Source organism: Cupriavidus sp. CuC1 (assembly GCF_044627735.1).
GTDB lineage: Bacteria > Pseudomonadota > Gammaproteobacteria > Burkholderiales > Burkholderiaceae > Cupriavidus > Cupriavidus ulmosensis.
Map to the genome: position 1 here is coordinate 56,248 of NZ_JBIUHC010000010.1, position 56,775 is coordinate 113,022.

50 protein-coding genes, 1 tRNA gene and 2 pseudogenes (2 of these 53 cut by a window edge) are annotated in these 56,775 nt (G+C 65.8%); 35 read left to right on the forward strand and 18 right to left on the reverse strand.

All coding sequences use genetic code 11. The annotated features are described in order from the left end of the window. From ACGLHR_RS06565 to nadC, 7 genes and pseudogenes are all read left to right on the forward strand, one after another. Positions 1-433, forward strand: the 3' portion of a protein-coding gene (locus ACGLHR_RS06565; RefSeq protein ID WP_400092768.1) for an RsmB/NOP family class I SAM-dependent RNA methyltransferase. The gene continues 974 nt to the left of window position 1, outside the view; only the last 433 of its 1,407 coding nucleotides appear in the window; its start codon lies off the left edge, out of view; the stop codon is at positions 431-433. A gap of 638 nt (positions 434-1,071) precedes the next feature. After that, on the forward strand, positions 1,072-2,727 hold the full coding sequence (locus ACGLHR_RS06570) for an amino acid adenylation domain-containing protein (protein WP_400092769.1): 1,656 nt from the start codon (positions 1,072-1,074) through the stop codon (positions 2,725-2,727). Continuing rightward, positions 2,724-4,475 carry a serine aminopeptidase domain-containing protein gene (locus tag ACGLHR_RS06575; RefSeq protein ID WP_400092770.1) on the forward strand — a complete coding sequence of 584 codons (1,752 nt, stop codon included), beginning with the start codon at positions 2,724-2,726 and terminating at the stop codon, positions 4,473-4,475. Before ACGLHR_RS06570 ends, ACGLHR_RS06575 begins: the two co-directional genes overlap by 4 nt. Before the next feature lie 193 nt (positions 4,476-4,668). Next, positions 4,669-6,048 (forward strand): annotated as a pseudogene (locus tag ACGLHR_RS06580) (mechanosensitive ion channel family protein). 400 nt (positions 6,049-6,448) lie between these two features. Next, entirely contained in the window at positions 6,449-7,639 is a 1,191-nt protein-coding gene (locus ACGLHR_RS06585) for an acyl-CoA desaturase (protein WP_043349288.1), read from the forward strand. A 168-nt stretch (positions 7,640-7,807) separates the two neighbouring features. After that, complete coding sequence (gene nadA / locus ACGLHR_RS06590) at positions 7,808-8,959, forward strand: quinolinate synthase NadA (protein ID WP_400092772.1); 1,152 nt, start codon at positions 7,808-7,810, stop codon at positions 8,957-8,959. After that, the gene (gene nadC / locus ACGLHR_RS06595) at positions 8,956-9,852 is read left to right on the forward strand and encodes a carboxylating nicotinate-nucleotide diphosphorylase (RefSeq protein WP_400092774.1); all 897 of its coding nucleotides are present in this window, start codon (positions 8,956-8,958) and stop codon (positions 9,850-9,852) included. The genes nadA and nadC overlap by 4 nt, the downstream gene beginning before the upstream one ends. Before the next feature lie 70 nt (positions 9,853-9,922). On the opposite strand, the gene nadB is transcribed toward nadC, so the two are convergent. The 4 genes from nadB to radC form a co-directional block, all read right to left on the reverse strand. Then, positions 9,923-11,521 carry an L-aspartate oxidase gene (nadB, locus tag ACGLHR_RS06600; RefSeq protein ID WP_318234646.1) on the reverse strand — a complete coding sequence of 533 codons (1,599 nt, stop codon included), beginning with the start codon at positions 11,519-11,521 and terminating at the stop codon, positions 9,923-9,925. Positions 11,522-11,738: 217 nt separating this feature from the next. Then, positions 11,739-11,909, reverse strand: a complete 171-nt coding sequence (gene rpmG / locus ACGLHR_RS06605; protein WP_006157508.1) for a 50S ribosomal protein L33 — start codon at positions 11,907-11,909, stop codon at positions 11,739-11,741. 13 nt (positions 11,910-11,922) lie between these two features. Then, complete coding sequence (gene rpmB / locus ACGLHR_RS06610; RefSeq protein ID WP_006157507.1) at positions 11,923-12,156, reverse strand: 50S ribosomal protein L28; 234 nt, start codon at positions 12,154-12,156, stop codon at positions 11,923-11,925. A gap of 200 nt (positions 12,157-12,356) precedes the next feature. After that, on the reverse strand, positions 12,357-13,031 hold the full coding sequence (radC, locus tag ACGLHR_RS06615; RefSeq protein ID WP_400092776.1) for a DNA repair protein RadC: 675 nt from the start codon (positions 13,029-13,031) through the stop codon (positions 12,357-12,359). 90 nt (positions 13,032-13,121) lie between these two features. On the opposite strand from radC, the gene ACGLHR_RS06620 reads away from it, so the two are divergent. The 7 genes from ACGLHR_RS06620 (at position 13,122) to ACGLHR_RS06650 (ending at position 20,323) form a co-directional block, all read left to right on the forward strand. Then, positions 13,122-13,619: a peptidylprolyl isomerase gene (locus tag ACGLHR_RS06620; RefSeq protein WP_267604293.1), complete on the forward strand. Its 498-nt coding sequence runs from the start codon at positions 13,122-13,124 to the stop codon at positions 13,617-13,619. Between the two features lie 49 nt (positions 13,620-13,668). Beyond that, complete coding sequence (ispH, locus tag ACGLHR_RS06625) at positions 13,669-14,631, forward strand: 4-hydroxy-3-methylbut-2-enyl diphosphate reductase (RefSeq protein WP_400092778.1); 963 nt, start codon at positions 13,669-13,671, stop codon at positions 14,629-14,631. A gap of 644 nt (positions 14,632-15,275) precedes the next feature. Continuing rightward, positions 15,276-16,481: a branched-chain amino acid ABC transporter substrate-binding protein gene (locus tag ACGLHR_RS06630; RefSeq protein WP_400092780.1), complete on the forward strand. Its 1,206-nt coding sequence runs from the start codon at positions 15,276-15,278 to the stop codon at positions 16,479-16,481. 210 nt (positions 16,482-16,691) lie between these two features. After that, the gene (locus tag ACGLHR_RS06635) at positions 16,692-17,627 is read left to right on the forward strand and encodes a branched-chain amino acid ABC transporter permease (protein WP_267604291.1); all 936 of its coding nucleotides are present in this window, start codon (positions 16,692-16,694) and stop codon (positions 17,625-17,627) included. A gap of 13 nt (positions 17,628-17,640) precedes the next feature. Next, positions 17,641-18,801 carry an ABC transporter ATP-binding protein gene (locus ACGLHR_RS06640; RefSeq protein WP_400092782.1) on the forward strand — a complete coding sequence of 387 codons (1,161 nt, stop codon included), beginning with the start codon at positions 17,641-17,643 and terminating at the stop codon, positions 18,799-18,801. A gap of 13 nt (positions 18,802-18,814) precedes the next feature. Next, entirely contained in the window at positions 18,815-19,591 is a 777-nt protein-coding gene (locus ACGLHR_RS06645) for an ABC transporter ATP-binding protein (RefSeq protein ID WP_400092784.1), read from the forward strand. A gap of 15 nt (positions 19,592-19,606) precedes the next feature. Then, positions 19,607-20,323, forward strand: a complete 717-nt coding sequence (locus ACGLHR_RS06650; RefSeq protein WP_400092785.1) for an ABC transporter ATP-binding protein — start codon at positions 19,607-19,609, stop codon at positions 20,321-20,323. Positions 20,324-20,578: 255 nt separating this feature from the next. Here ACGLHR_RS06650 and ACGLHR_RS06655 read toward each other — a convergent pair whose 3' ends face one another. Next, the gene (locus tag ACGLHR_RS06655; protein WP_400092787.1) at positions 20,579-21,766 is read right to left on the reverse strand and encodes an acetylornithine transaminase; all 1,188 of its coding nucleotides are present in this window, start codon (positions 21,764-21,766) and stop codon (positions 20,579-20,581) included. A gap of 263 nt (positions 21,767-22,029) precedes the next feature. Next, entirely contained in the window at positions 22,030-23,103 is a 1,074-nt protein-coding gene (locus tag ACGLHR_RS06660; protein ID WP_318236982.1) for a CDP-6-deoxy-delta-3,4-glucoseen reductase, read from the reverse strand. Positions 23,104-23,112: 9 nt separating this feature from the next. Between ACGLHR_RS06660 and ACGLHR_RS06665 the strand changes: the two genes are divergently transcribed. The 11 genes from ACGLHR_RS06665 (at position 23,113) to hutG (ending at position 35,805) form a co-directional block, all read left to right on the forward strand. Continuing rightward, positions 23,113-24,093: an NAD-dependent epimerase/dehydratase family protein gene (locus tag ACGLHR_RS06665; protein ID WP_400092789.1), complete on the forward strand. Its 981-nt coding sequence runs from the start codon at positions 23,113-23,115 to the stop codon at positions 24,091-24,093. A gap of 452 nt (positions 24,094-24,545) precedes the next feature. Beyond that, the gene (locus ACGLHR_RS06670) at positions 24,546-25,517 is read left to right on the forward strand and encodes an ABC transporter substrate-binding protein (protein ID WP_267604286.1); all 972 of its coding nucleotides are present in this window, start codon (positions 24,546-24,548) and stop codon (positions 25,515-25,517) included. 13 nt (positions 25,518-25,530) lie between these two features. Continuing rightward, a complete protein-coding gene (locus ACGLHR_RS06675) occupies positions 25,531-26,403 on the forward strand; it encodes an ABC transporter permease (RefSeq protein WP_400092790.1) in 873 nt (290 codons plus the stop codon). Next, on the forward strand, positions 26,400-27,179 hold the full coding sequence (locus tag ACGLHR_RS06680) for an ABC transporter ATP-binding protein (protein WP_318236978.1): 780 nt from the start codon (positions 26,400-26,402) through the stop codon (positions 27,177-27,179). The genes ACGLHR_RS06675 and ACGLHR_RS06680 overlap by 4 nt, the downstream gene beginning before the upstream one ends. Before the next feature lie 4 nt (positions 27,180-27,183). Beyond that, on the forward strand, positions 27,184-27,957 hold the full coding sequence (hutC, locus tag ACGLHR_RS06685; protein WP_267604284.1) for a histidine utilization repressor: 774 nt from the start codon (positions 27,184-27,186) through the stop codon (positions 27,955-27,957). A gap of 76 nt (positions 27,958-28,033) precedes the next feature. After that, positions 28,034-29,614, forward strand: a complete 1,581-nt coding sequence (gene hutH / locus ACGLHR_RS06690; RefSeq protein WP_400092792.1) for a histidine ammonia-lyase — start codon at positions 28,034-28,036, stop codon at positions 29,612-29,614. Between the two features lie 279 nt (positions 29,615-29,893). Continuing rightward, the gene (hutU, locus tag ACGLHR_RS06695; protein WP_400092794.1) at positions 29,894-31,615 is read left to right on the forward strand and encodes a urocanate hydratase; all 1,722 of its coding nucleotides are present in this window, start codon (positions 29,894-29,896) and stop codon (positions 31,613-31,615) included. After that, positions 31,612-32,220: a HutD family protein gene (locus ACGLHR_RS06700; protein ID WP_267604281.1), complete on the forward strand. Its 609-nt coding sequence runs from the start codon at positions 31,612-31,614 to the stop codon at positions 32,218-32,220. The genes hutU and ACGLHR_RS06700 overlap by 4 nt, the downstream gene beginning before the upstream one ends. Further along, positions 32,220-33,494, forward strand: a complete 1,275-nt coding sequence (gene hutI, locus ACGLHR_RS06705) for an imidazolonepropionase (RefSeq protein ID WP_400092795.1) — start codon at positions 32,220-32,222, stop codon at positions 33,492-33,494. Before ACGLHR_RS06700 ends, hutI begins: the two co-directional genes overlap by 1 nt. Continuing rightward, positions 33,491-34,891, forward strand: coding sequence for a formimidoylglutamate deiminase (locus tag ACGLHR_RS06710; protein WP_400092797.1), 1,401 nt, complete (start codon positions 33,491-33,493; stop codon positions 34,889-34,891). Before hutI ends, ACGLHR_RS06710 begins: the two co-directional genes overlap by 4 nt. Positions 34,892-34,989: 98 nt before the next feature. Then, on the forward strand, positions 34,990-35,805 hold the full coding sequence (hutG, locus tag ACGLHR_RS06715; protein WP_400092799.1) for an N-formylglutamate deformylase: 816 nt from the start codon (positions 34,990-34,992) through the stop codon (positions 35,803-35,805). A 103-nt stretch (positions 35,806-35,908) separates the two neighbouring features. Here the strand turns inward: hutG and cls are convergent, their stop codons facing one another. After that, positions 35,909-37,417: a cardiolipin synthase gene (gene cls / locus ACGLHR_RS06720; protein ID WP_400092801.1), complete on the reverse strand. Its 1,509-nt coding sequence runs from the start codon at positions 37,415-37,417 to the stop codon at positions 35,909-35,911. A gap of 290 nt (positions 37,418-37,707) precedes the next feature. On the opposite strand from cls, the gene ACGLHR_RS06725 reads away from it, so the two are divergent. The 3 genes from ACGLHR_RS06725 (at position 37,708) to ACGLHR_RS06735 (ending at position 40,383) form a co-directional block, all read left to right on the forward strand. Next, entirely contained in the window at positions 37,708-38,337 is a 630-nt protein-coding gene (locus ACGLHR_RS06725) for a hypothetical protein (RefSeq protein ID WP_400092803.1), read from the forward strand. A gap of 31 nt (positions 38,338-38,368) precedes the next feature. Then, a complete protein-coding gene (locus ACGLHR_RS06730) occupies positions 38,369-39,403 on the forward strand; it encodes a patatin-like phospholipase family protein (RefSeq protein WP_400092805.1) in 1,035 nt (344 codons plus the stop codon). A gap of 74 nt (positions 39,404-39,477) precedes the next feature. After that, on the forward strand, positions 39,478-40,383 hold the full coding sequence (locus tag ACGLHR_RS06735; protein WP_400092806.1) for an adenylate/guanylate cyclase domain-containing protein: 906 nt from the start codon (positions 39,478-39,480) through the stop codon (positions 40,381-40,383). Positions 40,384-40,474: 91 nt separating this feature from the next. On the opposite strand, the gene ACGLHR_RS06740 is transcribed toward ACGLHR_RS06735, so the two are convergent. Both ACGLHR_RS06740 and ACGLHR_RS06745 read right to left on the reverse strand, forming a co-directional pair. Beyond that, positions 40,475-40,559: transfer RNA gene (locus ACGLHR_RS06740), tRNA-Leu, on the reverse strand. Between the two features lie 89 nt (positions 40,560-40,648). After that, the gene (locus ACGLHR_RS06745) at positions 40,649-41,032 is read right to left on the reverse strand and encodes an HNH endonuclease (RefSeq protein ID WP_400092808.1); all 384 of its coding nucleotides are present in this window, start codon (positions 41,030-41,032) and stop codon (positions 40,649-40,651) included. Positions 41,033-41,162: 130 nt separating this feature from the next. Between ACGLHR_RS06745 and ACGLHR_RS06750 the strand changes: the two genes are divergently transcribed. Then, a complete protein-coding gene (locus tag ACGLHR_RS06750) occupies positions 41,163-42,095 on the forward strand; it encodes an alpha/beta hydrolase (RefSeq protein WP_400092809.1) in 933 nt (310 codons plus the stop codon). Positions 42,096-42,107: 12 nt separating this feature from the next. Here the strand turns inward: ACGLHR_RS06750 and ACGLHR_RS06755 are convergent, their stop codons facing one another. The 5 genes from ACGLHR_RS06755 to ACGLHR_RS06775 form a co-directional block, all read right to left on the reverse strand. Next, on the reverse strand, positions 42,108-42,977 hold the full coding sequence (locus ACGLHR_RS06755; protein ID WP_400092842.1) for an NAD(P)-dependent oxidoreductase: 870 nt from the start codon (positions 42,975-42,977) through the stop codon (positions 42,108-42,110). Between the two features lie 39 nt (positions 42,978-43,016). Then, on the reverse strand, positions 43,017-44,201 hold the full coding sequence (locus tag ACGLHR_RS06760) for an ABC transporter substrate-binding protein (protein ID WP_400092810.1): 1,185 nt from the start codon (positions 44,199-44,201) through the stop codon (positions 43,017-43,019). A gap of 51 nt (positions 44,202-44,252) precedes the next feature. Then, positions 44,253-44,450: a hypothetical protein gene (locus tag ACGLHR_RS06765; protein ID WP_400092811.1), complete on the reverse strand. Its 198-nt coding sequence runs from the start codon at positions 44,448-44,450 to the stop codon at positions 44,253-44,255. A gap of 281 nt (positions 44,451-44,731) precedes the next feature. Then, the gene (locus ACGLHR_RS06770; RefSeq protein ID WP_400092812.1) at positions 44,732-45,118 is read right to left on the reverse strand and encodes a nuclear transport factor 2 family protein; all 387 of its coding nucleotides are present in this window, start codon (positions 45,116-45,118) and stop codon (positions 44,732-44,734) included. Positions 45,119-45,247: 129 nt separating this feature from the next. Beyond that, on the reverse strand, positions 45,248-46,546 hold the full coding sequence (locus ACGLHR_RS06775; protein WP_400092843.1) for an Nramp family divalent metal transporter: 1,299 nt from the start codon (positions 46,544-46,546) through the stop codon (positions 45,248-45,250). A gap of 380 nt (positions 46,547-46,926) precedes the next feature. Between ACGLHR_RS06775 and ACGLHR_RS06780 the strand changes: the two genes are divergently transcribed. Then, on the forward strand, positions 46,927-47,316 hold the full coding sequence (locus tag ACGLHR_RS06780; protein WP_400092814.1) for a DUF302 domain-containing protein: 390 nt from the start codon (positions 46,927-46,929) through the stop codon (positions 47,314-47,316). 1 nt (position 47,317) lies between these two features. On the opposite strand, the gene ACGLHR_RS06785 is transcribed toward ACGLHR_RS06780, so the two are convergent. Continuing rightward, positions 47,318-48,454, reverse strand: a complete 1,137-nt coding sequence (locus ACGLHR_RS06785; protein ID WP_400092815.1) for a zinc-binding dehydrogenase — start codon at positions 48,452-48,454, stop codon at positions 47,318-47,320. A gap of 327 nt (positions 48,455-48,781) precedes the next feature. Here ACGLHR_RS06785 and ACGLHR_RS06790 point away from each other — a divergent pair, with 327 nt between their 5' ends. From ACGLHR_RS06790 to ACGLHR_RS06810, 5 genes and pseudogenes are all read left to right on the forward strand, one after another. Then, the gene (locus tag ACGLHR_RS06790; RefSeq protein WP_400092817.1) at positions 48,782-50,242 is read left to right on the forward strand and encodes a nitrate/nitrite transporter; all 1,461 of its coding nucleotides are present in this window, start codon (positions 48,782-48,784) and stop codon (positions 50,240-50,242) included. Further along, positions 50,239-51,760, forward strand: a pseudogene (locus ACGLHR_RS06795) (FGGY family carbohydrate kinase). Before ACGLHR_RS06790 ends, ACGLHR_RS06795 begins: the two are co-directional and overlap by 4 nt. A 22-nt stretch (positions 51,761-51,782) precedes the next feature. Further along, positions 51,783-53,462, forward strand: coding sequence for an FAD-dependent oxidoreductase (locus ACGLHR_RS06800; protein WP_400092819.1), 1,680 nt, complete (start codon positions 51,783-51,785; stop codon positions 53,460-53,462). Beyond that, entirely contained in the window at positions 53,459-55,021 is a 1,563-nt protein-coding gene (locus ACGLHR_RS06805) for an FAD-binding oxidoreductase (protein ID WP_400092820.1), read from the forward strand. The genes ACGLHR_RS06800 and ACGLHR_RS06805 overlap by 4 nt, the downstream gene beginning before the upstream one ends. Positions 55,022-55,026: 5 nt before the next feature. Then, positions 55,027-55,611: a glycerol-3-phosphate responsive antiterminator gene (locus ACGLHR_RS06810; protein ID WP_400092822.1), complete on the forward strand. Its 585-nt coding sequence runs from the start codon at positions 55,027-55,029 to the stop codon at positions 55,609-55,611. A 52-nt stretch (positions 55,612-55,663) separates the two neighbouring features. Here the strand turns inward: ACGLHR_RS06810 and ACGLHR_RS06815 are convergent, their stop codons facing one another. The 3 genes from ACGLHR_RS06815 to ACGLHR_RS06825 form a co-directional block, all read right to left on the reverse strand. Beyond that, complete coding sequence (locus ACGLHR_RS06815; protein ID WP_400092823.1) at positions 55,664-55,981, reverse strand: hypothetical protein; 318 nt, start codon at positions 55,979-55,981, stop codon at positions 55,664-55,666. 80 nt (positions 55,982-56,061) lie between these two features. Next, positions 56,062-56,337 (reverse strand): hypothetical protein, encoded by a 276-nt coding sequence (locus ACGLHR_RS06820; RefSeq protein ID WP_400092824.1) that lies wholly within the window; start codon positions 56,335-56,337, stop codon positions 56,062-56,064. A 425-nt stretch (positions 56,338-56,762) separates the two neighbouring features. Continuing rightward, a protein-coding gene (locus ACGLHR_RS06825; RefSeq protein ID WP_400092825.1) for a metallophosphoesterase family protein crosses the window boundary here: on the reverse strand, positions 56,763-56,775 show its 3' end. 1,340 nt of this gene lie beyond the right edge of the window; only the last 13 of its 1,353 coding nucleotides appear in the window; the start codon falls outside the window, past its right edge; its stop codon occupies positions 56,763-56,765.

A 56,775-nucleotide genomic window follows, 5' to 3' on the forward strand; every position in this document is an offset into this window, starting at 1 on the left:
GATCGACTCCGAGCATGACGCCAAGATCAAGCGCCTGGCCGGCAAGATCGACCGCGTGCTGGTGGATGCGCCTTGCAGCGGGCTGGGCACGCTGCGGCGCAATCCGGACCTGAAGTGGCGCCAGTCGCCGCAATCGGTGCTGGAGCTGACCGTCAAGCAGGCGGCCATTCTCGAATCCGCCGCGCGCCTGGTGAAAGTGGGCGGGCGCGTGGTCTACGCAACGTGCAGCGTGCTGGAGGCCGAGAACGAAGGCATCGTGCGTGGTTTCCTGGCCTCGCACCCGGCCTTCCGCCTGGTGCCCGCCGCACAGGTGCTGGCCGAGCAAAAGATCACGGTGCCCGGCTTGCCGGAAGATGCCGAGATGCTGGCGCTTTACCCGCACCTGCACCAGACCGACGGCTTCTTCGCCGCCGTGCTGGAGCGCGTCAGCTAAAGCCGGATCCACCAGGAGGCCGCGCCGGGGGAAGTATCCCCGTGGCGCCGGCCGACTGGCGAATTTCCCACGCTGGGGCCGTCCGGTCCCAGCTGCCTTTTCCGTCCCCCCTTCTTTTTGCCACCCCCGATCCCGGGCAGTCACGCAATTCGCCTGCGCCGCTCGGCCTTCGCGCGCGCCGCGAGGAAGCTCTACGTCGGCAGTATGGCCGCTATGTGTTGATACGCGGGTCTTGATGGACTAAGCCTTCTGGGCGACGCCTCATACTTTGTGGCGCACGGGCAGGCCCGTGAAGGCGCGCGCCGGCTCGGGGGAACCCAGCCGCGAATGGTGCCAGCACGGGGCTGGCCGGTGCGCACCCGCTCCCAGCCAAATGATCGCCGCCATCGTAGAGCGCAGTCCGCCGCCATTTGCATCGCCCATTCGCACCAATGGAGCAAGCTCTTAAGTTCAAAACATTAAAGGCGTCGTAACTTGTCTTGTCAGGCAATGCAGGCTAAGTTGGCAAGACAACGCGCGCCAGGCAAGGACAACGGCGCGCGACCGCGCAAGGTGGATCGGCGCCGCACAATTTCCGGATGGAGTTCCAGAGCGCGCCGGTCCCGCAAAGGGGGCGACGCACTCGGTCGGGAGGCGGGATGTTGCATTCTTTCTTCTTCGAGACGGCTGCACGGCAGCCCTGCGACCACGCCTTGTGGGTCGACGGACGCTTTTACGCTTATGAGGAACTACGCGCGCGCGCGGGCCGCGTGAGTGCCGCGCTGGCGGCGCATTCAGGCGACGGGAGCCGCAACTGCATCCTGTTCGCGCACCGCAGCGTCTGCGCGTACGCCGGCCTGCTCGGCGTGCTCGGCGCCGGCATGGCCTACGTGCCGTTGCACCCCAAATTCCCCCCGGCACGCAACGCCGCCATCGTCCAGCGCTCAGGCGCGCGCGTGATGCTGGTCGATCGTGCATGCGCACCGCAGCTTGATGCGTTGATCCCGTTGCTGCCGCCGGATCTGCGCATTCTCCTGATGGATCCCGAGTCGCTGCCGGCAGCCGGGTGTCCGGGAGGCGGCGCGCGTTTCGCCCCCTTGCCGCCGGCGCCCTTTGTGCATGACCCGCCTGGGCCGCCCGTGACCGTTTCAGGCGATGACCTCGCCTACCTGATCTTTACCTCCGGCACCAGCGGGCCGCCCAAGGGCGTCATGATCCCGCACGCCAGCGCTGTGGCCTATGTCAGCGCGCAGATGCAACGCTTTCCATGCGAGCCTGGCGCACGCTTTAGCCAGTTCGCCGATCTCACCTTCGATTTCTCGGTGCATGACATGCACGTTTGCTGGGCGAACGGAGGCTGCCTGTATGTGCCATCGCTGCAAGACCCCCTTTACCTGGCCGGCTTTATCCGTGAACACGCGATTACCCACTGGGCCAGCGTGCCCTCCGTGCTGGCGTTGATGCAGCAGTTCCGCAAGTTGACGCCCGGCGCGTTTCCCAGCGTGCGGATGACCTTGATGGGGGGCGAGGCCTTGCCCAAGACGCTGGCGCGGGCGTGGTCGCGGGCGGCGCCGAACACGCGCATCGTCAACGGCTACGGACCCACCGAGGCGACGGTGATCATGCTCACCTTTGAGCTGACCGAGACCTTTCTTGCCGATGCGTCGCGCCCCGCGGTGCCGCTCGGCAAGCCATATGCCGGGGTCGAGCTGATGATTGTCGACGACGCGCTTGCGCCGGTGCCGCCCGGCGCGCAGGGCGAACTGCTGATCGGCGGCGCGCAGCTTGCCAAGGGCTATCTGCGCGCCAACCCGCTCGACGCGCAGCGCTTCTTTACACGCACCTATCCCGGGCGGGCGTGCAGCCGCTGGTATCGCACCGGCGATGCCGTGGCCGAATCGCCCGATGGGTTGCTTTACCACGGCCGCATCGACATGCAGGTGAAGATTCGCGGCAATCGCGTGGAATTGCAGGAGATCGAGCAGGTCGTGCAGGCTGCCAGCGGCAGCGCGCAGTGCGCCGTGCTGGCGTGGCCACTGGACGACGCCGGCAAGCCGATAGGGCTGATCGCCTTTGTGCAGGCATCGGGCGACGCATCGCTGGGCGAGCTCGGCGCGCGCATGGCGCGGATCCGGCTGGCTTGCAGGCAGAGCCTGCCGGTCTACGCGCAACCGGATCGCATCGTCTGCCTCGACGGCCTTCCCATGAACGTGAACGGCAAGATCGATCGCGGCCAGTTGCAGGCGCGTTGCGAGCGCCTGGGCGTTGCTGCGGGGGGCGCACGGCAGGCCAGGCGCAAGGCGTTTGCGCCATGACGCCGCTGCACTTCGACGGATGTTTTGGCTGGTACCACGCGGCCCAGGGACAGCGCGCGGTGCTGCTGTGCAATGCGATCGGGCACGAAGCCTTGTGGACGCATGCCGGCCTGGCGCGGTTGGCGGAGCGGCTTGCGGCCCAGGGCGTGCCTGTGCTCAGGTTCGACTATCCAGGCACCGGTGACTCCGCGGACCCTGACCATGCCGGCGCGCCGGCGCCGGGCACGTCCTGCATCGACGCCTGGCTCGCCGGGATCGGCGCCGCTGGCAAGTTGCTCAGGCGCATGTCAGGTGCCCAGGAACTCGTGCTGCTGGGCGTGCGCGGCGGCGCCTCGCTGGCGGCGCTGGCTGCCGAGCGCCGCGTGGCCGGGCTGCGCGTCGATGCGCTTGCGCTGCTTGCGCCCGTGGCGAGCGGCAGGATGCTGGTGCGGGAGATGAAGATGATCGCGCAGACCTGGCGCTCGCTTGCTGGCCGCGCGGTGGAGTCCGGGCCTGCGCCTGGCACTGGCCAGCAAGCGGGCATCGACATCCTTGGCATCCATTTCTCGGGCCCGGTGGTCGATGGCCTTGGCGGCCTCGACTTGCTCGATGCGCCACGCGCGCCCGCCCCGAGAATCCTGGTCGCAGGCAGCGAGCCCCAGGTTGACCCGCTGGCGCACCACTACGGCACGCTGGGCGCGCAGGTGCGGGTGGTGCCTTTCCCCGAGGTGATCGACTGGCTGCAGGATCCGCTGCATGGCACCCCGCCGGAGGCGACCTTCGCGGCGGTGGCAGGCTGGATTGCCGATATGGCGCCAGCGGCACCGGCTGGCGAGCCTGGCCCAGGTGGCGGGGCGATGGTGGCTGCACAGGCCTCTTGCCTGTGCTCCGGCGAATGGATGGAAACGCCCGTGCGTTTTGGCCAGGGCCTGTTCGGCATGTTGTGCGAGCCGCTCGGGGCGCGCATCGAGCGGCCGGCCGTGCTGATCAACAATTCCGGCGGCACGCATCACGTCGGTGCCGGCCGTTGCGGCGTCATGCTGGCGCGCCGGCTGGCGGCGCGCGGGGTTGCCTCGTTTCGCATCGATGTGCGAGGCATCGGGGACGCATCCGTTGGCGCGCAGGCCATCGCGGCCGTGCCGGCCGATCCGGAGGGATACCGCGATGCCATCACCGCCTGCGACTGGTTGCTTGCCCACGGCCATCGCGAGGTGGTGGCCTTCGGCGTGAGCTATGGCGCCAATGTCAGCCTGCATGCCGCGGGCGCACACCCGGGCGTGGTGGGCGCCGTGCTGGTCAACCTGCAGCGCTTGTTGCGCCGGGAGCCGTTCACACGGCCCCGGTGGCTGATCCATGGCCGCAGTGCACCCACGGCAGAAGAGGGCACGCCCGGCATCAACGCGGCATCGGTCCTTCCCAAGCCTGCCGCGCACGAGCAGCGGGAAATCGAGGACTTGCTCCGGACGCTCGACGCACGCGGCACGGTCCTGCGCCTGCTGTTCGGGCCGGACGATCCCGGGCCTTTCGAGCTGGCGCGCTTCTTCGGGCCAACGCTGGCTGGCCTTGCCGGCTTCTCGCAGTTGCAGATCGAGACCGTCGCTGGCCTGGACCACGGCATGCTGAACCCACCCGGGCGGGCACGGGTGATCGACTATTGCGTCGACCTGTTATGTGGCCCCTTGCATCCGGGGGCGGACCTGCGAGATCGGCTGCAACGCGTTGCCGAGCCCTGGCGTCGCATGCCGGATTGCCGGGGAAGGTGCGGCTGACAGCGATCCGCGCATGGAATAGGGACCAGGTTGCCCGGCAGGCCCAGCGCCAATCCTGCGCCGCGCGGAGCAGGGCGGCTAGAATGGCTGACTTTTTGGTCGCGGGGCATGCAGTGACGTCATGCAGTGTCCCGCTTACCTTGCCAGGGGCCGCTGATCCTGACCGGATGGTCCCTGCCAGCCATGGCAAAGCATGAATCCCACTTCCCTGAACGAACTCCAAGTCGCGCATCCGGCCTTTGGCAAGATGCTCGATGACCTGATCCGCGACGCGGGTGGCCCCGGCTTCATCTGGCAGCTGGCGGTGCTTGCCGCCCTGGCTGTGGCCTGGCCATTGGCGAGATTGATCGTCAAGCGCCTCGAAGCCCGCTACGCCGGATCCAGCTTCTCCCTGCGCTTCGCCGCGGCCAGCCTGGAGCGCGCCATGTTCCCGTTGTTCGGCTGGCTGCTGGTGATGGGCGCGCGCTTCGGGCTGGCGCCGATGATGTCCATCAGCGTGCTACGGCTCGCATTGGTGCCCCTTTCCGGCATTACCTTCCTCTATTTCGCCTTCTACATCTTGCGTCGCGTGATGTCAGGCAATGGTCAGCTGCACGGCATGCTGCTGCTGGTCGAAAAAGTGCTGACTACCCTGGTTTGGGCGGCGATGGCGCTTTATGTGCTGGGTTTGCTGTGGGATGTGGTGCATTGGATGGACGGCATCCGCTTTTCACTGGGCGGCAAGCAGAAGATCAGCCTGGCGGACACGCTGGTGGCCGTGGTGTGGATCCTGGTCACCGTGCTGGTGGCCATGTGGTTCGGTTCGTGGCTGGAGGAGCGGTTGATGCGCTCGAGCGGGCTGGACAGCAACCTGAAAGTGGTCCTGTCCCGGATCTGCTACTGCTCGTTTCCCTGTTGCTGAGCCTGTCGCTGGTCGGCATCGACCTCACCGTGCTGTCCGTGTTTGGCGGCGCGCTGGGCGTTGGCCTGGGGCTGGGCTTGCAAAAGATCGCTAGCAACTACATCTCCGGTTTCATCATCCTGCTCGAAGCTGGGCGACCAGATCACGGTCGATAAATACACGGGGATCGTTTCGCAGATCCGCACGCGCTACACCGTGGTGCGCAACGGCGATGGCGAAACCCTGGTGCCAAACGAGCAACTGGTGGCACAGGCGGTACAGAACCACTCGTTCTCCAACACCAATGTGCGCGTTGCAACACGTGTTCAGGCCGATTACGCGGCGGATCCGGAAATGGTGCTGGCCTTGCTGGTCGACGCCGCGCAAGGCATCCCGAGATTGCTGGCACAGCCGGGGCCGTCGGCATTTCTGGTGCTGTTCGGCGACAATGGCATCGAATATGAGCTCGCTGGTTATATCGCCGACCCGCAGAACGGTAAGCTCGGCGTGCAATCGGCGATGAACCGGGCGATATGGCGGAAGTTCAGGGAGCATGGCATCTCGATCCCGTATCCGCAGCGCGAGGTGCGCGTGCTGGGGAAAGCGGGAGTCGACGGCAGTGACGAATCCGCAAAAGCGGCTCAAGCAGCGCATATTGAGCTGCCGGGTGCCGTGACTGGCGCCGCCTCGTGAGTGTTCACGCGGCGTTTAGGCCACCTTATGGAACAATCCGTGTTGCTTAACATCAAACTGAGGGAAAAAGCGGATGTCCGCTCGATGCGGTTCCGGTAGAATCCTGGGTAGTTGCGGGTTCATTCGAAAGGCGCGTTTCGTTCGGATGACTTTGTTCGACCTCCCGCCCCCCACCAGACAGCCGCCAGATTGCAGCGGCTCGTGTCCAGTCCCGCCGGCAGGCAGCAGTTTTGCCCAAGGCGCCAGGCGCGCATGCCTTGGGGGCTCCGGCGAGTGCCGGGGTTTCAGGCAGGCGCCATATGACGCAATCATTGAATTTGCAGGCCTTTTTCTGCACCTTGTTTGCGGCTCGCCTTGTCGCGCCGCACGTAATGCCCCTGTTTAATCGACGGAGAACAGTTTGTTCGACACTATTCTTGACTGGGCCGCTAATGGCCTCGCCAACTGGTCCTGGTGGGAGATCGTGATCTACACCCTCGTGGTGACGCACATCACCATCGCCGGCGTGACCATCTACCTGCACCGCTGCATGGCGCACCGGTCGCTGGATCTGCACCCTATCGTTTCGCATTTCTTCCGTGGCTGGCTGTGGCTGACCACCGGCATGGTCACCAAAGAGTGGACTGCCATTCACCGCAAGCACCACGCCAAGTGCGAGACCGAAGACGATCCCCACAGCCCGCAGACCCGCGGCATCCGCAAGGTGCTGCTGGAAGGCGCGGAGCTGTATCGCGCCGAATCCAAGAACAAGGAGACCATCACCAAGTTCGGTCATGGCACGCCTGACGACTGGGTCGAGCGCAATGTCTACTCGCGCTTTGGCTGGCAAGGCGTTGGCCTGATGCTGATCATCGACGTCGCCCTGTTCGGCGTGATCGGCCTGAGCGTGTGGGCCGTGCAGATGCTGTGGATCCCGATCCACGCCGCCGGCATCATCAATGGCCTGGGCCACTGGTGGGGCTATCGCAATTACGATTGCGAGGACGCTTCGACCAATGTTTCGCCGTGGGGCATCATCATCGGCGGCGAAGAACTGCACAACAACCATCACACCTACCCGACGTCGGCCAAGTTCTCGATCAAGTGGTACGAGTTCGACATCGGCTGGGGCTACATCCGCGCCATGCAGGCTGTTGGCCTGGCCAAGGTCAAGAAGACCCCGCCGAAGGCTCGCCTGGTGGATGCCCGCCCGGTTGACCACAACACGCTGGAAGCCATCATTGCCAATCGCTATGACGTGATGGCGCGCTATGCCAAGGCGGTCAAGAGCGCCTACAAGCAGGAACTGGAAAAGCTCAAGGAGGCCCGTGTGGCCGAGTACAGCAGCTTCAAGCCCGCTCGCAAGTGGTTCCACCGCGAAGAAGCCAAGCTGGCCGACCCGCAGCGCCAGCAACTGGCCAGCATCGTGGAGCAGAACAAGTCGCTGCATACCTTCGTGGAAATGCGCCGCGAGCTGGCCGCGATCTGGGGCCGCTCCAACCTGACGCGCGAACAGCTGCTGGCGCAGCTGCAGGCCTGGTGCCACCGCGCCGAGGCCAGCGGCATCCAGGCACTGCACGATTTCTCGCTGCGCCTGCGCCGTTATGCCTGATGCGGGCTGATGCCTGAGCTGGCGTGGCCTGATACAATTTAGCTCGCCCAAAAGCCCCGCCAATGGCGGGGCTTTTGTTTTCGCTAAACTCCCCCAATATCAGGGCCAGCGGCGATAGCGGGATACCAAGCGGGATCCGAGGCGCGCTGTCCAAGAGGAGTATCGGAGATGACCCCCCAAACGATCAAAGCCGTCGAGTTCGAGAAGCCGAACCTCTCGACGGAGTCCCCCGAAGGCGGCAGCTGTGTCGCCCACGCCTGGGCCAAAGTGCCTCCCGTGCTGTCGGCACAGGAGCGCACGGCGCTCAAAGCGCGCATCAAGACCCTGCTGAGGCAACGTAATGCGGTGCTTGTAGCACACTATTACGTCGATTCCGACCTGCAGGACCTGGCCGAGGAAACCGGCGGCTGCGTGTCGGACTCGCTGGAGATGGCGCGCTTTGGCCGTGATCATCCGGCCAAGACGCTGGTGGTGGCTGGGGTTCGCTTCATGGGTGAGACCGCCAAGATCCTCAGCCCGGAAAAGACCGTGCTGATGCCCGACCTCGACGCAACCTGCTCGCTAGACCTGGGCTGCCCGTCCGACGAATTCGCCGCATTCTGCGATGCGCATCCCGATCGCACGGTGGTGGTCTATGCCAACACCAGCGCCGCCGTGAAGGCGCGCGCCGACTGGATGGTGACCTCCAGCATCGGCCTGAAGATCGTCGAGCACCTCCACGCGCGTGGCGAGAAGATCCTGTGGGCGCCGGACAAGCACCTGGGCGGCTATATTCAGAAGCAGACCGGCGCCGACATGCTCTTGTGGCAGGGTTCCTGCCTGGTGCATGACGAGTTCAAGGGCATCGAGCTGGACCTGCTGCGCCGCGAGTTTCCCAACGCCAAGATCCTGGTGCATCCGGAGTCGCCGGCCAATGTGGTCGAGCAGGCCGACGTGGTGGGCTCGACTTCTCAGCTGATCGCCGCGGTAAAGGAACTGGACGCCCGCGAGTTCATTGTCGCGACCGACAACGGCATCCTGCACAAGATGCGCCTGGCCGCGCCCGACAAGCGTTTCATCGAAGCCCCCACCGCCGGCAACAGCGCCACCTGCAAGAGTTGCGCGCACTGCCCCTGGATGGCGATGAACGCACTGACCAACCTGGCCGAAGTGCTGGAGAACGGTCATAACGAAATCCATGTCGACGCGGATATCGGCCGCCAGGCCGTGACCTGCATCGACCGCATGCTCGACTTCGCCGCGCAGCAGAAGGCCAATGTGCGGCCCAAGGCCGACCTGGCCAGCGAGCAGGCCTTGTTCAAGGGAATCGGCCCGGCATGAGCAGCAATCCAAACGTGAATTCCGTGAATTCGAGCGTGAACGCTATTTTCGACAGCTATGGCCCGGCGCTCGCCGAGGCGCTCCAGGCCAATGTCAGTGCAGCTATTGCCGAAGATGTCGGCAGCGGCGACCTGACCGGCATGCTGGTGCCCGCCGGCAAGCCGGCGCGGGCGCGCGTGATCGTGCGCGAGCAAGCCGTGCTGTGCGGCCAGCCGTGGTTCGAGGCGTGCATGCGCGCGGTCGATCCTGCGCTTCAGGTCGTCTGGCAGCAGGCCGAAGGCGCTCGCTTGGCGCCGGACTCGGTGGTCTGCGAGATCACTGGCCCGGCCCGCTCGCTGTTGACCGCGGAGCGGCCGTCGCTGAATTTCCTACAATTGTTGTCCGGCGTAGCAACCGCCACGCGCCGCTATGCCGACCTGGTCGAAGGCACCCGGGCGCGCGTGCTGGATACCCGCAAGACATTGCCGGGCCTGCGCCTGGCGCAGAAGTACGCGGTCAGGGTCGGTGGTGGCGACAACCAGCGCCTGGCGTTGTACGATGGCATCCTGATCAAGGAAAACCATATCGCGGCGGCCGGCAGCATCACCGCTGCCATGCAGGCAGCGGCCGCGCTGGATGCGGGTGTGTCGGTCCAGGTCGAGGTGGAAAGCCTGGCCGAACTGGAAGAGGCATTGGCGGCTGGCGCGAAGTCGATCCTGATCGACAACTTTACCGAGGCGATGATGCGCGATGCCGTGCGTATCAATGCAGGGCGTGCCTTGCTGGAAGTCTCGGGCGGCGTCAATGCAGACACCATCCGTGCTTTCGCCGAAACCGGGGTGGACCGGATCTCGGTAGGGGCGCTGACCAAGGATGTGCGCGCGACGGATTATTCGTTGCGGATCATCGAGTAAGCAGGATCGGCCCGGAGCATAAAAAAGCGCGCCAAGGCGCGCTTTTTTTATGGCGAGAGGCCAGCGAGGCTTACTTGGCCCGTTCCCGCTTGAACTCCGGCTGCATGACCGTTGGCAGCGCCTTCGGCAAGGTCTCCGGATAGTCGCGGCTGAAGTGCAAGCCGCGGCTCTCATGGCGCGAATACGCGCTATCCACGATCAACGAGGCGACTTCCACCAGGTTACGCAGTTCCAGCAGGTCGCGGGTGACCCGGAAGTTGGCGTAGTACTCCGCGATCTCCTCGCGCAGCAGGGTGATGCGGTGCTGGGCGCGCTCGAGCCGCTTGCTGGTGCGCACGATGCCCACATAGTTCCACATCATGCGGCGCAACTCGTCCCAGTTGTGCGAGACCACGACTTCCTCGTCGGCATCCGCCACGCGGCTTTCATCCCACTGGGGCAGCGCGATGTCCGGTTGCCCGGCCTTGTCCTGCCCGGCAATGTCGAGGGCCGCCGCGCGCCCGATCACCATGCATTCGAGCAGCGAATTGGAGGCCAGCCGGTTGGCGCCATGCAGGCCGGTGCAACCGGTCTCGCCCACCGCATAGAGGTTGGACAGATCGGTGCGGCCCGCGGTGTCGGTCACCACGCCGCCGCAGGTATAGTGCGCCGCCGGCACCACCGGGATGGGTTCGCGGGCGATGTCGATGCCGAGTTCCAGGCAGCGTGCATGGATGGTCGGGAAATGCTCGCGCAGGAAGGACTCGGGCTGGTGGCTGATGTCCAGGTGCACGTAATCCAGGCCACGCTTCTTCATTTCGAAGTCGATCGCGCGCGCCACCACGTCGCGCGGAGCCAATTCGGCGCGCTCGTCGTGTTCCGGCATGAAGCGGGTGCCATCTGGCAGCTTGAGCAGGCCGCCTTCGCCACGTACGGCTTCCGAGATCAGGAAGGACTTGGCGTAGGGGTGATACAGGCAGGTCGGGTGGAACTGGATGAATTCCATGTTCGACACCCGGCAGCCCGCGCGCCAGGCCATGGCGATGCCGTCGCCGGTGGCCGTGTCGGGGTTGGTGGTGTAGAGATAGACCTTGCCCGCGCCACCTGTCGCCAGCACGGTGTGGGTGGCGGTAATGGTTTGCACTTCGCCGCTGGCGTCGTCCAGCACGTAGAGGCCGTAGCAGCGGTTGCCCGGCAGGCCAAGCTTGCGCGAAGTGATCAGGTCCACCGCGAAGTGGTCCTCGATGATCGTGATATTGGGATGCTGGCGCGCCTGCTCGCTCAACGTGGACACGACGGCATGGCCGGTGGCGTCCGCCGCGTGGATGATGCGCCGGCGGCTATGCCCGCCTTCGCGCGTCAGGTGGTAGCCGAGTTCCGCCTGGTCGTCGCGGGTGAACGCCACGCCGCGGTCGATCAGCCACTGGATGGCTTCGCGCCCATGCTCGACGATGTAGCGCGTGGCGCTGTCATCGCAAAGGCCGGCGCCCGCCACCAAGGTGTCCTGCGTGTGCTCATCGTGGCTGTCGCCCGAGTCCAGGACGGCGGCAATCCCGCCCTGGGCCCAGTCGCTGGCGCCTTGCGTCATGGCACGTTTGCAAATGATGACAACCCGATGGGTGTCGGCCAGTTGCAGCGCGACCGTCAGACCGGCCAGTCCGCTGCCGACAATGGCGACATCGAAGTTCATGGTGCGAGAGACGCGCGCGGCACGCGGTCGGGAGGCAGGAAAGCTGGAAAGTGTACACCGCCAGCGGGCTCGCGTGGGCAGGCAAGCAGTGTGGGGCAGGGCATCTAGAGGCGTCGGCTGCGCAATGCGGCGTTTGCGGCCCGAAAAAGCAAAAACCCCGCCTGGGCGGGGTTTCTACCGACATGCCGCGCGATCGGCATGAGGAGCACAGGATCAATTACTTGATCTTGGTTTCCTTGTACGACACGTGCTTGCGGGCGACGGGATCGAACTTCATGATCTCCATCTTTTCCGGCATCGTGCGCTTGTTCTTGGTGGTCGTGTAGAAGTGACCCGTACCTGCAGTCGACTCCAACTTGATTTTATCGCGTCCGCCTTTGCTGGCCATGATGTGCTCCTAATTAGACTTCGCCACGTGCGCGCAGATCCACGAGCACGGTGTCGATGCCTTTCTTGTCGATCAGGCGCAGGCCGGCGTTCGAGACGCGCAGGCTCACCCAGCGGTTTTCCGATTCAACAAAGAAACGACGATTCTGCAGGTTGGGCAGAAAACGACGCTTGGTCTTGTTGTTTGCGTGGGAAACGTTGTTGCCGACCATCGGCGCTTTCCCGGTCACTTGACAGACGCGTGCCATGAAGCACTCCTAACTCTTCTACGTGGACAATGTTCGCAACAGATCAACAAAAGGCGCGCTGGCCCGGACTGCAGCGGTTGAGACTTCAGCAAACGAACATTATAGAACGGAAAGCACTGATGAATCAATGCCTTCTCTCGTTTACCGTTCAGGGGTGTGCATCCGTGCGGTGCGCATCACAACGCGCATCGCATCTTGCATCACAGCTGGCCGTGTTCGGCGAAGGAGTGGATGTTACTACCTGCGACGATGAAATGGTCAAGAACTTGCACGTCGATCAGGGCCAGCGAGCGGGTCAACGCGCGGGTCATGGCAAGATCCGCGGCGCTGGGCGTGGTGTTGCCGGACGGGTGGTTGTGCGCGACGATGACCGCCGCGGCGTTATGTGTAAGTGCCTTTCGGGCTACTTCTCGGGGATAGACGCTGGTCTGGGTCAGCGTGCCGCGAAACAGCTCCTCGCTGGCCAGCAGGCGGTTGCGGGCGTCCAGGAACAGGCACAGGAACACTTCGTGGCCCAGCCCCGCCAGTGACAGGCGCAGATAGTCGCGCACCGCCGTGGGGGAATCCAGTGCCCCGGGCAGTTGCAGCTGTTCGCCCAGCGCTCGCCGCGTCAGCTCACGGGCCGCCTGCAACTGCGCGTACTTGGCGCCGCCAACGCCCTTGACGCGGGCCAGTTGCCCCGCGTCGGCCGCAAACAGGCCGCTGAGCGTGCCGAAATCATTCAGCAGCTCCCGGGCGATGTCAATGGCACTTTTACCCGCCACGCCCACGCGCAGGAATACGGCGAGCAGTTCGGCATCTGAGAGCGTAGCGGCCCCGCCGCTGAGGAGTTTCTCGCGTGGCCGCTCATTGCTGGGCCAATCGGTAATGCGCATGGCACGATCCCCTCGGAACAATGGCACCGCGGACAAGGCGGCGCTCGGTCGAGTCGCTTACAATACGGGTTGTTGACTGGTTGAGCACCTATGACTTTGCAAACTTTTGCTTCCGGCCCGAAGGACGGGGACGGCACCGTGGATGGCCGCAAGACCGTGCAGGCGGACTCCTTCCTGACCCTTCACTACAGCATCTCCATGGAGAACGGCACTGAGATCGTCAGTACCTTCGCGGAGAAGCCCGCCACGCTGCTGCTCGGACAAGGCCAGTTCGCGCCTACACTGGAGCAGGCGCTGCTGGGCATGCCGGAGGGCGAGCGCATGACTTACCGGCTGGCGCCGGAGCATGCCTTCGGCCCGCGCAACCCCGAGTTGCTGCAACGGGTTTCGCTGGCGACGCTGCGCGAGAACTCTTCGTTTGAAGAGGACTACGCCCCGGGCGACCTGGTTGAGTTCAATGCGCCCGGCGGCGGTAAGTACGCCGGTGTGCTCAAGGAGATCGGCACGACGTCGGCGCTGTTCGATTTCAACCACCCGCTGGCCGGACAGACCATCCTGTTCGATGTCCAACTGATCGGCATTCTCTAAGCAGACCACCGGCCGGCCTCGTGCCGGCACCCATGAGTCGAATCCTTGCATGTCTGAACCCACCACAGCCCCCGATGCCGAGATCCTGATGGCGCAGCCGCGCGGCTTTTGCGCCGGCGTGGATCGCGCCATCGAGATCGTCGAGCGCGCCCTTGCACGCTACGGCGCGCCGATCTACGTGCGCCACGAAATCGTCCACAACGCCTATGTGGTGGAAGACCTGCGCCGCAAGGGCGCGGTCTTCGTGCAGGAGCTCGAGGAAGTGCCGCCCGGGTCGACTGTGATCTTCAGTGCGCATGGCGTCTCCAAGGAAGTGCGCGCCGATGCCGCCGTGCGCGGCCTGAACGTGTTCGATGCCACCTGCCCGCTGGTGACCAAGGTGCACGTGGAAGTCGGCAAGATGCGCACCGAGGGCTGCGAGATCATCATGATCGGGCACAAGGGCCATCCTGAAGTCGAGGGCACCATGGGGCAGGCTGAAGGCGGCATGCTGCTGGTCGAGTCCTCCGCGGATGTCGCCAAGCTGCACGTGGCCGATCCCGAGCGCCTGGCATTCGTGACCCAGACCACGCTCTCGGTGGACGAAACGCTGGAGATCGTCGCCGCGCTCAAGGCGCGCTTCCCGCTGATCCGCGAGCCCAAGAAGCAAGACATCTGCTATGCCACCCAGAACCGCCAGGATGCCGTGAAGTTCATGGCACCCCAGGTGGAGGTGGTGATCGTGGTGGGCAGCCCCAACAGCTCCAACTCCAACCGCTTGCGCGAGCTCGCGCAGCGCCTGGGCGTGCCGGCCTACATGATCGATTCGCCCGATCAGCTCCAGCCGGAATGGATCGCGGGCAAGCGCCGCATCGGCCTGACCGCCGGCGCCTCCGCCCCCGAGGCGCTGGCACAGGCCATCGTCGCGCGCCTGCACCTGCTGGGTGCGCGCAACGTGCGCGCGCTGGAAGGGATCGAGGAGAAGATGTCGTTTCCCTTGCCGCGCGGCCTGCAACAGGTCACGCCCGCCTGATCAGCGTGATCCACACCTGATTGCCTGGCAAGACGGCCCGCTCTCGCGGGCCGTTGCTTTTTGCGCTGCCGCTTGCGCTCGGCAGGCACCCCTCCGTCGCACCGGTTGCACGTCGTTGCGCACCATTGTCTCGCCAGGGTTGCACCAAGATATAGCACCCTATATTGCCTGCTATCCCTTGGATAATGCACAAGCCCGGTGCGAACGGCCTTATACCTGTCTGTCTAAAAAGACAAATAAGGGAAATCCCTGTAATTGGGGATTTCCCTATTATGGTGCCGGGGCACTCGTTCCTCGTATTTGAATGAGCCGGTTGATATTAAATGAAACACCTATTTAATACGCGGCCCGCCGGAGTGACTTGCAAGCAGCAAAGCCACCCTGTGGCACGCGGTAGGCACGAATCTTGTTAGTACCAACGGCTAGCCTCCATGTAGGCGGGAATTGCCCCAATGCGCGCATTGGGGAAATTCCCTAGCTCATTTGGTGGGTTAATCCTTCAGGTTGTTGCGTCGCATATTGCATCCGTTTAAAAAGGGAATACAATTCGCGCGTTTCAAATTGAAACTAAACTATGGCGGTTCAGGGGAAACGTCCGGGGGGCGTTGGTTTACCCTGATCATGTGAATCCTAGGAGATCACTCATGCAAATCACGTTTGCCAAGATTCTGCCGATCGCAGCCGCAGTGGCGCTGGTTACTGCTTGCGGCAAGAAAGAAGAAAAGCCCGCTGATGCGGCAGCATCGGCACCTGCCGCGGCGACCGCGCCGGCAGCAGGCAGTGGCGATGTCGTAGTCAAGATCGGCCATGCTGCACCGCTGACCGGCGGTATCGCTCACCTTGGCAAGGACAACGAAAACGGCGCCCGCCTGGCCGTGGAGGAAGTCAACAAGACCGGCCTGGAGATCAACGGCAAGAAGATCAAGCTGGAGCTGCTCGGCGAAGACGACGCGGGCGACCCGAAGACGGGCACCGCCGTGGCGCAGAAGCTGGTGGACGCCAAGGTCGTGGCAGTGGTTGGCCACCTGAACTCGGGCGTATCGATTCCGGCCTCCAAGATCTATAGCGATGCCGGCATCGTGCAGATCTCGCCGTCGTCGACCAACCCCGACTACACCAAGCAAGGCTTCAAGACCACGTTCCGCGTGGTGGCCACCGACGCCCAGCAGGGCCCGGCACTGGCCAACTACGCCACCAAGAGCCTGCACGCCAAGACCGTGGCCATCGTCGACGATGCCACCGCCTACGGCAAGGGCCTGGCCGACGAGTTCGAGAAGACCGCCAAGGCGTCCGGCGTGAACGTGGTGGCACGTGAAGCCACCAACGACAAGGCCACCGACTTCAAGGCCATTCTGACCAAGATCAAGGGCAAGAAGCCGGACGTGATCATGTACGGCGGCATGGACGCCACCGGCGGCCCATTCGCCAAGCAGGCCAAGGAACTCGGCATCAGCTCCAAGATCGTTGGCGGCGATGGCGTCTGTACCGACAAGGTGGCTGAGCTGGCCGGCGATGCCGTGTCCAACATCATCTGCTCGGAAGCCGGTCTGGCACTGTCCAAGATGGAGCAGGGCGCGGATTTCGACAAGCGCTACCAGGCTCGCTTCAGTGCGCCGGTGCAGATCTACGCACCGTTCACCTATGACGCCGTCATGGTCGTCGTTGACGCCATGAAGCGCGCCAACTCGACCGAGCCGGCGGCCATCCTGGCCGAAATGCCCAAGACCAACTACAAGGGCCTGATCGGCAACATCGCCTTCGATGAAAAGGGCGACATGAAGGAAGGCACCATCACGTTGTACGAGTACAAGGACAAGAAGAAGACCGTCCTTGACGTCGTGAAGATGTAATCCGGGGCTTACCGGCCCATCCGAACGGCACCGCGAGTATGTTGCGGTGCCGTTTTTTTAGCCTTGCCATACATGCAGCATCCTTACCATGGGTGGAGTAGGCAGGCCGCTTACCAGCAGAAAACGACACTACCAAACCACCCAACATATCAACGTCCCCCCGGCATCCACACCATGCCGAGGGAATTTGGACGGAAGCAAGGAGTTTTCATGGATATCCTTATCCAGCAGATCGTGAACGGTCTGGTGCTCGGCAGCATCTATGCGCTGATCGCACTCGGCTACACCATGGTCTACGGCATTCTCGGGATCATCAACTTCGCCCACGGCGACGTGCTGATGATCGGCGCCCTGACCGCCCTGTCAGCCATACTTGGCTTGCAGAAATTCTTCCCCGGCTTGCCGGAGTGGCTCACGCTGGTGATCGCCACGCTGATCGCCATGCCGGTCTGCGCCGTGCTGGCCTACACCATCGAGCGGGTGGCCTACCGGCCGTTGCGCAACGCGCCGCGGCTGGCCCCGCTGATCACCGCCATCGGCGTGTCCATCATCCTCCAGACGATGGGCATGCTGATCTGGTCGCGCAACCCGCTGACCTTCCCGCAGCTGCTGCCCTCGTCGCCGATCGATATCGGCTCGACCGGCGCCACCATCACGGGCAAGGAAATCGTCATCATCGGCATGGCGCTGATGGTGATGGCGGGCCTGCTGACCCTGGTCAACCGCACCAAGCTCGGCCGCGCGATGCGCGCCACCGCCGAGAACCAGAAGGTAGCGGGGCTGATGGGCGTGAACCCGAACTTCGTCATCTCGGCCACCTTCATGATCGGCGCCGCGCTGGCAGCGCTGGCCGGCGTGATGATGGCCACCAACTACGGCAACGCCCACTTCTACATGGGCTTCATCCCGGGCCTGAAGGCGTTCACCGCCGCGGTGCTGGGCGGCATCGGCAACCTGGCGGGCGCCATGGTCGGCGGCATGCTGCTGGGCTTGATCGAAGCCCTGGGCGCCGGCTACATCGGCGATCTCACGGGTGGCATATTTGGCTCCAACTACCAGGACGTGTTCGCCTTTATCGTGCTGATCACCGTCCTTGTCTTCCGTCCGTCCGGCATCATGGGCGAGCGGGTTTCCGAACGCGCCTAAGGAGAGAGAATCCATGAACACCCCGATTCCATCCTCGGCGGCGCAGGCTGCGCCGCTGACCAAGACGCCAGCCAAGACCATGGCCGCGTTGCTTGGCTTCCTGGTCATCGCCCTGTGCGCGCCGTTCCTGGTGCAGACGCTGGGCGGCAACTACTGGGTGCGCGTGCTCGACTTCGCGCTGATCTACATCATGCTGGCGCTTGGCCTGAACATCGTGGTGGGCTTTGCCGGCCTGCTCGACCTGGGCTACATCGCCTTCTATGCCGTCGGCGCGTACATGATGGCCTTGCTGGGCTCGCCCCACCTGGCCAACCAGTTCGAGTGGATCCACCAGCTTTTCCCCCATGGCCTGCACGTGTCCATGTGGTTCGTGCTGCCGCTGGCGATTCTCGTGGCCGCCACGTTCGGCGTGTTGCTGGGTGCGCCTACGCTCAAGCTGCGTGGCGATTACCTCGCCATCGTGACCCTGGGCTTCGGCGAGATCATCCGGATCTTCCTGAACAACCTCGACCGCCCGCTCAACATCACCAACGGTCCCAAGGGGATCACCGCGGTGGACCCGGTCCACATCTTCGGCTTCAATTTCTCCAAGACGCACGAGATCTTCGGGCTGAAGTTCACGCCGGTGTTCATGTACTACTACCTGCTGGTGGTGCTGGTGATCGCCATCGTGTTCATCTGCCTGCGGCTGCAGAACTCGCGCATCGGCCGCGCCTTCGTGGCCATCCGCGAGGACGAGATCGCTGCCAAGGCCATGGGCATCAACACCCGCAACATCAAGCTGCTGGCGTTCGCCATGGGCGCGTCGTTCGGTGGTGCGTCGGGTGCCGTGTTTGGCGCCTTCCAGGGCTTTGTCTCGCCCGAGTCGTTCGTGCTGTGGGAGTCCATCTACATTCTCGCCATCGTGGTGCTGGGCGGCATGGGCCATATCCCTGGCGTGATACTCGGCGGTGTCCTGCTGGTGGGTTTCCAGGAACTGCTGCGTGCCGTGGCGGAACCGGCGCAGAACATGATCTTCGGCCATACCATCGTTGACGCCGAAGTGCTGCGCCAGCTGCTGTTCGGGCTGGCCCTGGTTGGCGTGATGCTGTATCGCCCGGCAGGCCTGTGGCCGTCGCCGCGCAAGGAAGACCGGCCGGTGATCCGCCGCCCGGGCAGCGTTGGCCGTTTCTGACCAGGAGGACATCATGAGCAACGAGAATCTCCTCCTGTCGGTACAGGGGGTCAACAAGCGATTCGGCGGCCTGCAGGCATTGTCCGATGTGGGCCTGCAGATCCAGCCGGGCGAAATCTACGGCCTGATTGGTCCCAACGGGGCCGGCAAGACCACCTTCTTCAACGTCATCACCGGCCTGTACACGCCGGACTCCGGCGAGTTCGTGCTGGGTGGGAAGGCCTACCAGCCGACCGCCGTGCACGAAGTCGCCAAGGCCGGCATCGCCCGCACCTTCCAGAACATCCGCCTGTTTGGCGAAATGACCGCGCTGGAGAACGTGATGGTGGGCCGGCACGTGCGTACCAAGGCTGGCCTGTTAGGTGCGGTGTTCCGCCCGCCTTCGGTCCGGCGTGAAGAACACTCGGTGGAAGACTGGGCGCACGACCTGCTCGAGTACGTGGGCATCGGCAAGTACGCCCACTTCACCTCGCGCAACCTGTCGTACGGCCACCAGCGCCGCCTGGAAATCGCGCGGGCGCTCGCCACCGAGCCCAAGCTGCTGGCGCTGGACGAACCCGCCGCCGGCATGAACGCCACCGAGAAAGTGGAGCTGCGCGGCCTGCTCGACAAGATCCGCAGCGATGGCAAGACCATCCTGCTGATCGAGCACGACGTGAAGCTGGTGATGGGCCTGTGCAACCGCATGACCGTGCTTGACTACGGCAAGGTCATCGCGCAAGGCCTGCCGCATGAAGTCCAGAGCAATCCAGCGGTGATCGAGGCTTACCTCGGTACCCCGGCGCACTGACGGGGGAAAGACACAATGAAAGAAACACTACTGAAGATATCCGGCCTGAAGGTCGCGTACGGCGGCATCCAGGCGGTCAAGGGCATTGACCTCGAAATCAAGGAAGGTGAACTGGTCACGCTGATCGGCGCCAATGGCGCCGGCAAGACCACCACCATGAAGGCCATCACCGGCCTGCAGGGCTGGGCTGGCGGTGACGTGGAGTACATGGGCAAGTCCATCAAGGGCGTGCCCAGCTACACGCTGCTCAAGCAGGGCCTGGCGATGGTGCCGGAAGGGCGCGGCGTGTTCGCGCGCATGACCATCACCGAGAACCTGCAGATGGGCGCCTACACGCGGATCGACGAGGCCGGCATCAAGGCCGACATCGATCGCATGTTCGGCATCTTCCCGCGCCTGAAGGAGCGTGCCAACCAGCTGGCCGGCACCATGTCGGGCGGCGAGCAGCAGATGCTGGCCATGGCGCGCGCGCTGATGAGCCAGCCCAAGCTGCTGCTGCTGGACGAACCCTCGATGGGCCTGTCGCCGATCATGGTGGCGAAGATCTTCGAGGTGGTGCGCGACGTCTCCGCGCTGGGCGTGACGGTGCTGCTGGTCGAGCAGAACGCGCGGCTGGCACTGCAGGCCGCGCACCGCGGCTATGTGATGGAGTCGGGCCTGGTCACCATGAGCGGCGACGCCAAGCAGATGCTGGACGATCCAAAGGTGAGGGCGGCGTACCTGGGCGAGTGAGATTGCCTGGATAAGGCCTTCGATGCGTTGGCCGAAGCCGCCGTATGGGCCAAAACCACTCGCTATGACGACGGCTGTCTCTCCCTCTCCCCTCAGGGGGAGAGGGGAGCAACCCGGCGGGAATAGAGAACCATTCGGTGTAGCCGTGAAGGTTTGAATCTCCCGTTATGCGGCGAGGGGTCTTTCGCCGCATCAAAGAAAAAAGCCCGGCGCATTCTTGCGCCAGGCTTTTTTTTTATTGCGAGCGGACCGCTATCAGGCCAGCTTCTTCAGCAGCGTGCGCAGATTGCCGATCATCAGGTCGATCTCTTCCGTGGTCACGTTCAGCGCGGGCATGAAGCGCAGCAGGTTGGGGCGCGGCGAATTCAGCAGCAGGCCTTGCGGCTGCATGTCGCGTGCTTCTTCCACCAGTTGCGGGCCGATGTCCTTGCTCAGCACCAGCGCGCGCAGCAGGCCTTCGCCGCGTTCGCCGCCCAGGCCGAACTCCGACGACAGCGCCAGCAGCTGCTCGCGCAGGTAGGCGCCTTTTTCTTGCACGCTTTGCAGGAAGCCGGGCGAGGTCAGCTGCGAGATTACGGCGCTGCCGACGGCCGTCATCACCGGGTTGCCGTTGTAGGTGCCGCCCTGGTCGCCGGCTTCGAAGCTGGCGACTTCGGCCTTGCACAGCAGGGCTGCCAGCGGCACGCCGCCGCCAATGCCCTTGCCCAGCGTCATGATGTCCGGCTCCACGCCCGACAGCTCATAGGCGAACATGGTGCCGCAGCGCCCGCAGCCGGTCTGCACTTCGTCGACGATGAACAGCAGCTTGTGCTGGTCGGCCAGCTTGCGCAGGCCTTGCATGAATTCGCGCGAGGCGGGGATCACGCCGCCTTCGCCCTGCACCGGCTCCAGCATGATGGCCACGGTCTTGTCGTTGATCAGCTTCTCGACCGAGGCCAGGTCGTTCAGCTCGGCCTTGGGGAAGCCCGGCACCTGTGGTGCGAAGATGGTGTCCCAGCCGGCCTTGCCCGACGCGCTCATGGTGGCGAGCGTGCGGCCGTGGAAGCTGTGGTCCATGGTGATGATCTCGAACGCGCCGTTCTTGTGCTTGCGGCCCCATTTGCGCGCCAGCTTGATCGCGCCTTCATTGGCTTCCGCGCCGCTGTTGGCGAAGAACACCTTGTCGAAGCAGCTGGCGTCGGTGAGCTGCTTGGCCAGCTTGAGCATGGGTTCGTTGTAGAACGCCGGGCTCGGGTTGAACAGCTTTTGCGACTGTGCCACCAGCGCATCGATCATGGCCTGGTTGGAGTGCCCCAGGCAGTTGACCGCCCAGCCTTGCACGAAGTCCAGGTATCGCTTGCCGTTATGGTCCGTGAGCCACGAGCCCTTGCCTTCGGTAAAGACGAGCTCGGGCCGGTTGGTGATGTACATCAGGGATTGGACGGGGTACTCAGCAAATGCCATGGCGGACTCCAGGGGTCGGCGTGAAACAGGGGGGAGGAGAGCAGAAAAACAAAAAGCCACGGGGATTGCCCGTGGCTTGTTGACCTGAACAGAAGCTATGGACGGTCAGCCGCGAGGCACCCCGGTGGGGAGCAACGTACGGTAGCTGCGTCGGTTGATAGCGTAGTTCATGGCGGCCAATATAAGGCCCAGGCGCCCGGCTGTCAAAACGAATTTTGGCGGGGCCGGGCATTGTTGTAACGTAGGAACGGACCGGGTGGCGCTCAGGCCGCCGGTGCCGGCGGTACCGAACCTGCCGGATGCATGTCCGCTTCCGACGTGAACGAGTCGGCGAAGAAGGCATCCTCGTGCAGGTCGCAACGCAGGGAAAAGTCCTTGCGCGCGGCATTGATCATCACCGGCGCGCCGCAGGCGTAGACCTCGAAGCCGGACAGGTCGGGATGGTCCTCCATCACGGCCTCGTGGACAAAACCGGTGCGCCCGCCCCAGTCGTCGCTGTCGTGGGCGTTGGAGACCACCGGCACGTAGCGGAAGTTGGGCAACTCGCGCGCCCACTGCTCGCACAGCGCGTGCATATACAGATCGCGCGGGCGGCGGCCGCCCCAGTACAGCGTCATCGGGCGGGTGATGCCGGTGTAGACCGCATGCTCCACGATGGCCTTGATCGGCGCGAAGCCGGTGCCGGAGGCCAGCAGGATGATGGGCTTGTCGGAGTCTTCACGCAGGAAGAAGCTGCCGAGCGGGCCTTCGAAGCGCAGGATGTCGCGCTCCTTCATGGCCGGCTGGCCGTCCCTGGCGCCGAACACGTAGTCGGTGAAGGTGCCGCCGGGCATATGGCGGATGTGCAGCTCGATCGGGCCTTCCTGGTGCGGCGGCGTGGCGATGGAGTAGCTGCGGCGCTTGCCGTCGCGCAGCAGGAACTCGACATACTGGCCGGCCAGGAACTGCATGCGCTCGGTGGCGGGCAACTGCAGGCGCGCAACGACGACGTCGTCGGCCACGCGTTCCAGCGTGGCGACGCGGCACGGCACCTTCTTGATCGGGATGTCGCCGGCACCTTGCACCTCGCGGCATTCGATGGTGATGTCCGAGGTGGGCTTGGCGCAGCAGAACAGCGCGCGGCCCTCGGTCTTTTCCTGCGCGGACAGCGCGGAAAGTGCGTGATCGCCCTGCTCGATGCCGCCAGCGGTGACACGGCCCTTGCAGGATCCGCATGCGCCGTTCTTGCAGCCGTAGGGCAGGCCAATGCTGTGGCGCAGGGCCGCGGTAAGGATGGTTTCATCCGCGGCCGCTTCGAACGTGCGGCCGCTGGGCATGACGGTAACTTGATAAGCCATAATCACTCTATGAGCAAAAATCTGTCGCGACGCCGCCTGGGTCGCCCGCGCCTACTCATCGTTGGCTGTGGGGATGTGGGCACGCGTTGCCTGCGTATTCTATCGACGCGCTGGCGCGTCTTTGCCATCACTTCGCAGCCGTCCCGCCGCACGGTGCTGCGGGACAACGGCGCCGTGCCGCTGGTGGCCGACCTGGACCGGCCCGCCACGCTGGCGCGCCTGGCCGGGCTGGCCGACAGGGTGCTGCACCTGGCGCCGCCGCCGTCCCGCGGCGAGGGCGATCCCCGCACGTTGGCGCTGCTGCGCGCCTTGCGGCGTGGTGCCTGGCGGCGCTGCGCCGCACGGCCTGGCGGATGGTTTGCCAAGCCCGCTATTCTACCCGACCGGGGCAACGGCAGGTCCGGCCGAAGTGCCGCGGCGCCAGCGTTTGTCTACGCCAGCACCTCGGGCGTATATGGCGATCGCGGCGGCGCCAGGCTGGCGGAATCGCAGGCGGTGCGCCCGCAAACCGCGCGCGCCCGGCGCCGCGTGGCGGCCGAGCAGGCCGTGCGGGACTTTGGGCGCCATGCCGGCTGGCGTGCTTCCATCGTGCGCATCCCCGGCATCTATGCCGAAGACCGGCTGCCGCTGGCCCGCCTGGCCAAGGGCACGCCGGCGCTGGCGCCGCAGGACGATGTCTATACCAACCACATCCATGCGCTGGACCTGGCCCGCACCATGGTGGCGTCGCTGTTCCGCGGCCGCGCGCAGCGGGTGGTGCACGCCAGCGACGATTCGGAAATGCGCATGGCCGACTACTTCGACCTGGTGGCCGACCGCCGCGGGCTGCCCCGGCCGCCGCGCCTCGCCCGCGCGCAGTTGCGCGAGGCCGTGGAGCCGACCCTGCTCAGCTTCATGAGCGAATCGCGCCGGCTGGAGAACGCCCGTCTCAAACGCGAGCTGCGCCTGCGGCTGCGCTATCCCACCGTGGCGTCCTTTTTCGACGCCTGAATTCAGCTGCTCCCGGCGTCTGCCGGGAGCGCTTTCTTTCCTCATCCCTCCACCGTGCGGTGGCACGCCGTTTGCATTGGTGTTGCCGCTCGATCCTGTATAGACAGCAAGTGATGTAGCCGGCGTGGCGATGCGCAGATCTGGTGCGCAGAGGCGAAAGCGACATGTGCCGGATGCGCCCTCAATGGGCATTGGCGGCCATTGGCGAGCACCTGGCCCAATGGCGTAACGTGCTTGTTTCCCGCTGTTCCAGGCTGGGCGGTACGTAAGTGCCGGCCACGCCAGTTCCGCGCTTCGCCTCGGGTTAACTACTGCATTGACTTGTATATACAGGGTTGCTAAATTGCCTGGCAAATGACCGGCGCTGCAAGTACGGCGCCGCCCGCCGGGCGATCCGGCTGCCGCCAACGCTGGCGCGGCCCCGTTCGCATCACACCAAAGGAGCCAGGAAGATGGGATTTCGTATCCGTAGCGGTAAGTCGCTAGCCGTCGCCGTTGCAGCAGTCGTCGCCACGCTGGGTGCCGCAGGCACCGCGCAAGCGCAAGCCACGCAGGTCACGCTGGGCATGAGCGGCTGGACCGGTTTCGCGCCGCTGACGCTGGCCGACAAAGCCGGCATCTTCAAGAAGCACGGTGTCGACGTCGACATCAAGATGATTCCGCAGAAGGACCGTCACCTGGCACTCGCCTCCGGCGCCATCCAGTGCGCCGCCACCACGGTCGAGACCCATGTGGCCTGGAACGCCAACGGCGTGCCCATCACCCAGATCGTGCAGCTCGATAAGTCCTACGGCGCCGACGGCCTGGCCGTGCGCGGCGACGTCAAGGGCTTTGCCGACCTCAAGGGCAAGACCATCGGCGTGGATGCGCCCGGCACCGCGCCTTACTTCGGCCTGGCCTGGATGCTCAAGAAGAACGGCATGAGCCTGAAGGACGTGAAGACCACCACGCTGTCGCCGCAAGCCGCCGCGCAGGCCTTCGTCTCGGGCCAGAACGATGCTGCCATGACGTATGAGCCGTATCTGTCGTCCGTGCGCCAGAACCCGGACAAGGGCAAGATCCTGGCCACCACGCTGGACTACCCGATGGTGATGGATACGCTGGGCTGCGCGCCGAAGTGGCTCAAGGACAATCCCAAGGCCGCGCAAGCGCTGGTCGATAGCTACTTCGAAGCGCTCGACATGATCAAGCAGGACCCGGCCAAGGCCAACGACATCATGGGCGCGGCGGTCAAGCAAAGCGGCGAGCAGTTCGCCAAGTCGTCCGCCTACCTGCGCTGGCAGGATCGTGACGCCAACCGCAAGTTCTTCGGCGGCGAGCTGGCCAGCTTCAGCAAGGAAGCGGCGCAGGTGCTGCTGGAGATCGGCGTGATCCGCCAGGTGCCGGACGTAACGGCGCTGTACGACGCGCGCTTCATCAAGTAACGAGGTTGGTGCCATGACGCAGGTTCACATTGGTTCGCCCGCCGCGAATCCAGATACAAAGCCCGCCCCCGCCGCGGTGACTCGGGCGCCCGCGCGCCGGCATCCCTGGCTGGCGCCGCTGGCGCCGGTCACCCAGCGCGCGCGCTGGGTGCTGGGTTTGTCGTTCTTCGTGGTGTTTTTCGCCGTGTGGGCGGCGGTGACCCTGGGTGGCATGGTGCCGCGCACCTTCCTGGCCGACCCGATGACCATGGCCCATGAAGGCGTGCTGCTGTTTACCGAGTACAACTTCATCGGCGATATCGGCATGACGGTATGGCGCGTGCTGGGCGGCTTCGTGCTGGCCGCCGCGCTGGCCGTGCCGCTGGGCATCTTCATGGGCGCGTACAAGGCGGCGGAGGCGTTCTTCGAGCCCTTCGTCTCGTTCTGCCGCTACCTGCCGGCGTCGGCCTTTATCCCGCTGCTGATCCTGTGGGCGGGCATCGGCGAGGCACAGAAGGTGCTGGTGATCTTTATCGGCTCGTTCTTCCAGATCGTGCTGATGGTGGCGGTGACGGTGGGCGGCGCGCGGCGCGACCTGGTGGAGGCGGCCTACACGCTGGGCGCCAACAGCAGCGGCATCGTGCGGCGCGTGCTGATCCCGGGCGCCGCGCCCGAGATCGCCGAGATCTTGCGCCTGGTGCTGGGCTGGGCCTGGACCTACGTCATCGTGGCCGAGCTGATCGGCTCGTCCTCCGGCATCGGCCACATGATCACCGACAGCCAGGCGCTGCTCAACACCGGGCAGATCATCTTCGGCATCATCGTGATCGGTTGCATCGGCCTGGTCTCCGACCTGGCATTCAAGCTGGCCAACCAGCGCCTGTTCCCGTGGAGTTCGATCAAATGAGCGCGCTGTCCATCCAGCAGGTCTCGCGGACCTTCGTCAATCCGCGCGGCGGCCAAACCCTGGCCTTGCAGCCGACCGATTTCGAAGTGGCGGACAACGATTTCGTCACCATCCTCGGCCCGTCGGGCTGCGGCAAGTCCACGCTGCTGCGCATCGTCGCCGGGCTGGATACGCCCACCACCGGGCGCGTGCTGCTCGACGGCCAGGAAGTCACCGGCCCGGGCGCGGAGCGCGGCATGGTGTTCCAGTCCTACACGCTGTTCCCATGGCTGACCATCGAGCAGAACGTGCGCTTTGGCCTGCGCGAGCGCGGCATGAGCGAGGCCGACCAGCGCGAGCGCAGCGACTTCTTTATCCAGCGCGTGGGCCTGCGCGGCTTCGAGCACCATTTCCCCAAGCAGCTTTCGGGCGGCATGCAGCAGCGCACGGCGATTGCCCGGGCGCTGGCCAACGATCCCAAGATCCTGCTGCTGGACGAGCCCTTTGGCGCGCTGGACAACCAGACCCGCGTGCTGATGCAGGAACTGCTGCTGGGCATCTGGGAGGCCGCGCGCAAGACCGTGCTGTTCGTCACGCACGATATCGACGAGGCCATCTTCATGGCCAACCGCGTTGCCGTGTTCTCGGCGCGGCCGGGCCGCATCAAGCGCACGATCGATGTTGACTTCCCGCACCCACGCCACTACACCATCAAGACCTCGCCGGAGTTCTCCGAACTGAAGGCGGTACTGACCGAGGAAATCCGCGCCGAGGCCATGGCCGCCGCCGAGCACTGAGCCCATGAAAGCAGCCACCGCCAACCGCCGGGGCGTTCCCGATGCCACTCCCGCCGCGCTTTACCAGCAGGTCAAGGAGTACATCGCGCGCAATATCCAGAGCCGCGCATGGCAGCCGGGTGACCGCGTGCCGTCCGAGCAGGAGCTGGTGACCCGCTTTGGCGTGTCGCGCATGACGGTGAACCGCGCTCTGCGCGAGCTGGCCGAGCAGGGCAGGGTGGTGCGCGTGGCGGGCGTGGGCACGTTCGTGGCGGAACACAAGCCGCAGTCGACGCTGCTCAACGTGGTCAACCTGCAGGACGAGATCCGCATGCGCGGCCACGACTACGCCTGCGACGTCATGGTGGTGGAACGCGTGGCTGCCTCCATCGAGGTAGCCGCAGCGCTGGACCTGCGCACCGGCGAATCGGTGTTCCACTCCGTATGCGTGCACCGTGAGGACGGCGTGCCGGTGCAGCTCGAAGACCGCTATGTGAACCCGCGCGTGGCGCCGGACTTCATCAACCAGGATTTCGCCGCCGCCGATGCGGTCAAACCTGGCGAATACCTGCTGCGCCACGTGCCATACGACCAGATCGAGCATGTGGTCGACGCCATCTCCGCCACGGCGGAGCAGGCTACCCAATTGGAAATGCCGGCTACCCAGCCGTGCCTGCTGCTGACCCGCCGCACCTGGACGGGCGGCACCCCCGTTACCTTTGTACGTTGCCTGCACCCAGGCAACCGTTACCGCCTAGGCAGCCGATTCCGCGCCGATGGCAACCCGGCCTTCGGCTGAACCAGCCGTGGGCCGTTAGTCTTTTCAGATCCACCAGCCAACTCACGAACCCGGCTGTATAGACAGGGACATACAAATGAGCGCCACCCAAGCCAACCAAACTTCCCGCCCGCTGCTGACCTTGCAGCCCGGCGCCGTCACGCTGGCCGACCTGCGCCGCATCCATCGCGGCGAAGTGCGCCTGGCGATGGACGAATCCGCCTGGGCCGGCGTGCGCGCGTCCCAGGCCACCGTGCAGGACATCATCGACGCCGATGCCGTGGTCTACGGCATCAACACCGGCTTCGGCAAGCTGGCGCAAACGCGCATCCCGCACGACAAGCTGGCCGAACTGCAGCGCAACCTGGTGCTGTCGCACAGCGTGGGCACCGGCGCCGACCTTGCCGCCGACACCGTGCGGCTGATCCTGGCGATCAAGGCCGTGAGCCTGGCGCGCGGCCATTCGGGCATTCGCCCGGAGATCATCGAGGCGCTGCTGGCGCTGGCCAACTCCGGCGTCACGCCGTGCATTCCGGCCAAGGGCTCGGTAGGCGCGTCGGGCGACCTCGCGCCGCTGGCGCATATGTCGTGCACGCTGATCGGCGTGGGCGAGGTGATGATCGACGGCGTGCGCCGTCCGGCGGCCGAGGGTCTGGCTCACGCCGGGCTGGCGCCGTTCACGCTGGGCCCCAAGGAAGGGCTGGCGTTGCTCAACGGCACGCAGGTTTCCACCGCGCTGGCGCTGGCCGGCCTGTTCGCCGCTGAGGACATCTTTGCCGCTGGCCTCGTGGCGGGCGCGTTGTCGCTGGAAGCCATCAAGGGCTCGGTGAAACCCTTCGACGCGCGCATCCATGCCGCACGCGGCCAGGCCGGTCAGATTGCCGTGGCCGGCGCCGTGCGCGCGCTGCTGGATGGCAGCCGGATCGTGGATTCGCACGTGAGCTGCGGCCGCGTGCAGGACCCGTACTCCATCCGCTGCCAGCCGCAGGTGATGGGCGCCTGCCTGGACAACCTGCAACACGCCGCGCGCGTGCTGCAGATCGAAGCCAATGCCGCGTCCGACAATCCGCTGGTGTTCCCGGAGCAGGGCGACGTGATCTCGGGCGGCAACTTCCACGCCGAGCCGGTGGCGTTCGCCGCCGACATCATCGCGCTGGCCATCGCCGAGATCGGCGCGATCTCCGAGCGCCGCCTAGCGCTGCTGCTCGATACCGGCCTGTCCGGCCTGCCGCCGTTCCTGGTGCGCGACGGCGGCCTGCATTCGGGCTTCATGATCGCGCAGGTCACCGCAGCGGCGCTGGCTTCCGAGAACAAGTCGCTGGCGCATCCCGCCAGCGTGGACAGCTTGCCGACCTCGGCCAACCAGGAGGACCATGTGTCGATGGCCACCTTTGGTGCGCGCCGCCTGGGCGATATGGCGGAGAACACCGCCGTGGTGGTCGGCATCGAAGCCATGGCCGCCGCGCAGGGCATCGAGTTCCATCGCCCGCTGGAGTCCTCGCCGCTGATCGAGTCCGAGATTGCGCGCATCCGCGAGCGCGTGGCCTTCGTGGAGGGCGACCGCTACTTCGCGCCGGATATCGAAGCGATGAAGCAGTGGGTGCAACAGGGCGATGCGGGCGCCGGCTGGCCGGAGGCCGTGCGGCAGGTGTTGCCGTCGCAGGCGGGCGTGGTCTAAGCCAGCCGTGCTGGACAAAACCATTGGCTTCGCTTTCAGTGGCTCCTAGCCGAACCCGCCCCTCTCCCCAACCCTCTCCCCGTGAGGGGAGAGGGAGCAAACAGCCGTCGTCATTCCAGACGGTTTTGGCGCATCCTGCCGGCTTCGGCTAATGCCGCCGGGTTGCTCCCCTCTCTCACTTGTAGGAGAGGGGCCGGGGGAGAGGGCGGGCGCCACCAGATGCGACGCACTAAAAATCACCGCAGCGCGGGTTGAACCCAACACGCAGGAGAACCAGACATGAACGCCAACGAACACCAATTCACAAAGGCAGTTGAACCGCGTGGCCAGCGCGAAATCCGCGCCCCGCGCGGCACCGAGCTGCACTGCAAGAACTGGCTGATCGAAGCCGCCTACCGCATGCTCCAGAACAACCTCGATCCCGACGTGGCCGAGCGCCCGCAGGACCTGGTGGTGTACGGCGGCATCGGCAAGGCGGCGCGCAACTGGGAATGCTTCGACGCCATCCTCGAGAGCCTGCGCAACCTGGGCGAGGAAGAATCGCTGCTGGTGCAATCCGGCAAGCCGGTGGGCGTGTTCCGCACCCACGCCGACGCGCCGCGCGTGCTGATCGCCAATTCCAACCTGGTGCCGCACTGGGCCACCTGGGACAAGTTCAACGAGCTGGATCGCGCCGGCCTGATGATGTACGGCCAGATGACTGCCGGCTCGTGGATCTATATCGGCACGCAAGGCATCGTGCAGGGCACCTTCGAAACCTTTGTCGAAGCCGGCCGCCAGCACTACAACAACGATCTCACCGGCAAGTGGATCCTCACCGCCGGCCTGGGCGGCATGGGCGGTGCGCAGACGCTGGCCGGCGTGCTGGCCGGCGCCTGCGTGCTGGCGATCGAATGCCAGGAGTCGCGCATCGACTTCCGCCTGCGCACGCGCTACGTCGACAAGAAGGCCACCACCATCGATGAAGCGCTGGCCATGATCGAAGAGGCCACGCGCAACAAGCAGGCCATCTCGGTTGGCCTGCTCGGCAACGCCGCCGAGATCATGCCGGAGCTGGTCAAGCGCGCGCAGGCCGGTGGCATGCGCCCGGACATCGTCACCGACCAGACCTCGGCGCACGACCTGGTCAACGGCTACCTGCCCGCGGGCTGGACCGTGGCGCAGTGGGAAGCCGCGCGCGCGGCGGATCCGAAATCGGTCGAAGCCGCTGCCAGGACCTCCATCGTCAAGCACGTGCAGGCCATGCTGGCCTTCCAGCAGATGGGCGTGCCCACGCTGGACTACGGCAACAACATCCGTCAGGTCGCCTTTGACGAGGGCGTGGCCAACGCCTTCGATTTCCCGGGGTTTGTGCCGGCGTATATCCGCCCGCTGTTCTGCCGCGGCAAGGGCCCGTTCCGCTGGGTCGCGCTGTCGGGCGACCCCGAGGACATCTACAAGACCGATGCCAAGATGAAGGAGCTGTTCCCCGAGGACGCGCACCTGCACCGCTGGCTCGACATGGCGCGCGATCGCATCGCCTTCCAGGGCCTGCCCGCGCGCATCTGCTGGGTGGGGCTGGACGAGCGCCACCGCGCCGGCCTGGCCTTCAACGAGATGGTGAAGAACGGCGAGCTGAAGGCACCCATTGTGATCGGCCGCGACCACCTGGATTGCGGCTCGGTCGCCAGCCCCAACCGCGAGACCGAAGCCATGCGCGACGGCTCGGATGCGGTGTCCGACTGGCCCCTGCTCAACGCGCTGCTCAATACCGCCGGCGGCGCGACGTGGGTCAGCCTGCATCACGGTGGCGGCGTGGGCATGGGCTTCTCGCAGCATGCGGGCGTGGTGATTGTTTGCGACGGCACCGATGCCGCGGCCAAGCGCATCGAGCGGGTGCTGTGGAACGACCCGGCCACCGGCGTGATGCGCCACGCCGATGCCGGTTACGAAAGCGCCATCGACTGCGCGCACGAGAAGGGCCTGAACTTGCCGATGGTGCCGAAGGCGGCAGACGCATGAACGGCGTCGAACGCTTCTCGCTCGGCGCGCTGGCCGCGCAGCCCTGGAAGAACGGCGGCGGCATCACGCGCGAGATCGCGGCGTGGCCGCCGGGCGCCGGCATGGACGCGTTCCTGTGGCGCGTGAGCGTGGCCGACATCGCCGCCGACGGCCCGTTCTCCGCCTTCCCCGGCATCGATCGCCAGATCGTGCTGCTGGAAGGCGCGGGCGTGCGCCTGCAGGCCGACAATGGCAGCTTCGATCATCGCCTCGATACCGTGGGCGAACCGTTCGCCTTTGCCGGCGAGCGCGGTGTGCAGGCAACCCTGCTGGATGGCACCACGCGCGACTTCAACGTGATGACGCGCCGTGGCCGCTGCCGCGCGAGTGTTGTGGCGGCGCGCGACGAATTCACGATCGCGCCCGGTGCGCACGTTGTGCTGTTGTTGGTGGTCGAGGGTGCATGGCGCCACGGCGTTGCCGGCCAGAGCGGGCAAGCCGTGCTGGCCAGCGACGACGGCATGTTGTTCGCCGAAGGCGTAGCGGTGCCATATCGCCTGCAGGCGATGTCGGAGCCCGCGCTTTGCCTGTGCGTCACCCTGGAACTGGAGTTGGAGAACCCGTAATGAACTTGAATCCGGCGCAGGCCGCCGTTACCTCTTCGTGCGCCGATGGCGTCTGGCATCGCTGCCACCTGCTGCCCGACGGCGATCCCGCCAAGGCCATCCGCGACGCCGCCTTGGTCGTGCAGCAAGGCCGCATCGTCTGGCTCGGCACGCAGGCCGAACTGCCGCAGGCATACATCGCGCTGGCGCACCACGATACCGGCAACGCCTGGATCACGCCGGGCCTGGTCGACTGCCACACCCACCTGGTGTACGGCGGCCAGCGCGCCGATGAATTCGCCATGCGCCTGGCCGGCGCCGGCTACGAGGAAATCGCCCGCGCCGGCGGCGGCATCGTCTCCACCGTGCGCGCCACGCGTGCTGCCGACGAAGACACGCTGTTCGCGCTGGCCGCCGCGCGCCTCGCGCCGCTGCTGGCCGAGGGCGTGACCACGCTGGAGATCAAGTCCGGCTACGGCCTGGACCTCGCCAGCGAGCGCAAGCAATTACGCGTGGCGCGCCGCCTGGGCGAGGCCTTCGGCGTGACGGTGCACACCACCTTCCTCGGCGCGCACGCGCTGCCGCCGGAATACGCGGGCCGCGCCGACGAGTACATCGCGCTGGTGTGCGACACGATGATGCCTGCGCTGGCCAAGGAGGGGCTGGTCGATGCGGTGGACGCCTTCTGCGAATCCGTCGGCTTCAGCCTGGCGCAGACCGAGCGCGTGTTCCAGGCCGCGCAACGCCACGGCCTGCGCGTCAAGCTGCACGCCGAGCAGCTCAGCAACCTGGGCGGCACCGCGCTGGCCGCGCGCTACCGCGCGCTGTCGGCGGACCACCTGGAGCATCTGGACGAGGCCGGCGTCGCCGCCATGGCCGAGTCCGGCACGGTGGCGGTCCTGCTGCCGGGCGCCTATTATTTCCTGCGTGACACCAACCTGCCGCCGATCGACCTGCTGCGCCGGCATGGCGTGCCGATGGCGATCTCCACCGATCACAATCCCGGTACGTCACCCGTCACTTCGCTGCTGTTGATGATGAATATGGCATGCACCCTGTTCAGGCTGACCGTGCCGGAAGTGCTGGCAGGCGTCACCACGCACGCCGCGCGCGCGCTGGGCGCGGCCGACCGGCACGGCCTGCTGGCCGCCGGGCGCGCCGCCGATTTCGTGCTGTGGAACGTCGATTCGCCGGCCGAGCTGGCCTACTGGTTCGGGCGCAATCCCGCCGCCGCCGTGGTGCGCCAGGGCAAGGTCTATCCCGCCGCCACGCAAGCGCAAGGAGTGCAGCCATGAGCGCCGGAAGCCTGTTTGCCGCGCAGGCCTTGCTGCCCACGGGCTGGGCCAGCAATGTGCTGCTGGCCTGGGACGACGCCGGCGCATTCACCACGGTGCAGGCCGGCGCGTTACCCGTGCAGGGCGTGCCGCATGCCGCCGGGCCGCTCTTGCCGGGCATGCCCAACCTGCACTCGCACGCGTTCCAGCGCGGCTTTGCCGGGCTGACCGAATACCGCAGCGAGACACTGGCTGACGGCCAGGAGAGCGATTCCTTCTGGAGCTGGCGCAAGCTGATGTACCGCTTCGCGCTGAGGCTCTCTCCCGATACGCTGGAAGCCATCGCCACGCAGCTCTATATCGAGATGCTGCGCGCGGGCTACACCAGCGTTTGCGAATTCCATTACGTGCATCACGACACGGACGGCAAGCCTTACGCCGACCCTGCCGAGATGTCGCTGCGCCTGCTGCGCGCCGCGCAGACCGCCGGCATCGGCATCACGCTGCTGCCGGTGCTGTACCAGACGGCCGGCTTCGGCAACAAGCCCGCGGTGCCCGATCAGCGCCGCTTCCTGCATGAGACCAGCGCCATGCTCGCGTTGCTCGGCCGCCTGGCCCCGCAATGCCACGGCCAGGCGCGGCTGGGCCTGGCGCCGCATTCGCTGCGCGCGGTGCCGCCGCAAAGCCTCGCCGACGCCGTGGCAGGCCTGCACGCGCTGGACGCAAAGGCGCCCGTGCACATCCATATCGCCGAGCAGCAGCGCGAGGTGGACGAGTGCATCACCCTCACGGGCACGCGCCCGGTGGCGTGGCTGCTCGACCATGCCGAGGTGGATGCGCGCTGGTGCCTGGTGCATGCCACGCACCTGGACTGGGATGAGCGCCGGCGCCTGGCGCACAGCGGCGCGGTGGCCGGCATCTGCCCGACCACCGAGGCCAACCTGGGCGATGGCGTGTTCGATGCCGCGCCGTACCTGGGGCAGGGCGGCGTCTGGGGCATCGGCTCGGACAGCCACGCCAGCGTCAGCGTGGTGGAAGAGCTGCGGCTGTTCGAGTACGGCCAGCGGCTGGCGCTGCAAAAACGCAATGTGCTGGCGTCCGACGCGCACAAGCAGGTGGCGGATCGCCTTTACCTCGATGCCGCCTTCGGCGGTGCGCGCGCGTCGGGCCGGGAGATTGGCGCGATTGCCGTCGGGCAGCAGGCAGATTTCGTCGTGCTGGACGGCGCGCATCCCGCGCTCTCGGGCTTGTCCGGCAGCCAGGCCCTGGCGGTCCATGTGTTCACCAACCATGGGCATGAGACACTAGCGGAAGTCCGCACGGCGGGCCGCACGCGCGTGCAGCATGGTACGCACGCCTTGCAGGCCGACGCTGGCAAGCGCTTTGCCGCTGCGCGCGCAAGCCTGCTGTCCGACTAAACCCGGCGCACCATCGGCCTCATGCTTGACCCTACAAGCTTCAGGTCCGCATTGCTGAGCACAGCGCCTTTACGTTGCAAAGTTGCAAACAAGAAAACATGCCCTTCTCGACCGATACTCCCGCTTTCACCCTGCATCGCGGCACGCGCCCGATGCTGGTGTCGATGCCGCACGTGGGCACCCACCTGCCGGCCTCCGTGTCCGACCGGCTGACTGCCGAGGCACGCACCGTGCCCGATACCGACTGGCATCTTGAACGCTTGTACGGTTTCGCGCGCGAGCTCGGCGCCTCCATCCTGGTGGCAACCCACTCGCGCTACGTGGTGGACCTGAACCGCCCGCCCGACAACGCCAATCTCTACCCCGGCCAGGACACCACCGGCCTGTGCCCGGTCGATACCTTCGACAAGACGCCGATCTACGCCGACGCCAGCAGCCAGCCCGCCGACGATGAAATCGCCGCGCGCCGCGACGCCATCTGGCGCCCGTACCACGGCGCGCTCGCCGAGGAGCTGGCCCGCTTGCGCGCCGAGCACGGCACCGTGGCGCTGTGGGACGCCCACTCGATCCGCTCGGTGCTGCCGCGCTTTTTCGAAGGCAAGCTGACCGACTTCAACCTGGGCACCGCCAACGGCGCGAGCTGCGACGCCGCGCTGGCCAACCAGCTGCTGGATATCGCCGGCGCCTTGCCAGGCTACACCTCCGTGCTCAACGGGCGCTTCAAGGGCGGCTATATCACGCGCCAGTACGGCGCGCCGGCGCAGGGCGTGCAAGCCGTGCAGCTGGAGCTGACGCAGTCGGCCTACATGAGCGAGACCTATCCCTTCGCCTATGACGAAGCGCTGGCCACGCGCATCCAGCCCACGCTGAAGACGATGCTGGAAACGGTGCTGGGCTACGTGGAAGCACGTTAAGCCCGGGCAGGGAAACCAGGAAAGGCAGGAAGCACCTCACGCGACCCGTGTTGCCAATGGCAGCACGGTTCGCGTTGTCACATCTATAGCCATCTACGGCCATCTACAGCAGCGAATCCGCCAGCCGGCAAAGGTTCTGCCAGGTGCGCGTATGCAGCGGGCGGCGCTGCCACACCGCGCGCACCACCTGTTCGCTGTTGGCCAGGTAGCGCTGCTGGATCTGCCGCATGCGCGCCACCACATCGCGCTCATAGATCACCAGCGCGGCTTCCGCGTTGAGCGCGAACGAGCGGATATCCATATTGGTCGAGCCCACCATGGCGACCTCATCGTCGATGGTGACGTGCTTGGCGTGCAGGAAGGCGGGGCGGTACAGGTGGATCTGCACCCCCGAGTCCAGCAGCACGCCGAAGTAAGCCTCCTGCGCGGCCTGCGTGAAGCGCTGGTCGATCCGTTGCGACAACACCAGGTGTACCGCCACGCCACGGTAGCAGGCCAGGTGCAGCGCTTGCAGGAAGGCTTCGTCCGGCACGAAGTAGGGCGTGGTGATGACCACCTCGCTACGCGCGCGGTGGATCATGCTGATCAGCGCCATCTGCGCATTCTGAGTGCCGTAGCCGGGCCCGCTGGGCAGCATCTGCGCGATGTGCGGGCCTTGCTCCGCCATGGGCGGGAAGCTATCGATGTCGAAGTTGCTGTCGCCGGTCTCCAGGTAGCGGTCGGCCAGGAAGACTGCTTGCAGCTCCGCCACCACCGGCCCCGTCACGCGCGCCACCAGTTCTTCATTGGGCAATCCCGGCATCGACTCGGCATCGATCACGTTCTGTGAGCCGATATAGCCAATGCTGCCGTCCACCACCAGGATCTTGCGGTGATTGCGCAGGTCGAAGCGCGCGCTCTTGCCTTTGAGCACTGCCATCAGCGAGCGCATCGGCAGGGCCTGCACCACCTCCACGCCGCCGTCGCGCAGCTTGCCTGCAAAAGCGCGCCAGCCAGCGCGGGCACCTAGCGCGTCCACCAGCAACCGGCAGCGCACGCCCCGCGCACTCGCCCGCAGCAGGGCGTCGGTGAAGGCGCCGGCCGTGGCATCCGCAGCGTAGATATAGACCAGCAGATGGACCTGGCGCCTGGCGGCGTCGATATCGGCAATCATCGCCGCTACGGTCGCGGCATAGTCGTCGAGCAGCGCCACGGCATTGCCCCGCATCGGCGAGTACGAGCCTAGCCGCTCGATCAGGCCGGCCGCATCGGCGGCAACCGCGGCAGGCAGCGGCTGCAATGGCGCGAAGCGCGCCACCCGGTCCCGTACGTTTGCGATGCCCTGGTTGATGCGGGCCAGCTTCAGCCGGCGCGACTTGGGATAGTAGATGCGGCCGAACAGCGCATACAGCACCAGTCCCACCCAAGGCAGGAAGAAGATCAGCAGCAGCCAGGTGCGCGCCGCCGCGGGCGCGCGGCGCTGCGGCACGTAGACCAGCATGGCCAGGCGGATCGCCCATTCCGCCAGCGTGAAGATCGATGGCAACAACCAGGACAGGTCCATCGGCATGGCGCCCTGTAGCGGGGCAAGCCAGGACGCAGGCAGGAAGGAAGCAAGAAGGGAAGGGGGCATGCGGCTAGGCGGCGGACGGCGGACTGCGCACCATACCAGAGGCGTGCGCTGGGCCAATGCAGGACAATGCCGGCATCGGCCCAGCATCAACCTGTCATCGGCGCCTTTGCGCTTTGCGTCCGGGCGGCGACTTGTACCTGATCAGTCTCTTGCCTCCTAAACCGCACATGGACTGTGAAACCAGGCAATGCGCCGGTTGTTCGCCCATATGCACTACGCTGCGATAGGGGTAGTTGAATGATGGCCAGCATGGACGATCGGGCCACGCCCCTGGCACGAAGGAGACGGCAATGGATACGCAAGCGCGCTTCCTGGCGCTGTGGTCGCGCTGCGGCGGCACGCACGCCGAAGCCGTTTATGCCGGCCTGGCACGGCACTACGCCGAGCCGGTGCGTCACTATCACACGCTCGATCATATTCGCCGCTGCCTGCGCCATCTGGACTGGGCACGCGCGCAGATACCTGATCCCGACACCGTGGAGCTGGCGCTGTGGTGCCACGACGTGATCTATGTCCCCGGCGCGGCAGACAACGAGCAGCGCAGTGTCGCGTGGCTTGCGCACCACGCCGGCGGCCGCATCGCCACAGTGGCCCACGTCGCCGAGATGATCATGGCGACCACGCACGACGCCGCGCCTGCGGACGCCGGTGCCCGCTTCACCGTCGATATCGACCTGGCGGACATTGGCGGAAGCCTGGCACGGTTTCTCCGGAACGAGGCGAAGCTGCGGGCCGAGCAGCCCGGGCTGGACGATGCCGGCTACGACGCCCGCGCCCGCGTTTTTTTGCATGCCTTGCTGGCGCGCCCCCGCATCTACCATACGGAGGTGTTCCACGCTCGCTGTGAAGCCAGCGCCCGGCGCAACCTGGCGTGGCGGCTCGCCCAGCCAGCGCCGCTCCCCGGCACGCAAGGGCAGTAGAAGCACCAAGGCACTCAAACTGGAGGCCGCCATGCAAGCCACACAACCCCCCGCGATTCGCCGCATCAATATCGCGCTGCAAGGCGGCGGCACCCACGGGGCATTCAGTTGGGGCGTGCTGGACCGGCTGCTGGAAGACAAGCGCATCGGCATCGACGGCATCAGTGGCACCAGCGCCGGCGCCGTCAATGCCACCGTGCTTGCCTATGGCCTCGCAAGCGGTGGGTCGCAGGGCGCGCGGCAGGCACTGGAGACGTGCTGGCGCAAGGTGTCCGAGTGCGCCAGGCTGAGTCCCTTGCAACCTACCTGGCTGGACAGGTTGATGGGCGGCGGTGGCCATATGGAGATGTCGCCAGCGTGGATGATGTTCGACCATCTCACCCGCTTCTTTTCGCCCTACCAGCTCAACCCGTGCAACCTCAACCCGCTGCAGAACATCCTGGACGAGACCATCGATTTCGAGGTGTTGCAGCACAGCAAGAGCGTCAAGCTGTTCCTGTGCGCGACCAATGTGCTGCGCGGGCGCATCCGCGTGTTCAGCACCGGCGAGGTTTGCGCCAAGGCCGTGATGGCCTCGGCCTGCCTGCCCTCGCTGTTCCAGGCCGTGGAGATCGACGGCGAGTATTACTGGGACGGCGGCTACATGGGCAACCCGCCGATCTATCCGCTGATCTATGAGACCGACAGCCGCGATGTGCTGATCATCCGCCTCAACCCGATCCATATTCCCCAGGTGCCTGTCACTGCACGCGAAATCCTGGACCGCATCAACACGCTCAGCTTTAACTCCTCGTTGATGCGCGAGATGCGCGCCATCGAATTCATCACCCGGCTGATCGACGAAGGCGCGCTCGACCCGGCACGCTACCGCCGCATGCTGATCCACAGCATCGATGCCGAAGCCGAGATGGCGCGACTGGGCGCGTCCAGCAAGTTCAACGCGGATTGGGACTTCCTGCGCGGCCTGTTCACGCTAGGGCGCGAGCGGGCCGAAGCCTGGCTCGCGGCAAATTTCGACGCACTCGGCCAGCGCTCATCGATCGATATCGCGGAAACATTCCTTTAAGCGTTCGGCCGCGTACTACCATCAGTGCAGAGCGCCACGCGAGGCGCGCGGTGAGCAAACAGGTTGAGACGCATATGGACCGGGAATCGATGCCTGCGGTGTCCGACTCAGACGGGTCCGTGCTGTTCGCGGACATCAGCAACAGCACCAAGCTGTATGAGAAGGCCGGCAATGCGGCCGCCTTCGGCGCCATCGGGCAATGCATCGCCCTGATGAAATCCTGCTCGTCGGCGCAGCGAGGCCGGGTGGTGAAGACCATCGGGGACGAAGTCATGGCGGTGTTCGCCTCCGCCGAAAATGCAATGCAGGCTGCACTCGAAATGCAAATGGCGATTACCGCGCTGCCGCCGGTATCCGGTCTTCCCATGTCGATCCATATCGGCTTTCACCACGGCCCGATCCTGCGCGACGCATCAGGCGATGTGTTCGGCGACACGGTCAACCTTGCCGCGCGCCTCGCCAAGCTCGCATCGCAAGGACAGATCATCACCAGCAAGGACGCCGTGGCGCATCTGCCGCCCAGGCTGCGCCAGGCGATGCGCTACCTCTACCCGATACAGGTGCGCGGCAAAGTCGAACCCGTGGAGTTGTTCGAAGCGATATGGCAGCAGAACGCCGACATGACCATCCTCGCCGAAGTGAACCCACGCGCGAGCCGCCCCGCGCTGCTCACGCTACGGTATCGGGAGAAGGAGGTCCGGATGAACGGCGCATCGCCGCCGGTCACGATAGGGCGCGACGCCGCGATGACGATCGTCGTGGCGGATCCGCAGACTTCGCGGTTCCACGCAACCATCGAGTTCCGGGCAGGAAAATACATGCTGATCGACCGAAGCGCCAATGGCACGCATATCGCCATCGACGGTGATGACGAAATCATCCTGCGCCGCGATGAGGTCGCGCTGAGAGGGCACGGCTGGATTACGTTTGGCCAGTCGATGGAGGGCGCAGGGGAGCGGGTTGAGTTCTTTCCTGCCTAGTTCCTGGCCAGGGCGCCATACGGAACAGAAAGGCGTGGCGAAGCTTCGCTCATCCACGGGCGTATCTACTTGTTTTTCTTGGGAAATGCAGTGGTGCCCGGGGTCGGACTCGAACCGACACGACTTTCGTCGGGGGATTTTGAGTCCCCTGCGTCTACCTGTTTCACCACCCGGGCTGAGTGGATGCTGGCTGATTTGCCGACGAACCGGCGTGCCAGCATGGTGCTGAGCCGGGAATTATGCCGCAAATTCCGCCCGGTCACAACTAGCCTCGGCCAGGGCCTCCCGACCGGGCTCGCCTGGCCCGCGTGGCGCGGCTCCGATCGTAGTATTCAGGCGGCTTGCAGGCGATCCAGCGGATGAAATCCGCCATGGCGGGGTGGCCGCGCAGGCGTTGCCAGTCGTGGTAGGCCTGGGCCAGCTCGGTTTCCGTGAAGACCGAGTGGATCTTTTGGTGGCAGACCCGGTGCATGGCCACGGCGGCACGCCCGCCCTGGCTGCGCGGCACGGGATGGTGCAGGTCGGTGCTGGGGCCGGGCACCATCGCGCGCCCGCACAGGGGGCAGGGCGGCAGGGTGCTGGGCGAGGCGCCGGCGGGCGGACCTTGCTGCTGGTCCTGGCCGGCGCGCAGATGGCGTTTGACGACCATGGGCGGTGCGACGGTGATGTGCTGGTGTTGCTATATCCGGGATTCTGTCGATACCTGGCGGTGTGCGAACTCGCATAGCATTATCGCAGCCGCGCCGCCGCCCGGCTTTTCCCCTTCATGCCGGAGCACCATGCCAGCCCTGCCGTCCCTTGCCAGCCTTGCCCAGTTGCCGTCGCAGGATCCCGCCTACTTCGCGGTCCAGTACAACAACCGCGCCCGGGTGCCCGACAACGTCGTCCACATGGCGCGCTGGGCGCAGATGTCCCGGCAGGTGCGCGAGCGCGCCGGCTGGCTGGAGGACCTGAGCTATGCCGGCGCCGAGCCCGGCCCGCACGACGCGGACGAGCGGCTCGATTACTTCCCCGCCGAACCTGGCGCCGTTGCCGGCCAGGCGCCGCCGCTGCTGGTGTTCCTGCACGGCGGCTACTGGCGCGCGCTGGACAAGCGCGACCACAGCCTGGTGGCCAACGCGCTGCCGCACTGCGGCGTCTCGGTGGCGGTGACCAATTACTCCTTGTGCCCGGCGGTGAGCGTGGAAACCATCCTGCTGCAGGCGGTGCGCAGCGTGGCGTGGCTGTACCGCGAGGCGGACCGGCTTGGCCATGACAAGTCGCGCATCTTCGTGGCCGGGCATTCGGTCGGCGGCCACATGGCCGCGATGATGCTCACCACGCTGTGGCAGCGGGTGGGCAGCGACCTGCCGGCCGACCTGGTCAAGGGCGTGGTCTCGGTGAGCGGCCTGCACGACCTGGAGCCGCTGCGCCGCGCGGACTTCCTGCAGGTGGACCTGAAGTTGTCGGAAGGGGATGTGGACCGGCTCTCGCCGGCCTTCCTGCCCCCTGCCACGGATGCCCCGCTGGTAACCGCCGTGGGCGGCCTGGAACCGGAGGAATACCACCGGCAGACGGACCTGCTGCGCGCCGGCTGGCCCGCCAACGCGGCGGCACCGGGCTCGGCGCATGTGCCGATGCCCGGCAGGCACCACTTCAACGTGATGGATGATTTTGCCGACCGGGACAGCCCGTTGCTGCTTGCCGTGCGGCGGATGATGGGGGTGGCTTAGCCCCTCAGCCCTTCAGCCCTCCAGCACCCGCAACAACGATGACGTATCGTCCTTGCCCCAGCCCTTGTCCATCAGCGTGGCGAGCTGGCGCGAGGTGGCTTGCATGGCCGGGAGTTCCAGCCCGAGCTGCTGCGCGATCTGGGCGGCCAGCCCGAAATCCTTGTCGTGCAAGCGCGCCTCGATGCCGGGGGCAAAGTCGTGCGCCACCATCTTCGGCCCCATCATGTCGAGCATGCGGCTGCCGGCCATGCCGGTGGCCATGGCTTGCAGCACGCGGCCGCTGTCGACCTGCTGCGCCTGCGCGAAGCGCATGGCTTCGGCGATGCCTTCGATATTGACCACCTGCGCGATCTGGTTGCACAGCTTGGCGACCTGGCCCGCGCCGTGGTCGCCGATATGGGTGATGGTCTTGCCGAGCAGCGCGAGCAGGGGCCGCACGCGTTCCAGCATCTCGGCCTTGCCGCCCACCATGACGGTGAGGCTTGCGGCCTCGGCGCCCACGGTGCCGCCCGAGACGGGGCAGTCCAGCGCTTCGATGCCGCGCTCGGCCAGCCGTGCGGCGATCTCGCGGGTGACGATGGGCGAGATGGTGCTGTGGTCGATGCAGATGGTGCCCGGCGCCGCGCCTTCGATCACGCCGTGCTCGCCCAGCAGCACGGTCTGCACGTCTTCCGATGACGTGACGTTGGTGAACACCACCGAGGCGCCGCGCGCGGCTTGCGCCGGCGTGGTGCAGGGTTCGGCGCCCAGCGCGCGGGCCGTGTCGGCGGCCTCGGGGCGGCGTACAAAGGCGCGCACGGCGTGGCCGCCGGCTAGCAGGTGGCGCACCATCGGCGTGCCCATGGCGCCAAGGCCGATAAAGCCAATCGTCGTAACGTTCATACCGCTCGTATTGCTCGTATTGCTCATGTCAAAGCTTCCTTACTTGTCGGACGCGTAGGCGAACTTGCCGTCGCGGATCACACCCATCACGCGCGAGCGCTGGTCGAAGCCTTGGTGGTCCTTCACGCTCAGGTTCATCACGCCATTGGGAATGGTCAGGTTGGTGGTCGTCTCCAGCGCATCGCGCATGGCATGGCGGAACTCGCGCGTGCCCGGCTGCGCGCCGCTCTTGCCGGCACGGCGCGCGGCGTCGTCCAGCAGCATCCAGGCGCCCCAGGCATCGCCGGCGAATTGCGTGATGCTGTCCACGCCGTACTTCGCTTCATAGCGTGTCACAAAATCCATCGCCACCTTTTTCACCGGGTGGTTGTCCGGCAGTTGCCGCGCCACCACCACCGGCCCGGTCGGGAACAGCGTGCCCTCGACATCCTTGCCGCCCACCCGCAGGAAATCCCAGGTGGCGATGCCATGCGTCTGGTAGACCTTCCCCTTGTAGCCGCGCTCGGCCAGGGTCTTCTGCGGCAATACCGACGGCGTGCCCGCGCCGGCGATCAGGATCGCATCCGGGTTGGCCGCCATCAGCTTGAGCACCTGCCCGGTCACCGAAGTGTCGTTGCGCGAGAAACGCTCGTTGGCCACCACCTTGAGCTTGCGCACGTCCGCCAGCTTGGAGAACTCGCGCCACCAGCTCTCGCCGTAAGCATCGTTGAAGCCGATGAAGCCCACCGTCTTCACGCCATGGTTGCCCATGTACTCGGTGAGCACCGTGGCCATATGCGAATCGTTTTGCGGCATCTTGAACGCCCAGCGCCGCTTGGGGTCCGACTGCGGCTCGATGATCGCGGCCGATGCCGCCAGCGCCACCATCGGTGTCTCACCTTCCGCCACGGCATCCAGCGCGGCGATGGCGGTGGGCGTGATGTTGGGGCCCACCACCACATCGACCTTCTCCTCGGAGATCAGCTTGCGCACATTGCGCACGGCCGCTGCCGGGTCGGAGCCATCGTCCAGGATCACGTACTGCGCGCGCTGGCCGCCGAGGGTTTGCGGCCACATCATCACGGTGTTCTTGGACGGGATGCCGATGGAGGCGGCGGGGCCGGTGGTGGAAACGTCGATGCCCACGCGGATGTCGGCATGGGCGGGGAGGGAGGAGATGGAGGCGATGGAGGCGAGCAGAAGGGCGGCGGACGGCAGGGTGATGCGGATGAACGGGTGGGGCATGGGTAGTCTCCTCTGTGTTTCTTGTTTTTGGTTTGGCGCGCGATCGGTCAATCAGTAGTCGAGCCGCCCGCGCAATTCATCGAACGGAACCATCACGTTCTCGCGATAGGCGGGACGTTGCTTGAGCCGCTCGTACCATGCCTCCACATAGGGAAGCGGCGGCCGCTCGATTTCCAGCTCGTGGTACCAGCAGGAATGTCCGCAAGCGTCAGGCTGTTGCCGTTGAGGAACGGGCGATTCGGCAAGCACGCGGTCGAGGATCCGGAAGTGCTGTGCGCACAGGTCGAGGCTGTGGTTTCGTTGATGCCGAAACTGCCGCCGGCCGGTATGTGCGTGGGCGCAAGATCGAGCTCGCCGATCAGCCACAGCACCTTCTGCACGTTGAATGAACTGCGCCGCCCCCAAACCTTAAGCAAAAGAATCCCCTCTGGACATTCGATCCGGTGCTGAATCCCTCGATTGTAAATCGGACGCCCACACTACCCTGCGCCGGTCATAGCGGCGCAACACCGCACCAGCACGCTAGCGCGCTAGCAGCATCGGGCAGCTGTATCGTAGAAGCCGCGCCAGCGCGTAATCTTGCCGTTGCGGATCGTGAAGACATGCACCCATTCGGTTTCGAAGGACTTGCCCGCCGGCACTGTGTACCCTTTCACGAAGCCCAGTACGACGAGTTCGTCGCCCGCCTCGATGAACTCGCGCTCCTGGAATACTTGTATGGTGTCGTCCTCCGCCATTTGGTCGAACACCCGGCGAATCTCCGGGTGCGTTTCGCGCTGCCCCGCATAGCGCATGAGCTTGGGTGGACCGACCAGTTTCCAGTCGACCTTCTCAGCCATGAACGCCATGATGGTGTCGATATCGCCCCGGCGATACGCATCGTATGTGGCTTGCGCGACTTCCTTTGGACTTGGCATGCTCATCTCCCACTGCAACCTGGCCGCTCCCCTCGCCGATAGCTTTAAGCTAGGCCGCAACGGGGTTCATTTCAAGACAGGTGGAGGGGGATCGCGATCGTCCCGGCGCTTGGTGTCTAGCGCGCGGCATCACGCCATCACGCTCTGCCACAGCAACGCGCCGTTCAGCAACAGGATGGCGAGCGCGCTCAGCCACGCCAGCGCCAGCGGCAGGCCGCGCACGCGCCACGCGCCCATGAGGTCGGCGCGGGAGGCGAACCCGATCAGCGGCAGCACGGCAAGCGGCAGGCTGATGCTGAGCACTACCTGGCTGGCCACCAGCAGTTCCGCCGAGCCATGCTGGCCGAAGACGCCGACCGCCACCAGGGCGGGCACGATCGCCAGGCCGCGCGTCAGCAGCGCGCGGCGCATGCGCGACATGCGCAGGTTGAGGAAGCCCTCCATCACCGCCTGCCCGGCGAGCGTGCCGGTGAGGGTTGAGTTGAGGCCGCAGGCGAGCAGCGCGGCGGCGAACAACAAGCTGGCCCATCGGGAATGCAGCAAGGGGTCGAGCAAGCGATGCGCGTCGGCCAAGTCGGCCACTTGGGTCATGCCGCTGGCGTGGAACACCGCCGCCGCCACGATCAGCAGCGCGGCATTGATCAGGAAGGCGAAGGTGAGCGAGCCGAAGGTGTCCATGCTGGCCCCGCGCAGCGCCTGCACCAGTGCCGGCGCGTTGGCGGGCGAAGGCGGCAGTCCTTGCGCGGCGCCAGGGCTGTACTTGCGTACCAGTGAGGCGTGCAGGTAAAGGTTATGCGGCATCACGGTGGCGCCCACGATGCCGGCGGCGAGCCACAGCATGCCCGCATCGCGCACCAGTTCCGGCGTGGGGACGAAGCCGCCGGCGACCGCCGCCCAGTCCGGCTGCGCCATCGCCAACTGTGCGACGAAGCACAGCGCCACCAGCAGGATCAGCGTGCCGACCAGCGCTTCCAGCGTGCGCCGCCCTTCGCGGTGCACGGCCAGCATGGCCACGGTGGCCACCGCCGAGATCAGCACGCCGACCCACAGGTTCACGTGCAGCAGCAGTTGCAGCGCCACGGCGCAGCCGACCACCTCGGCCACGTCGCAGGCAACGATGGCGATCTCGCTGCCCACCCAAAGGGTGAGCACCACGGGCCGGGAGAAGCGTTCCCGGCTGAGTTGCGCGAGGTCGCGCCCGGTGACCACGCCGACGCGCGCGGCAATCCACTGCAGAAGCATGGCGACGAGACTGGACGCCGCAATGACCGCCAGCAGGCTATAGCCGTACCTGGCGCCGCCGGAGATGGCCGTGGCCCAGTTGCCGGGATCCATGTAGCCAACCGCGACCAGGGCGCCGGCGCCCAGGTAGGCCAGGCGCGGCATTGCCGGCGGGGCAAGCCGCGGGTTGGCGGGCATGGCGGGCATGGCGGGCATGGCGGGCATGGCGGGCATGGCGGGCATGGCGGATTGGTCAAGAGTCGGCGGCATGGCTTGCGTGATGTAAACGACGTTCGATCGGAACGATGACGCCGGCAGCTTAACGAACCGCTCAGTCCCGGGGCACCGTTGCCTGATTGTTGCCATTGGGGCGCGATACAGCCAATTGTAAATGCAAATCACTCGTATTTGCGAAGGCTATGTGTCGCCGCAAAAACGCATGCCGCTCGGCTTTATGTGCTGAAAGGTGCGCTTTGTCTCATGTCGGGGTCCTGATCGCTCACTTCACGCAAGGCCCGTCCGAGGTTGTGCGTGGCAGGCCAGAGGCGGGGATATACAGTGATTCAGGCAACCAACAAGGCAACGTCATGGAAACCTTCCCCAGCCGCTACGATTTTCAGACGACCGTGGAGCGCCTGCTCGCGGCCTTCAAGGAAAAAGGCATGACGATCTTCGCGCGGATCGACCATGCCGAGGCCGCCCGCAATGCCGGGCTGGCGATGCCGCCCACGCAGGTGCTGATCTTCGGCAACCCCAGAGGGGGGACGCCGTTGATGCTCGCGGCACCCAGCGTTGCGCTGGATTTGCCCTTGCGCGTGCTGGTGCGCGATGACGGCCAAGGCAGCACCTGGGTGAGCTTCCACAACGCCGCGGAGCTGGAACGCGCTCACCCATTGCCGGCCGGCAGCGCCGCGCCGCTGGCTGCGGCGCAAGGGCTGATTCTTGGCACCGTGGGCGCGCCAGGCGCCCCGGGATGATTTACCCGGCCAGGCCCTTGTTCGGGTTGATCAGGTACTTCTCCCCCGTCGCGCGCTTGTTGTAGGCCGCGATCATATCCAGGTCCAGCACCTCGGCCAGCGAGATCTCCTTCGAGTAGTGGCTGGCAAAGGTGGTTTTCAGCTCTGCCACCACGCGTTGCTTGAGTTCGTTCGCCCGTTCGCGCCCGAGCTTCTGCAGGAACGGAAACACCAGCCAGCCGCCCATGCCCCACGCCATGCCGAAGTTGCGGTTGAACTCGGTCGGGCTGGTGTCCAGGCCGCCATAGAGGTAGACCTGCTTGTGGGTGGTGGAGCCATAGCGGCTGTATTCGCGGGCCGTCTTGTTCAAGGCCGCTTCCATGCAGGTGAGGATCTGGCCGGCGAGCTTGCCGCCGCCCGTGGCGTCGAACGCGATGGTGGCGCCGGTGGCGACGAGCGCCTCTGTGAGGTCCTGCATGAACGTGGGCGATGCGGCGTTGCAAACATAGACCGCGCCTTGTGCCTTGAGCAGGTCTGCCTGCTCTTGCTTGCGCACGATGTTCACCAGCTTGATGCCATCCTTGAGGCAGATCTGGTTCAGCATCTGGCCCAGGTTGGAGGCCGCGGCGGTGTGCACCAGCGCGCTATGTCCTTCACGCCGCATGGTCTCGACCATGCCCAGCGCGGTAAGCGGATTGACGAATGACGACGCGCCATCGGCGGGCGTGGCGCCCTCGGGCAGGACCAGGCACTGGTCCGCGGGAATGCAGCGGTACTGCGAGTACATCGCGCCGCCGATGGCCGCCACGGTCTTGCCGAGCAACGCTTGCGCCGCGGCGGACGAGCCTGCCTCGACGACCACGCCCGCCCCCTCATTGCCTACCGGCATGGATGCATCCATGCGTCCCGCCATGCTGCGCATCGCGCCCTCGGGCACACGCGCGGTGACCACCGGGCGGTCGGCTGTTCCGCTGGCCTTTGCCGTGCGCATGTCGGCCGCGCCGAACAGCAAGCCGAGATCGGACGGGTTGAGGGGAGAGGCTTCAATGCGGATGAGCACTTCATCCGGGCCGGGGTGCGGCGTGTCGATGCTGTCTAGCGACAGTTCGAGTTCACCGCTGCTCTTGATTTGCGAACGAAGTTGAAGTGCGGCGTGCATTTGATGTCTCCTTGGTCTGTCGGTGCGAGGTGAGCGAGGCGGCAATGTGAGGCCGCCTTTTTGCCAGCAGTCAGCAATGTAGCAAGTTCCTGCGAAACCCGTACTGGACCGGAAATTCAGGTCATGCGCCTGCTGACAGACCGTCATGCATCGTACTGATAGAGGCGGGAAAAAGCGCGCTTGCCGCTGGGATTCCTCTCCTTGACACCCTGGTGCTTTCAACCTAAAGTTCGCCTGCAGATCTAGATAAGAGACCATCTGTAAGATGGTCTCTTCCTGCGTGCAGATTGCTGCGGCCTCTTACAGAAATAAAACAAGGAGACCGCTGTGCAATCCACGATCAAGATCCGTGGCATCGACGATGTCATCGCATTCATTGATGCCTGCCCAGGCATAAAAGGCAGAGCCGGCCTTATCTGGTGGCTCGCGCTGGGAGGCTTGTTCCTAGACGCATTTTCCAATTCCGCATTGAGCGCCGGGCTCGGGCCCATGACGCGGAACCTGCAGCTTGCCGCTTCGCAAGTCGCGCTGCTCACATCCTTTGCTTCTTGGGTCGCTATCGCCTTCAATCCCATCGGTGGTTGGATGGCGGACCGATGGGGCCGCATTCGCCCGCTGATACTCGCAAAATTCCTGGCGGTGATGGGTGCGCTGCTGGTGGTGTTCGCGCCTGGCTTCGAGGTGATCCTCGTCGGGCGCTTCTTTGTCGGCGCGGCCTACGGCATCGACTTTGCCATCGCCATGGCGGTGCTGGCCGAGTTCACGCCGGTCAAGCTGAAGAGCCGGCTCAATACCTGGCAGGGCATGTGGTACACCGCGGTCTGCAGCAACTTGTTGCTGGCGCTGTTGTTCCATTCGTGGAATGTGGGCGACGCCATCTGGCGTTACTCCGTGGCGGCTACCGCCATCTTCGGGCTTGGCATCCTGGTGCTGCAGCTCGCGTTCCTGGTGGAGAGCCCGATCTGGCTGGCCCGCAAGGAACGGCTGGTCGATGCCGCCAAGGCGATGACGCGGATCTATGGCCGGCCCTTTGTCGCCGCGCCGGTGGAGGAGCGCCTGCCTGTGCTCAACCAGGCAAAGCGCGGCCTGGCCAATGTGCTGCTGATCTTCCGCGGTGTGTATCTGCCGCGCACCATCCTTGCGGCGACGGTGCAGATCGGGCAGTCCATCCAGTATTTCGCGGTGGGCTGGTACCTGCCGCTGATCAGCGCGGCCTTGTTCGGCAAGGACTTTGTCTATGCCACGGTGGGCGCGCTGGTCTTCAACGTCTTTGGCATCTTCGGTGGCTTCATGTCGCCGCTGATCGGGCGCAAGCTTGGCTTGCGGCGCGCTTCCGCTTTCGGCTTCGCCGCCGTCTTCGTCATGCTGCTGATCCTTGGCCTGTTCAACGGCAAGATGCCGATCTGGGTGGCGGTGATCGTGCCGTCCCTGTTCATCCTCTTCCATTCGGGCGGCCCTGGCGCCAACGGCAAGAGCCTTTCGTCGCTGTCGTTCCGCAGCGAGCTGCGCGCGGGGGCCAACGGCATCATCGGCGCACTGGGCTCGACCGGCGCGGCGCTGGGCCTGCTGATCTTCCCGATCTTCCGGGAAAAATACGGCCTGGAAGCGACCTTTCTCATCCTCTCGATCGTCCCGCTGACGGCCAGCATCATCTGCTTTGCCATCAAGTGGGACCCGACGCGCACCACCATCAACCCTGACAACGAAGCCGATGCCCCGCAATTCAGCGGCGACGAGGCGCCCGCTCCGGCGTTCCTCAACCCGGCGATAGAGAAATCCCAACGATGAAGACCAACAGGAACGTCATCCTCGCCATCGATGAAGGCACGTCCGGCACGCGGGCGGCCGTGGTTGCCGCCGACGGCCATGTCTCGTGCCTCGAGTACACCATGCTGCAGGTGGACGCGCCCCGGCCCGGCGTGGTGGAGCAGGACGCCAACGCCATCCTGGAGAAGACCATTGCCGTGTGCCGCGCCACCATCGCACGCGCGCAGCAGGAACAGTTGCGCATCGTTGCGCTGGGCATTGCCACGCAGCGTGCTACCGCGGTGCTGTGGGATACCCGCAGCGGGCGGGCGATCGTGCCCGCCATGGTCTGGCAGGACACGCGCTATGTCAGCGAGCTCAGCGCGCTGGCGCCGGCCTGGGACAAGACGCTGATCGAGCAGGTCGGGCGCCCGGTCGGCGTGCGTTCTCCCTACCTCTGGGCGGCACGTCATCTGCGGGACACGCCCGAAGTGGCCGAGGCGTTCCGGGCGGGCAGCCTGGGGTTCGGGACCATCGACACCTGGCTGCTCTGGCATCTGTCCACCGAGCGCGCCTGCGTGACCACGCCGACCAACGTCACCTCCGCCAGCGCCTACGTGCTGGCCGAGCACCGCTATCACCTCGGCTGGCTTGATGCGCTGGAATTCCCGCACTCGCTGCTGCCCGCGTTGCGCCAGGACGCCGACGATTTCGGCCGCACGCGGCCGGAGCAGCTGGGCATCGACGTGCCGATCCTTGCCTGCGCGGGCGATCAGCTTGCCGGGGCCGCGGGGCTCGGGTGCCTGGAGCGCGGGCAGTCGATGTGCGTGCACGGCACCGGCAGCTTCGTGGACCTGGTGATCGGGCCGGAGCCACCGGCCAAGGCCGGCCTGTACGACGGCACGCTGACCATGACCGCGCGCCGGCAGTTTGATGTCTCGCATCTATCCGTCGAGACCTTCGTCGCCACCACGGGCTCGGCACTCAACTGGGTTTGCGAGAAGCTGCGCTGGTTCGAGAGTGCCAGACAGATCAGCGCACTGGCCGCCACCGTGGACTCCGCGCGGCGTGACCTTCCTGCCCGCGCTCACCGGGCTGCGTGTCCCGCAGATGCAGCCCGAAGCCCGCGCATCGCTGACCGGCATCTCCATGGCGAGCACGCAGGCCGAGGTGGCCTACGCCATCCTGGAAGGCATCGCGCATGCCGTGTCGTCGTGCATGGAGGCCAACGAGGAAGTCGCCGGCGTGCCCGTGTCCGAACTCATCGTGGGCGGCGGGCTCTCCGGCAGCGACGCATTGCTGCAGATCCAGGCAGACCTGACCGGCATGCCGATCCGGCGCATGCGCGAGACCGATCGCGCCAGCTTGCGCGGCATCGCCTTCTTCGCGGGCTCGTCGGGGCTGCTGTGGGACTCGCTGCAAGACGCCCGCGCCACCAATGAAACCGATGCCGTGTTCGCGCCCCGCCTGGGCGCCGACCAGCGCGGCGAGCGCCGCGCGCTCTGGCACGCACGGGTTGCGTCCGAACTGCGCCACGCGCAAACCTTCAACCACCAATGACCTGCCAGGAGATCGCCGAAACATGATGGTTTTTCCATCCAGAAGTCCCAGTCGGGACCGCGCCGGGATGACATCCACCGAACCGCTGCGCCTGGTCCGCCAGGAGCAGCTGGATCGCCTTGGCAGCGAGCCCTTCGACATCCTCATCGTCGGCGGCGGCGTAACCGGCGCCTACGCCGCGCTAGATGCCAGCCTGCGCGGCTATCGCGTAGCCCTGGTGGAGAAGAGCGATTTCGCCTCCGGCACGTCGTCCAAGTCCTCCAAGATGGTGCATGGCGGCCTGCGTTACATCGAGCAGGGCAACCTCGGGCTGGTGCGTCACTCCCTGCTGGAACGCCAGCGCCTGCGTAGGAATGCACGGCACCTGGTGCAGCGCCTGCCGTTCCTGTTTCCCGTGATGGAGAAGGATGGCGTGTTCGATAAACGCCTGTCCAAGGCATTCGAGAGCCTGCTGTGGACCTACGACCTGGCCGGCGGCTGGCGCGAAGGCATCCTGCATCAAAAGCTCACCAAGGCCGAGGTGCTGTCGCATTGCCCGACCTTCGACGAAGAGAACTTGCTCGGCGGCTTCATGTACTTCGATGCGCGCGTGGACGATGCCCGGCTCACGCTGAACATCGCGCGCACCGCGGCGTTCCACGGCGCGGCAGTGGTGAATCACGCGAAAGTAGTGGAGATCACCCGCAACGATCACGGCAAGGTCGATGGCGCCATCGTTCATGCCGCAGACCGCGAGATCCGCGCCAAGGCCGGCGTCGTCGTCATGGCCACTGGCGTGTGGCTGCGCGACTGGACCGGCCGCAAGAAGGGCGAGGAAAACACGCTGCACATCCGCCCGGCCAAGGGCGTGCACGTCGCCATTCCCTGGCTCAAGGTCCGCAACGATTGCACCGTGACCATCCCCGTGCCGGGGCGGAACCGCCGCGCCACCATCACGCGCTGGGGCAACGTCTCTTACCTTGGCACCACCGACGAAGACTACGAGGGCGACCTCGACGATGTTTGCTGCACCCGCGAGGAACTCGACTTCCTGCTCGATGGCGCGCGCTGGGCACTGAAGACCGACCTCAAGGCCGAGGATGTGCTGGGCAGCATCGCGGGCTGCCGCCCGCTGGTGGCGCCGCCCGGCGGCAAGACGCTGGAGATCAAGCGCAACCATGAGATCCATACCGCCGCCGATGGCCTCGTCACCATCGTCGGGGGCAAGCTGACCACCTCCCGGCACATGGCCGAGCAAACCATCGACGCCGCCCAGAAGGTGATTGGCCAGCGCAACAGATGCCGGACCAAATCCGCGTACCTGCTGGGTGCGGCCGGATATGACGCGCAGGCCATCGTGGCATCGGGCGGCCTGTCCGCCCACCTGGGCGAGCGTTATGGCACGGAAGCTCGCTTCGTCAGCGACATCCTGCAGGCCGATGCGCGCCTGCAAGCCCCGATTGTCGACGGGCTTCCCTATACCGAAGCCGAGGTTGTCTATGCCGCGCGCCACGAGCTGGCGGGGAGCGTGGACGACGTGCTCTCGCGGCGCATCCGCGCCCGCCTGATGGCGCGCGACGCCTCGGCGCGCGCCGCGTCCCGCGTGGGCGCGTTGTTGCAGGCCGAGCTCGGCCTGTCCGAATCCGTGGTGGCGCAGCAGGTCAATGCCTACCTGGCCGCCGTCGCACATGAAAAATCCATTCTACTTGGAGAGAAGCAATGATCAGCAAGGAAGCCATCAAGCGCGGCTACAACCGTGGCAACTACGTCGTCGGTGCGCACACGCCGCCGGCCTACGCGGCCACCATCAAGGAGACCTCCAGCATGCCCGGCATACCCGGCCTGCAACGCAACGCTGTCACCGTCGATGCCGCGCACATCGATGCGCTGCGCGGCGTGGCCGACGAGGTGCTCACGGACACCGGCAGCGTGGTGGCATGGACGCGCGACTGGTGGGCCGGCTCCATGATGAGCGAGACAGCTGGCCGGCCGGCCACGCCGCAGGCCGTCATCGTGCGCGTGTCCACCATCGGGCAGATCCAGGCCGTCATGCGCATCGCGCACGCGGCGGCGATTCCCGTGACGGTGTCGGCCGGGCGCAGCAACGTGACCGGCGCCGCATTGCCCGTGCGCGGCGGCATCGTGCTGGACGTGTGCGAGCTGAACAAGGTGCTGGACTTCAACCAGGAAAGCCAGATCGTCGAGGTGGAAGCCGGCCTGTTCGGCGACGTGTTCGAGCAGACCATCCAGAAGGACTACGGCATGACGATGGGCCACTGGCCGTCGTCCTTCGCCATCAGCACGGTGGGCGGCTGGGTGGCGTGCCGCGGCGCCGGCCAGCTCTCCACGCGCTACGGCAAGATCGAGGACATGGTCTTCGGCATGGATGTCGTGCTGGCCGATGGCAGCCTGATCAGCGTGGGCGGTTACTCGCGCGCCGCGCTCGGCCCGGACCTGCAGCAACTGTTTATCGGCTCGGAAGGCACGCTTGGCGTGATCGTGCGCGTGCGCCTGAAACTGCATCGGCTGCCGGAGTACGGCCGTGCCATCGCCTATGGTTTCAAGACGTTCGCCATCGGCCTGGAAGCCTGCCGCGAGATCATGCAGCGCGGCGCCAATCCCGCGGCCCTGCGCCTGTATGACGAACTGGAGAGCCGCGTGCAGTTCAACCTGCCCGACACCAACGTGCTGCTGATCGCCGATGAAGGCGCGCGCGAGATGGTCGATGCGGTGATGGCCATTAGCGAATACGTGTGCAAGGAGCTGGGCGATGCGCTGGAGAGCGAAGCGATCTTCGAGCGCTGGCTGGATACGCGCTACCTGACCGGCAAGAGCGCGGAAGGCTTCAAGCGCAGCCCCGGCTTTGTCGCCGACACGCTGGAGATGTCCGGCCCCTGGCGCGACCTGCCCGCCATCTACGCGGACGTGGTCAACGCCATCAATGCCGTGCCCGGCACGTTGGCCGGCTCCGCACACCAGTCGCATGCCTATGTGGACGGCGCCTGCCTGTACTTCTCGCTGCGTGGCGAAGTCGAGGTGGAGAACCGGGCGAAATGGTACCGCCAGGCCTGGGATGCCGCCAACGCGGTGTTGATCAAATACAATGCCGCGTTGAGCCACCATCACGGCATCGGGCTGCTGCGCGCGCCATATATGCGCGAATCGCTGGGCAGCGCGTTTCCGGTGCTGATGGCCGTCAAGCAGGCGCTGGATCCCAAGAACATTCTCAATCCCGGGAAGCTCGGCCTGACTGACGAGCTGCCCCACGACCCGGATCGGTAAGCACTATGGATAAGTCACTCGGGGCACGCCTGACGCGACACCCGGTCATCGCGACGCTCTTCGGTGTCGAGCAGGTCGATATCCTGATCGAGAGCCACGCCGAGGTCTGCATCGTTGCCAACGTGGAGCTGCGCAAGCTGCAGCCCGTCGTGGCCACGCTGACCAAGGCCGGCAAGTACGTCATCGTCAATATCGACAGCTGCGAAGGGCTGTCGCAGGACAAGGGCGGCGTCGAGTATTTAGCCGATATTGGGGTGACCAGTCTCGTCTCGACCCGGGTGGCCACCATCCAGCGCGCAAACCGGGCCGGCCTGATCACGATGCAGAAGGTATTCGTGACCGACCGCTCGACCTGGCCGCGCAGCGTCAAGGCACTGGAGCAAAGCGATCCCAACCTGGTGCAGCTGATGCCCGCACCCATGCTCGCGCATCTTTCCACCCAGGACCGCAAGGCGCTGCCGCCCATCGTGACCTCGGGGTTCGTCTGCAACAAGGACGATATCCGCAGCGCGATCCGGGAAGGCGCCGTGGCGGTGTCCACCAGCGACAGCAAGCTGTGGAACCTGGAACCGCCCGTGCTGAAATCCTGAGCCTGATCGAGCGAAAGCACGGCGATGCGTGCTTTCGCTCGCTGGCCGGCACTCAGGCCCTGGCGCCGTCGGTGTAGACGTCGAAGTTGCGCGCCGGATCGGACGATACGCCGCTGCGGTCCATCCCGGCGATGGTGCGGCCACCATCGGTATACGGGTCGACCTGGCGTGCGCCTTCGCCGAACGAGTCGAACTTGCCGGTGCGGCCGCCGTCGGTGTACGGGTCGACTTTGCCGACACGGAAGTTGTAGCCGTAACGGTCACCGTAGAGGGCGCGGTCTTGTGGGGTGGCGGCTTGGGCGGCACCGGCGAGCAAAGCGGCCGCAAGCGCGGCGGCGGTGATGGCGGCATTGGCAGATTTGTTGTGCATGGCGTGCTCCTTGAAAGCGGGGTTCGGCATCTATGCGCCGTTGGATCTCGTGGGGTTGAAGGGGGGCAACGGGGAAAAGGTCATAGCGGAATGACCTTGGGCTCGCCGGAGTCGGGCCCCATCGTTGGCCCGTGATAGAACGGCGAGCCGCACGGGAACGGCCGCAGGACCGCGGGCATCTCTGGCATCGCTGGCATCCCTGGCATCTCGGGCACCTTCGGAAACTCGCCATAGCCGGGCTCCCTGCGGATGATCATGGGCATGGGGTAGACGCCGGTGCCGCCGGTCACGGCAATCCGGGCGGCCTGCTCAAGTTCGCTGAGACGGGGCAGGTTCCCGATGGATAGGGTGGACATGGTTATCTCCTGAGTGGGTTGTGGTGGAGGAGCGCCGGGCTCAGCGCTCCTCGTTCACTACGCACGCGGCATGCCACGGCTCAACGCCGCGCAGTGTGCGCGGGCGGGCATAAATCCGGCGGGAAATGATGGTGCGGCGCCAACACGCTGCGCAAGGAGTCGGTGGCACCCAGACACCTGCGCTGGATCATGCGGGAGGGGATGGCCTTGCTGGCATGGGGTTATCGCCGGAGCACACGATCTCCACATGCGCCTGGCATGCAAGCTGCTCGCCATTCACGCCCATCGGGCCGGCCTGAAGGGGAGCGCGCTGGCCGATAGCAGGCCAGCGCTGCAGGCAGCCGTGAGCCGCGCCGTACAAGATGTGGCCAGGCAAAGGGAGGGCGGGCGTGGCGCGCAAGCGTCCGCCACGCCTGTGGATGCGGTCAAGCCCGCGCC

Excerpts from the sequence above, each read along its gene's own strand:
- ACGLHR_RS06570 (WP_400092769.1), top strand. The coding sequence starts at position 1,072 with ATGTTGCATTCTTTCTTCTTCGAGACGGCTGCACGGCAGCCCTGCGAC.
- ACGLHR_RS06575 (WP_400092770.1), top strand. The coding sequence starts at position 2,724 with ATGACGCCGCTGCACTTCGACGGATGTTTTGGCTGGTACCACGCGGCC.
- nadA (WP_400092772.1), top strand. The coding sequence starts at position 7,808 with ATGACCCCCCAAACGATCAAAGCCGTCGAGTTCGAGAAGCCGAACCTC.
- nadC (WP_400092774.1), top strand. The coding sequence starts at position 8,956 with ATGAGCAGCAATCCAAACGTGAATTCCGTGAATTCGAGCGTGAACGCT.
- nadB (WP_318234646.1), bottom strand. The coding sequence starts at position 11,521 with ATGAACTTCGATGTCGCCATTGTCGGCAGCGGACTGGCCGGTCTGACG.
- rpmG (WP_006157508.1), bottom strand. The coding sequence starts at position 11,909 with ATGGCCAGCAAAGGCGGACGCGATAAAATCAAGTTGGAGTCGACTGCA.
- rpmB (WP_006157507.1), bottom strand. The coding sequence starts at position 12,156 with ATGGCACGCGTCTGTCAAGTGACCGGGAAAGCGCCGATGGTCGGCAAC.
- radC (WP_400092776.1), bottom strand. The coding sequence starts at position 13,031 with ATGCGCATTACCGATTGGCCCAGCAATGAGCGGCCACGCGAGAAACTC.
- ACGLHR_RS06620 (WP_267604293.1), top strand. The coding sequence starts at position 13,122 with ATGACTTTGCAAACTTTTGCTTCCGGCCCGAAGGACGGGGACGGCACC.
- ispH (WP_400092778.1), top strand. The coding sequence starts at position 13,669 with ATGTCTGAACCCACCACAGCCCCCGATGCCGAGATCCTGATGGCGCAG.
- ACGLHR_RS06630 (WP_400092780.1), top strand. The coding sequence starts at position 15,276 with ATGCAAATCACGTTTGCCAAGATTCTGCCGATCGCAGCCGCAGTGGCG.
- ACGLHR_RS06635 (WP_267604291.1), top strand. The coding sequence starts at position 16,692 with ATGGATATCCTTATCCAGCAGATCGTGAACGGTCTGGTGCTCGGCAGC.
- ACGLHR_RS06640 (WP_400092782.1), top strand. The coding sequence starts at position 17,641 with ATGAACACCCCGATTCCATCCTCGGCGGCGCAGGCTGCGCCGCTGACC.
- ACGLHR_RS06645 (WP_400092784.1), top strand. The coding sequence starts at position 18,815 with ATGAGCAACGAGAATCTCCTCCTGTCGGTACAGGGGGTCAACAAGCGA.
- ACGLHR_RS06650 (WP_400092785.1), top strand. The coding sequence starts at position 19,607 with ATGAAAGAAACACTACTGAAGATATCCGGCCTGAAGGTCGCGTACGGC.
- ACGLHR_RS06655 (WP_400092787.1), bottom strand. The coding sequence starts at position 21,766 with ATGGCATTTGCTGAGTACCCCGTCCAATCCCTGATGTACATCACCAAC.
- ACGLHR_RS06660 (WP_318236982.1), bottom strand. The coding sequence starts at position 23,103 with ATGGCTTATCAAGTTACCGTCATGCCCAGCGGCCGCACGTTCGAAGCG.
- ACGLHR_RS06665 (WP_400092789.1), top strand. The coding sequence starts at position 23,113 with ATGAGCAAAAATCTGTCGCGACGCCGCCTGGGTCGCCCGCGCCTACTC.
- ACGLHR_RS06670 (WP_267604286.1), top strand. The coding sequence starts at position 24,546 with ATGGGATTTCGTATCCGTAGCGGTAAGTCGCTAGCCGTCGCCGTTGCA.
- ACGLHR_RS06675 (WP_400092790.1), top strand. The coding sequence starts at position 25,531 with ATGACGCAGGTTCACATTGGTTCGCCCGCCGCGAATCCAGATACAAAG.
- ACGLHR_RS06680 (WP_318236978.1), top strand. The coding sequence starts at position 26,400 with ATGAGCGCGCTGTCCATCCAGCAGGTCTCGCGGACCTTCGTCAATCCG.
- hutC (WP_267604284.1), top strand. The coding sequence starts at position 27,184 with ATGAAAGCAGCCACCGCCAACCGCCGGGGCGTTCCCGATGCCACTCCC.
- hutH (WP_400092792.1), top strand. The coding sequence starts at position 28,034 with ATGAGCGCCACCCAAGCCAACCAAACTTCCCGCCCGCTGCTGACCTTG.
- hutU (WP_400092794.1), top strand. The coding sequence starts at position 29,894 with ATGAACGCCAACGAACACCAATTCACAAAGGCAGTTGAACCGCGTGGC.
- ACGLHR_RS06700 (WP_267604281.1), top strand. The coding sequence starts at position 31,612 with ATGAACGGCGTCGAACGCTTCTCGCTCGGCGCGCTGGCCGCGCAGCCC.
- hutI (WP_400092795.1), top strand. The coding sequence starts at position 32,220 with ATGAACTTGAATCCGGCGCAGGCCGCCGTTACCTCTTCGTGCGCCGAT.
- ACGLHR_RS06710 (WP_400092797.1), top strand. The coding sequence starts at position 33,491 with ATGAGCGCCGGAAGCCTGTTTGCCGCGCAGGCCTTGCTGCCCACGGGC.
- hutG (WP_400092799.1), top strand. The coding sequence starts at position 34,990 with ATGCCCTTCTCGACCGATACTCCCGCTTTCACCCTGCATCGCGGCACG.
- cls (WP_400092801.1), bottom strand. The coding sequence starts at position 37,417 with ATGCCCCCTTCCCTTCTTGCTTCCTTCCTGCCTGCGTCCTGGCTTGCC.
- ACGLHR_RS06725 (WP_400092803.1), top strand. The coding sequence starts at position 37,708 with ATGGATACGCAAGCGCGCTTCCTGGCGCTGTGGTCGCGCTGCGGCGGC.
- ACGLHR_RS06730 (WP_400092805.1), top strand. The coding sequence starts at position 38,369 with ATGCAAGCCACACAACCCCCCGCGATTCGCCGCATCAATATCGCGCTG.
- ACGLHR_RS06735 (WP_400092806.1), top strand. The coding sequence starts at position 39,478 with ATGGACCGGGAATCGATGCCTGCGGTGTCCGACTCAGACGGGTCCGTG.
- ACGLHR_RS06745 (WP_400092808.1), bottom strand. The coding sequence starts at position 41,032 with ATGGTCGTCAAACGCCATCTGCGCGCCGGCCAGGACCAGCAGCAAGGT.
- ACGLHR_RS06750 (WP_400092809.1), top strand. The coding sequence starts at position 41,163 with ATGCCAGCCCTGCCGTCCCTTGCCAGCCTTGCCCAGTTGCCGTCGCAG.
- ACGLHR_RS06755 (WP_400092842.1), bottom strand. The coding sequence starts at position 42,977 with ATGAACGTTACGACGATTGGCTTTATCGGCCTTGGCGCCATGGGCACG.
- ACGLHR_RS06760 (WP_400092810.1), bottom strand. The coding sequence starts at position 44,201 with ATGCCCCACCCGTTCATCCGCATCACCCTGCCGTCCGCCGCCCTTCTG.
- ACGLHR_RS06770 (WP_400092812.1), bottom strand. The coding sequence starts at position 45,118 with ATGCCAAGTCCAAAGGAAGTCGCGCAAGCCACATACGATGCGTATCGC.
- ACGLHR_RS06775 (WP_400092843.1), bottom strand. The coding sequence starts at position 46,546 with ATGCCCGCCATGCCCGCCAACCCGCGGCTTGCCCCGCCGGCAATGCCG.
- ACGLHR_RS06780 (WP_400092814.1), top strand. The coding sequence starts at position 46,927 with ATGGAAACCTTCCCCAGCCGCTACGATTTTCAGACGACCGTGGAGCGC.
- ACGLHR_RS06785 (WP_400092815.1), bottom strand. The coding sequence starts at position 48,454 with ATGCACGCCGCACTTCAACTTCGTTCGCAAATCAAGAGCAGCGGTGAA.
- ACGLHR_RS06800 (WP_400092819.1), top strand. The coding sequence starts at position 51,783 with ATGATGGTTTTTCCATCCAGAAGTCCCAGTCGGGACCGCGCCGGGATG.
- ACGLHR_RS06805 (WP_400092820.1), top strand. The coding sequence starts at position 53,459 with ATGATCAGCAAGGAAGCCATCAAGCGCGGCTACAACCGTGGCAACTAC.
- ACGLHR_RS06810 (WP_400092822.1), top strand. The coding sequence starts at position 55,027 with ATGGATAAGTCACTCGGGGCACGCCTGACGCGACACCCGGTCATCGCG.
- ACGLHR_RS06815 (WP_400092823.1), bottom strand. The coding sequence starts at position 55,981 with ATGCACAACAAATCTGCCAATGCCGCCATCACCGCCGCCGCGCTTGCG.
- ACGLHR_RS06820 (WP_400092824.1), bottom strand. The coding sequence starts at position 56,337 with ATGTCCACCCTATCCATCGGGAACCTGCCCCGTCTCAGCGAACTTGAG.